Genomic DNA, 56805 nt, shown 5'->3' on the forward strand with positions numbered 1-56805 from the left:
TGCGCGGCGCTTCGCAGCACAAGGCTGCTCCTACAGGAGATGGGCGGCGCCCAAACCCCAGGAATAATTGGCCCGAAACAGATGTAGGAGCAGCCTTGTGCTGCGAATCGCCGCGCGGGCGGCGCTCTATCTCATCGGCGCTAAAAATCTATCGCCATACCCCGGCGGCCCTAACGCTATCACCTAACAAACACCAGGCAAAAAAAAAGCCGCTGCAATCGCAGCGGCCAATCGAGACGTTAGATCAAGGAGCTTCAAAATCTACGTCGGTGAACCTCGCAGGCCTGAAGGGCGGGGGGGTAGTGCCCTTCATGCCGGCCAGTGAGTTAAGAATAAGCGCTTGATCCTGTAGGAAAAATACCCGCTTATGACATTCACCTTTACGTTTCGGGCAATAGTGCCCACCCCGCTCACCCTTCAGCCGCGTACCCCATCCGCCAGCTGGTATCCCGCGCTGCAGCCAGCAACCGTTGCGCCGCAGGGCCGTGCTCATCGGCATGGAAAATCGACGTCGGGCCGACCACGGTCATCACCGCAGCGATCTGGCCCAGGGCGTTGAATACCGGTGCTGACAGGGCATCCACGCCGGGCATCAACAGGCCATGCACATGGTGCAGGCCACGTTCACGGATGCCCTCCAGCACGGCCGCATAGTCGCTGGCGCTGTGCTGCAGCGCTGCCAGTTCCCGATCACGCAACTCGTCAGTTTCGCGTGCTGGCAGGTAGGCGGCGAACACCAGGCCGGTCGACGAACTGAGCAGCGGCAGCACCGACCCGATCTGGGTCACCACCGTAACCGCACGCACCGCAGGCTCGATGCTGACCACGGTCGCGCCCTGATTGCCCCAAACGGCAATGAAGCAGCTCTCGTTCAGTTCATCGCGCAGCTGCGACAACGGCAGCGCCGCAATCTTCAGCACATCGATGCTGCCCAATGCCGCCAACCCCACGCGCAACGCCTCACGCCCCAGGCCATAGTGGTTGGTGGCCGCATCCTGTTCGGCAAAACCGCTGGCAATGAGCGCCTGCAGGTAGCGGTGCACCTTGCTGGCCGGCATCTGCACATGCTCCGCCAGGCGTGACAGGGACGTGGAGGGGGAGAGTTCGGCGAGTGCCTTGAGGATATCGGTGCCGACTTCCGCCGAGCGGACCTTCTGCTTGCCGTTATCGGTGGGTGAGCTGGCTTTGGCCATGGGCATAGGTATCCGGATTCGTCGAGTCGCGCCTTTATAGCTTGACGCCTTGCCCGTAGCAAATTACGTTATTCGTAATCTGATTACGATAAAAACAATGCAGACGTGCTGCCACCCCAGCAGCCAGCTGCCAGCAACGGCTCTGCCAGAGCCCGGAGGCATCGATGAACCGCGACACGTCCCCCGACCTTCACTACCTGAGCGGCTTCGGCAACGAGTTCGCCAGCGAAGCACTGCCAGGTGCATTGCCGGTCGGGCAGAATTCGCCGCAGAAAGCCCCCTACGGCTTGTATGCCGAACTGCTTTCGGGCACGGCGTTCACCATGACCCGCAGTGAGTTGCGCCGCACCTGGCTGTACCGCATCCGCCCGTCTGCACTGCACCCACGCTTCGAGCGCCTGGCACGTCAGCCGCTGAGTGGGCCGCTGGGCGCCGTCACCCCAAACCGCCTGCGCTGGAACCCGCAACCCATCCCTGCCGAGCCCACCGATTTCATCGAAGGCTGGGTGCCGATGGTGGCCAACGCGCCCGCAGATAAACCGGCGGGCGTGAGCATCTACATCTACAGTGCCAACCGCTCCATGGAGCGGGTGTTCTTCAATGCCGACGGTGAGGTGCTGCTGGTGCCGGAACAGGGCCGCCTGCGCATCGCTACCGAGCTTGGGGTCATGGACGTCGAGCCGCTGGAAATCGCAGTGATCCCACGGGGCATGAAGTTTCGCGTCGAGCTGCTCGATGGCCAGGCGCGTGGCTACCTGGCTGAAAACCACGGCGCGCCGCTGCGCATTCCGGACCTCGGGCCCATCGGCAGCAACGGCCTGGCCAACCCGCGTGACTTCCTCACGCCGGTGGCGCATTACGAAGAAGCCGAGGGCCCGGTGCAACTGGTGCAGAAGTTCCTCGGCGAACACTGGGCCTGCGAGCTGCAGCATTCGCCGCTGGACGTGGTCGCCTGGCATGGCAGCAACGTGCCCTACAAATACGACCTGCGCCGCTTCAACACCATCGGTACGGTGAGCTTCGACCACCCAGACCCGTCCATCTTCACCGTGCTGACGTCACCCACCAGCGTGCATGGCCTGGCCAACATGGACTTCGTGATCTTCCCGCCGCGCTGGATGGTGGCCGAGAACACCTTCCGTCCGCCATGGTTCCACCGCAACCTGATGAACGAGTTCATGGGCCTGATCCAGGGTGCCTACGATGCCAAGGCCGAGGGTTTCCTGCCGGGCGGCGCTTCGCTGCACGGGGTGATGAGCGCCCATGGCCCCGACGCCGAGACTTGCGACAAGGCCATCGCCGCCGACCTCGCGCCGCACAAGATCGACAACACCATGGCCTTCATGTTCGAGACCAGCCAAGTGCTGCGCCCGAGCCGCCATGCGCTCGAATGCCCGCAATTGCAGGCCGACTACGATAGTTGCTGGGCCACCTTGCCGAGCACCTTCAACCCGAACCGGAGATAACCCATGAACCAGACCGCCATTACCCGTAGCTGGGTCGAGCATGCCAACGGGCACAGCGATTTCCCGCTGCAAAACCTGCCGTTGGGCATCTTCAGCCGGCCGGGTGAAGCGCTGCGCTGCGGCGTGGCCATCGGCGATGCCATCCTTGACCTGGAAGCGGTGCTCGCTGCGGGCTTGTTCGACGGCGAGGCCAAGGCTGCGGTGGAGGCTACCCGCGGTGGTGCGCTGAACGCCTTCTTCGCCCTCGGCCGTGGCGCCCGTGTCGCCCTGCGTGAGCGCCTGCTGGCGCTGCTCGGCGAACACAGCGAACACCAGTCGGCGCTGAAAACCGCGCTTTACCCAGCCAGTGATTGCCAACTGCATGTGCCGGCGAAGATCGGGGACTACACCGACTTCTACGTCGGCATCGAACACGCCAAGAACGTCGGCAAGCTGTTCCGCCCGGACAACCCGCTGCTGCCCAACTACAAGCATGTGCCGATCGGTTACCACGGTCGCGCTTCGACCATTCGTCCCTCCGGTACCGATGTGCGCCGACCCAAAGGCCAAACCCTGCCGGCCGGGCACACCGAGCCAAGCTTCGGGCCCTGCGCGCGCCTGGACTACGAGCTGGAGCTGGGTATCTGGATTGGCCAGGGCAACGACATGGGCGAGTCGATCCCGGTGGGTGATGCCGCCGAGCACGTCGCCGGCTTCTGCCTGCTCAACGACTGGTCGGCGCGTGATATCCAGGCCTGGGAATACCAGCCACTGGGGCCGTTTTTGTCCAAGAGTTTCATTACCAGCATTTCGCCCTGGGTGGTGACCGCCGAGGCCCTGGAGCCGTTCCGCACTGCGCAGCCGGCGCGCCCGCAAGGCGATCCGCAGCCGCTGTCCTACCTGATGGATGCACGTGACCAGGCCAAGGGTGCGTTCGATATCGAACTGGAAGTGCTGCTGCTGACCGAGCGCATGCGCGAGCAAGGCATTGCGGCTCACCGGCTGACCCTGAGCAACACCCGCAGCATGTACTGGACCGTGGCGCAGATGGTTGCCCACCACAGCGTCAACGGTTGCCAGCTGCAACCGGGCGACCTGTTCGGTTCGGGCACGCTGTCGGGGGCAACGCCGGGCTCTTTTGGCAGCCTGCTAGAGATCACCGAGGGCGGCAAGCAGCCGGTGGAACTGGCCAGCGGTGAGGTGCGCAAGTTCCTCGAAGACGGCGACGAAATCATCCTGCGTGCCCGTTGCACGCGTGATGGCGTGGCCAGCATCGGCTTCGGCGAATGCCGCGGCAAAGTCATCGCAGCCAACTGAGGGGGCAGGGGTATGGAGCTGTACACCTACTACCGTTCCACCTCGTCCTACCGGGTGCGCATCGCGCTGGCGCTGAAGGGGCTGGGTTACCAGTCCTTGCCGGTCAACCTGCTCAAGGGCGAGCAGCGCGGTGCGGACTATGTCGCCGTGAACCCGCAGGGCCGTGTACCGGCCCTGCGCACCGACAGCGGTGCGCTGTTGGTGCAGTCACCGGCGATCATCGAGTACCTGGAAGAGGTTTATCCACACCCTGCGCTGCTGCCGGACACGGCCGAGGCGCGAGCCAAGGTGCGCGGTGTGGCAGCGATCATCGGCTGCGACATCCACCCGTTGCACAACGTCAGCGTGCTCAACCTGCTGCGCCAGGCAGGGCAGGACGAGCCTCAGGTCAACCAGTGGATCGCGCACTGGGTCGGCCAAGGACTGTCGGCGGTCGAGCAACTGATCGGCGACCACGGCTTCTGCTTTGGCGACACGCCGGGCTTGGCGGATGTTTACTTGCTGCCGCAGGTGTACGCTGCCGAGCGGTTCAACATCGACCTGGGCGGTTACCCGCGCATTCGTCGGGTCGCCGCCCTGGCAGCCCAGCACCTGGCGTTCATCCAGGCGCATCCTTCGCAGCAGCCGGATACCCCGGCTCAGTGAATCGAACGGTTCACCGTCGGGAGTTTGCCGATCCGCTCGGAAAGCTTCAGGCGCTGGACCGGGTCTTCTGTGAGTAGCAGGGCATGCTCCAGGTCGAAACGTTCGGCCTGCGGGCAATCCAGAAACTGGTAGAGCGATGCGCGGGTGGTGTAGTCGCTGACTTGCACCGGGCCCAGCTGCATTACCCGTTCGGCGTCGATCAACGCCGCCAGGTGGTTGTCGTTGCTGATGTGCAATTGGCGCAGGTTGCGTGACAGGCGTTGCAGCATTTGCCGAGGGCTGGCCGTGCGCATGTGCTCTGCACTCAGCGGCACGTGTGGGCCGAACTGGCGGGCGAGGAGGTCGCGGCAATCGCTGGGGTACAAGCGCCTGCCGCCGCAAGGGTCGAGCAGGTGGTCGGCACCGGGTACGCGCAGCAGGAAGTGGCCGGGAAATGCAACGCCTTCCAGCGGGATCGACAGCCGCCCAGCCAGCTCCAGGGCCAGGATGGCCAAGGTCAATGGCTGCCCACGGCGGCGCTGCAGCACTTTGTCCATCATCGCCGCGTGCGGCCGCAACGGGTGATATTCATCTTGTTGAAAGCCCAGTGCATTGAGTTGGCGCAGCAGCGGCTGGGCCAGTTCGCACAGGGGCAGCATCGGCAGGTTGGCGCTGATCTCGCGGTGCAAGTCGTGCAGCAGGGCAAGGCTGTTCGCGGGCTCGACACTTCGGTCGTGCTCGGCGGCCATCCACAATGCGGCTTCCAGCAGGGCGACAGGCTCGCGTTTCAGGCAGGCCAGGCAGGCTTGACGTGGCTTCATGGGGCTTCTCCACACACGTTTAACTATTAGCTGTGGCGCGCGGTTTCGTCCAGTGGTCTGACCGAGGCTTCCCGCACTTGGGCCTGCCTATACTGATAGGAGCACCTCGCTGGGGAGCCCGTCGATGTTCGCGCTAATGCAAAGCACCCGTACCCAATCGCTGCACCTGTTCATCGACCCGCCAACGGGGTTGAAGGCGGTGGTGGCGATCCACAGCGAGCAGCTGGGCCCCGCCATGGGCGGTTGTCGCTACCTGCCTTACGCCGATGACGAGAGCGCCATGGTCGACGCGATCCGCTTGGCCCAGGGCATGAGCTACAAGGCCGCGCTGGCCGGTTTGGCCTTGGGCGGCGGCAAGGCAGTGATCATGCGCAACCCCCATGTGGAAAACCGCGCTGCGCTGTTCGAGGCGTTCGGCCGTTTCGTCGATACCTTGCAGGGGCGCTTCATCACGGCTGTGGACAGCGGTACCTCGACGGTGGATATGGACTGCATCGCGCAGAGCACGCCGCATGTGACCAGCACAACAGCCTCGGGGGACCCTTCGCCCCATGCCGCCATGGGCGTGTTCGCCGGCATCCGCGCCACGTCGAAAGCACGGCTGGGCAGTAACAACCTGGAAGGCTTGCGGGTGGCCGTACAAGGGCTGGGCAACGTCGGCTATGCCTTGGCCGAGCAACTGCACGCGGCGGGTGCGGAGCTGTTGGTGAGCGACCTGGACCCCGGGCGGGTGCGGTTGGCGGTCGAGCAGTTCAATGCCCACCCGGTGACCAACGATGCCTTGATCAGCACCCCCTGCGACATCTTCGCCCCGTGTGGCGTAGGGCCTGTGCTGAACGGGCAGAGCGTGATGCAGCTGCGCTGTGCGGCGGTGGCGGGGGCGGCGAACAACCAGCTGACCACCCTGCAGGTTGCCGACCAATTGGAATCGCGCGGGATACTGTATGCGCCCGACTATGTGATCAATGCCGGTGGGCTGATCTACGTAGCGTTGACCCATCGGGGCGAAGACCTGGGGACCATCACCGCGCACCTGGCGCGCATTCCTACGCGGCTCACCGAAGTGTTTGGCCATGCCCAGGCAGAGAAGCGCTCGCCGGCGCGGGTGGCGCAGATGCTGGCAGAGCGGCTGCTCTACGGCTAAGCCTGACGCCCCCCCTGTAGGAGCAGCCTTGTGCTGCGAAAGGGCCGGTATGGCTAGCATTAATAGTTCGACTTCAAGGGCCTCTTCGCAGCCCAAGGCTGCTCTTACTGGGCTTGGCCTTCGAGCAACTCTGCCAACGCATCTGGCTGGCTCTTGAACGCCCGGGCGAACACGTCGCGGTTCTTGGCCATGTAGATACCGGCTTCCTCGACCTGTTGCTCGGTCAGCGATGGCACCGCCTTGTGCAGCACTTCTGCCAGGCGCTCGGCCAGTTCGAGCATCTTGTCGTGACGATCTGCTTCGGCCTTATCCATGAACAAGCGCTCCGGGTCGCGGCTGCTGCGGTACACCACTTCGACGGCCATTCATCACCTCTATGCCTTTTTGCTGGTTGGGTTGCGTTTTACTGTATCTTTATACAGTAATGGCATTGGGTATCGTTGCGCAACCAGAATCTTCCCGCAAAAGCGTAGCCCACAGGTGCCTTGCGGCAATCGGTCGCCTTCCAAGGCGAGGGCCTGGCCCTTTAACTGCATGGCACAAGCGTCACACAGGTGACGCATCATCCTTCATGGCGTATCGGGGAATGGGACAATCGTGAACATCAAATGGGCTGAAAAGCTGCGCAAGGGCCTGCACGGCTCGGCCGACTCGCTGGGCAACCTGTGCGTCGAGGCATTCCATTATCTGGCGCTGTTCGGCATTGGCGCCATCACCGCCTACGCGGCGGTGATGACCTTCCTGGACATGCTCGGCAAGGGCGGGGTCAGTGTCGATGACATCCTGCTGCTGTTCATCTACCTGGAGCTGGGGGCCATGGTCGGGATCTACTTCAAGACCAACCACATGCCCATCCGCTTTTTGCTGTACGTGGCGATCACCGCATTGACCCGCCTGCTGATTGGCGATGTCTCGCACCACAAGGCGCCGGACGAGGGGCTGTTGTACCTGTGCGGTGGCATCCTGTTGCTGGCGTTCTCGATCCTGGTGGTGCGCTACGCGTCGTACCGCTACCCCTCGACCAAGGTGCTGGATGCCAATGGCAAGGAAGTGGACGAGGGCAAGTAGCCCTCAGTTGGCCACGAAATGACGCGGTGCATGCTGCGCATCGCGGGTGAGTGCGGCGAGCACTTGCATCGGGTTCTGGCTCAGTTCGATGGCCAGGCCCAGGCGGATGCTGTCGATGACCCGCTGCAGGCGAACCGGGTCGTTGCGCTGGGCCTGGCTGATCAGGCGCTTGGCGACCACGCCAGCGTCGTCGGCGAGGGTGAGCATGATGCTGCCATCCAGGTCGACGATGCTCAGGTTGACCCGGTACTCGGGGGCGAAGGCGGCGCTGATCTGTGCGAAGGGGTTGTTCATGGTCATGCGTTCTGCAGCGATTGAGTGCAGGGGTTGACCGGCATGAGCGCGCGTTGGTTCAGCGCCGTTGATCGACAGAAACGAAAACGCCCGGCACTAGGCCGGGCGTTTTGTTACCACCCTCAGGCGTCGGGGTCACTTAGCTCCAGCACGCCGCGCTTGCTGCGCAACTTGCCGTAGAAGTGTTCAAGCGCGTGGTTGAGCTTGGTGGCGGCGCCATCGACCGCCTGGTCCAGCGAGGTGGCGGTGTGGGTCACGGAAATCGGTTGGTGGCCTTTCGGGCGAGCCTCCATTTGGCAACGTTTGTCATGCGGTCCGGGTTTGGCGCCGTTCTCGTCGCGCAGGTGCACCTCGATGCGGGTGAGGTCGTCCTCGTAACGTTCCAGTGAGCTTTCCAGCGTACTGCGGACCCACTCGTCGAGCCGGGCGTTACCTTCGATATGGTTGCTGCTGTTGACCTGGATTTGCATGATTCAATCCTTATTCAGCTTGCTCGCATGGAGGCGTGCCTAGGCCCTTGAGACCCTTGGAATTTCTGCGCCTCTTGACTCTAAGGTCAGGCAACGGCGGAATGATTTCAAGCCCTTTTTGAAAATAAATTTCTTGTTGCAACTGCAAGGCGAGGGCCGCGCAGCGACCCCCGGGTTTCGTCAGAAGGCTACCGAGGTCTGCACGTAGAGGGTCCGTGGTTCACCCACATACTTACCCTTGTTGTTGTCGTCGAACGAACGCGTGTAGTACTCGCGGTTGAACAGGTTCTTCACGCCTACCGCCACCTTCAGGTTCGACAGCTGCGGGCCAAAGTCATACCCGGCGCGGGTGCTGACCAGCATGTAGCCGGGGATACGCCCGGTGCTGCCATCGGCACTTTCCTCGCCGGTATTGGTGTTGTCGGCATACTGGCTGCTCTGGAAACTGCTATCCAGGTCCAACTGCCACGGGCCTTCGGTGTAGCCGACGCCCAAGGTGCCCTTGTGCCGTGAAGAGAACGGCACCTGATTGCCCTTGTTCGGGCCGTCTTCGCGAATGGTGGCATCGACGAATGCGTAGCTGGCATGCACGTCGAAGCCGGCCAGTGCCGGGCTCAGGCCGTCGAGGGCATAGCGGATGCTGGTCTCGATGCCTTGGTGACGGGTCTCACCGCGTGCAATCACCGAATCGTTGGTCTGGTTGCTTTCATACTGGTTGTCGAAGTTGATCAGAAACGCGCCGATCTCCGCTTGCACGTCGCCATTGTCGTAGCGGGTGCCGACTTCCCAGGTGCGGGCTTTTTCGGGTTTTACTTCACCGCTGCTGACACGGTTGGGCATTTGGCTGTACTGCACGCTGCCGAACGAACCCTCGGTGTTGGCATACAGGTTCCAGCTTTCGGTGAGGTGGTACATCACGTTCAACGCCGGCAACGCGGTGTTGTAGCTGCCCTGGTAACGCTGGCCATTGAGCGTGTTGCTCTGTTCGGAGTCGATCATCTCGTAGCGTACGCCCGGGGTGATGGTCCAGCGGCCGATGTCGATACGGTCGTCCAGGTAGATGGCGTGGGCTTCGGTGCTGCCGCGGGTATCGCGGTCGTTGCGGCTGGCAGTGGTCGGCAGGTCCCCGTTGACTGGTTCGCGGAAGCGCAATTCGTGGCCGGCTTCGTTGACATAGCGGTAGCCGATGCCCAGTTCGTGCCAGCTGTCACCCAGCGCAACGCCTTGGGAGAACCGGGTTTCGATACCGCGCACCCAGTATTCGCGCGGCGACAGCGAAACGAAGCTGCCCTGGTCGAGGTAGCCACTGCGCAGGGTTTTGGTGAAGAAGCTGTTGACGCTGAACTGGCGGTCGTCTTGCTTGTAGTCGTAGCCGACGTTGACCAGCGTGCGACGGCCCCAGAACTTGTCCTTCAGGCGCGTCGACTGGTAAGGGTCGGCATCGAAATCGGCGGTGCTCAGGCCGCCGGGCATGTCGGCTTCGCCTTCGTAGTATTGGGCCATGGCGTGCAGGCTGTTGGCCTCATCCAGTTGCAGCTTGCCCTTGAGGATCAGGTCATCGATCTGCGTGTCGCTGTGCTCGCGCCAGTCGCCGCCACGGGTGCCAGAGTAGAGCAGGGCGCCGCCCAGGCCGTTGGCATTGGTGCCGCCGACCAGCAGGTTGGCGCTGTTCTTGAAACCGTCGTGGCTCGAGGACGGGCTGATCTGGTTTTGCATGGCGGCCTTGAAGGTGGCCTCCTCAGGGATTGCACGGGTCACGAAGTTGACGATGCCGCCGACGTTCTGCGGGCCATAGCGCACTGCGCCGCCGCCGCGCACCACGTCCACGGCATCCATGTTGCCCATGCTGATCGGCGCCAGTGACAACTGAGGCTGGCCGTACGGCGCGAACGGCACCGGGATGCCGTCCATCAGCACGGTGGAGCGCGACGCCAGGCGTGGGTTGAGGCCACGGATACCAAAGTTCAGTGCCAGGTCATGGCTGCCGGTGCCGTTGTTGTCTGGCGCATTCACCCCAGGGATGCGGTTGAGCACTTCGCGCGCGGTGGTGGCGCCGCTGCGTTCGAAGGCTTCACGGCGCACGACGTCGCGGGCGCCGGGGTGTTCGAAGACGTTGTCTTGCTGGGCTTCGGCCAACCAGTCGCCGACCACCGTTGAAGCCCCCAGCTCGACGGCGGCGCTGGTGCTGGCGGCACTCAGCGGCTGCAGGCTGAAGGCGTTGTCGGTTTCTTGCCGGGCTTGCAGGCCACTGCCGCGCAGCAGCGCGTCGAGGCCCTGGCGCACATCGTACTGGCCGTCCAGGCCTGGGGTGTTCATGCCTTGGGTCAGTTGCGAGCCGAACGAGATCAATGCGCCGCTCTCGCGACCGAACTGGTTGAGGGCGTCTTCAAGGGAGCCGGCGGCGATGTGGTAGGTGCGCGCTTCGGCGTGGGCCGCGGGGCTGGCGAGGCCGAGGGTGGTGGCGAGCAGCAGGGCGTGGACGAGGGGGTTGGGGCGCAACGGCATGGGTGAGGTCCTGAGAGAAGGGGTTTGCCTTGTCTGTCACGCGAACGTTGGGAAATGGCTCAGGTGAATGCAAAAAATCTGCGGCTGCTGTGCAGCCTATGGCCGGCAAGCCAGCGTCCACAGGTAACTGCGCAGGCTCAGACCTTGTGAGGACCCTGTGGGAGCGGGCTTGTCCCGCGAATGGGGATACGCGGTGCATGGCACCGGCTTCGCCGGTGTTCGCGGGGCAAGCCCGCTCCCACGCGTCAATTTTTAGAAATTGCGCAAGACAGTTGCTCCCATAGGGGCTGTAGTGATTGCGAGGGTGGCGCTGTACGTGTAGGCCCGGCGACCTCATGTCAGGCTATCGACCGTCACCCAGTACCGGGTAAACCGTCGCACCCGCACCGGCAATGCCACCTCCAGCATCTGCAGTATTCGCTCACTGTCATCCAGCGGGTAAGACCCTGAAATCCGCAAGTCGGCAACCCGCTCGCTGCACCCCAGTTGCCCCTGCCGGTAGCGGCCGAGCTCGGCCAGGAAATCCCCCAGGCGCATCTGCGACGCTACCAGCATGCCGTCGACCCAGGCCCCGGCATTGCGGTCCAGCGCTGTGACCGCCCGCCAGCCGTTGCCCCCCAATCGGGCCTGTTGCCCTGCCAGCAAGGCCTCACCCGACACAGTGGCGACGCCACTGAACACCGACACCAGGCTGAACCCGTCGTACTGGCGCACGTTGAAACGGCCGCTGTCCAACTGCAGCGCAGCTTCGCCGGTGCGCAGCAGCAAGGGCCGGGCATCCTTGGCCACCTCCAGCGCCAGTTCGCCTTCGAGCAGGCGCACCACCCGCTGGTGCCCATCAAAGCGCACATCGGCGGCGCTACGGGTATTGAGTTGCAGCAGGCTGCCGTCTTCCAGGTTCAGCCGCCGACGCTGGCCGACCGGGCTGCGGTAGTCGGCCATTAGCCCTGGCAACGGGTTGTGCTGCTGCAGCCCCAACCCTGTGGCACTGGCCACACCGAGCAACAACAGGGCCTTGAGCGCACGCCGTCGAGCGGCCGATGGTGGCGCTTGCAGCGTCGCATGCACCACGGGCGAAGCCACCCCGCGTAACCGCTGATTGACCTGCTGAATATGCGCCCAGGCGCGCTGGTGTTCGTGGTCGGCTTGTAACCAGTGCTCCAGCGCCAACTGCTGGGCCCGGTCAAAATCATCACCCTGGGACTCGATCAACCAATGCACGGCCTGCTCGGCTACCTGCGGAGAAAACTGGGTATTCACAGGGCGAAGTAACAGCGCATGGCCGCCTTGTTCAGGTAGCGTTTGACCGTGGCCAGTGACACGTTCAGCTCACGCGCGATTTCGCCTTGGCCCAGGCCGTCGACCTGCGCCAGCAGGAAGGCACGCTTGACCAGCGCTGGCAGGCCATCCAGCAGGCGGTCGAGCTCCAGCAGCGTCTCGAAGATGATCGCTTTCTGTTCTTCGCTCGGTGCCACGTCTTCCGGCACTTGGGCCAAGGCTAGGAGGTAGGCGCGTTCCAGTTCCTGGCGCCGAAAGTGATTGCACAGCACCCGCTTGGCGACCGTGGCCAGGAACGCCCGGGGTTCGATCAATTGCGGTGTCTCGCGTGCTTGAAGCAGGCGTACGTAAGTGTCCTGCGCCAGGTCGGCGGCACTCTGCGGGCAGCCAAGGCGGCGGCGCAACCAGCCGGTCAGCCAGTTGTGATGGGCGTGATAGAGGCCTTCGACCGTGGAGGAAAGGGCGCTGGACACCGTGGATACTCCGGCGCCAAGATGCGCGATTGGAAGTAATAATTGTTCGCATTGTAGTGGGCGACCCGGTGCTCGGCAATCCTCCAGGGGCGGATCGCCGGCCCGTCAGCGATGGGCGGCTACGCAGCGGCAATATTTTGCTTATGCGAATTGAAATCATTATTATTGCAGCCCCGAAAATGCCCGGACCTCCGCCATGAAGCGCAACGCCGCCGGTCTCCCGCTCAGCTACCGCCTGGCCGTGGCCTCACGCTGCCTGGCTGCAACGCTGGGCGGTTATCTGCTGGCATCCATGGCCAGTGTCAGCATCGCCCTGCTGGCGCCCTTGCCACGGGTCGACGCGACCCTCACAGGCTTGCTGTTGTCGTTCGTCTTCTACGTGCTGGCGTTCATCTGGTGCTTCGCTTGCCGTAGCGCCTGGCGTGCCTGGTGGGGCGTGCTGTTGCCAAGCGTGCTGCTGGGCGCGGTCAGCGGTTTTGCCTACTGGATGAAAAACCCATGAAAGAAGGCTTTCGCCAGGCCATGGCCTGGTTGCACACCTGGACCGGCCTGATCTTCGGCTGGTTGCTGTTCGCCATCTTCCTTACTGGCACGCTTTCGTACTTCAAGGACGAGATCAACCACTGGACCCAGCCCGAGGTGCGCAGCCATGCGCTCGACCCGGTAAACAGCCTGGGCTTGGCCCAGCGCTACCTGGAGGCCAACGCCGCGCACGCCAGCAACTGGATGATCCGCTTGCCCAACGCGCGCGAGGCGGCGCTGAACGTGGGCTGGCGCGACCCCGAGGCGGGGCGCCGCGGCTTTGTCAGCAAAAGCCTCGATGCGCAGACTGGCCAGCCAGTCGAGGCGCGCGATAGCCGTGGCGGCGAATTCTTCTACCGCTTCCACTTCCAGCTGGAGATGCCGTACCCGTTCGGCCGTTGGCTGTCGACGTTCTGTGCCTTCATCATGCTGCTGGGCTTGGTTACCGGGATCATCACCCACAAGAAGATCTTCAAAGAGTTTTTCACCTTCCGCCCTGGCAAAGGCCAGCGCTCCTGGCTGGACGGGCACAACGCAATCGGCGTGCTGGTGCTGCCGTTCCACCTGATGATCAGCTACAGCAGCCTGGTGCTGTTCATGTACATGGTGATGCCTGCCGGCATTCTGGCCAGCTATGGCGGCAATACCGGCGAGTACTTCAACGAGCTGTTCGGCCGCGACGATGCGCCCAAGGTTGCCAACGTCGCGACGCCCCTGGTGCCGTTGCCGACGCTGTACGCCAAAGTCGAGGAACTGGCGCCGGGTGCACGCATCGGTTTCATCCAGCTGCAAAACCCCGGTGACCGTAATGCCCGGGTCACCTTCACCCAGTCCTCGGCCGACAACGTCGCCTACCGGCGCAGCACCCACTGGACCTTCGATGGCGCCAGCGGCGCGCTGCTGACCCAAGGTGCACCGGAGAGTGGTGCGATGATGACGGCCTTCAGTTTTGCCGGCCTGCACATGGGCAATTTCGCCGGGCCCTGGCTGCGCTGGTTGTACTTTGTCTTCGGCGTGGCCGGCACAGCAGTCATCGGCACAGGGTTGGTGATGTGGCTGGGCAAGCGTCAGCTCAAGCATGCCAAGAGCGCGCACATGCCCGGCGAATTGCGCTTGGTCGAGGTGCTCAACATTGCCAGCATGAGTGGCCTGCTGCTAGCGGTGGCAGGGTTCTTCTGGGCCAATCGGCTGATCCCTGTGGCTGCCGAGGGCCGCGCCGATTGGGAGGTCAACACGTTCTTCCTGGTCTGGGCACTGTCGCTGGTGCATGCCGTGCTGCGTTCCGGGCGCCGCGCCTGGGGCGAGCAACTGGCGCTGGGGGCGCTGGCCTTCGCCTTGCTGCCGCTGCTCAATGGCCTCACCACAGGCCAGGGCCTCGATCAGTCATTGCGGTCTGGCGACTGGGCCATGGCCGGGTTCGACCTCACGGCGCTGGCCACCGGCGTGTTCCTGGCCTGGACGGCCAGCAAAATGCTGCGCCCGGCAAAGCCTGTTACCAAGCGCGCCTCACGCGCGGCCCAAAAACCGACGGTCGAGGGCGGCGAGGTGAGCGGATGTTAGGTAGTGCGCTGATCGGCTTCGCGGGCTTCGTGGCCCTGTGCCTGGCCATGGAAAAACACTTCAAGGAGCTGCTTGGGCGCAAACCGCAGGCGCAACAGCTGCGTGTGCTGCGCGTCGGTGGCTGGCTGCTGCTGGTGCTGTCGCTGGTACTCAGCGTGCACATGCGGGGCTGGGCGCATGGCCTGGTGGAATGGATAGCGGTGTTGATGGCGGGGGTGACCCTGTGGGTGTTCGCCCTGCCGTACCAGCCCCGCCTGTTGCTGGGCCTTGCCGCCGTCAGCGTGGTGCTCGGCCCGCTGTTGGCCGTGCTTGCTGTGTGACGCCTTGAGCGAGCCGGTTGACGTGATCGAGCCAGACGCTGACCACACTGGCGGCCGTGCGCGCTTCGTGCAGGTGTTTCTGGCGCAGCGTGCGCGCATGGAGGCATTGGTCAGCCGCCGGGTCGGTTGCCGGGCCACGGCATCGGACCTGGTCCAGGAGTTGTTCCTGCGCTTCTGGCGCCGCCCCGAGGTCAAGGTGGAAGCACTGGACACCTACCTTTTGCGCTGCGCCGGCAACCTTGCCATCGACCACTTGCGCAGCGAAGGCAGCCGCGAGCGTGTGGCCGAAGCCACGCAAGCCGTGGATGAGCAGTCCAGTGCTGCAGAACCTGAGCAAGCCCTGGAGGTCGATCACGACCTGCAACGCATCGAGGCTGCGTTGCGTGCCTTGCCCGATCGCACGCGGCAGATCTTCCTGCTCAATCGTATCCACGGCTGCACGTACAGCGAGATCGCCACGGCCATGCAACTGTCCCAGAGCGCCGTTGAAAAGCATATGATGCGCGCCCTCGAAGCGTGCAAGGCGAGTGTCGCCGAGCCCGTTTCCACCCTACGCAGGCCAGGGAGCGCCCGTCGATGAGCCGTCCGAATCCGATCACTGCCGCGCAGTCACAGGCCGCGCTGCAGTGGCTGAGCCGCATCAACGAACAGCCTGAGCAAGCCCAAGGTGCGGCGTTCAAGCGTTGGTTGCTGGCCGACCCTGGGCATCGAGAGGCGTACGCACAGGCTCAGGCGCTGTGGCAGATGAGCGCGGCGCCAGCGGCGCGGTTGGCCGATGAAGAGCGCGAGGGCCTGCAACGGTACCTGGATGCCATGGCCAAGGCGCCTGCCCGAGGCCGTTGGCGCCAACGCGTCGCCGCCTTGGCGGTTGCAGCCTGCCTGGTGCTGGCGGTTGGCACCGTGGGGGGTTGGCACCCTGGCTACTGGCTGCAGGACCTGCAGGCCGACTACAGCAGCGCCGGCAACGTCCGCCAGGTGACCCTGGCCGATCAATCGCAGGTAACACTAGATGCAGGCAGCGCAATCACGGTCGACTTCGCCCAGGGCGAGCGCCGTGTGCGGCTGCTGCGCGGGGCGGCGTTCTTCCAGGTCACACACACCGGCGAGCCGTTTCTGGTCGCTGCCGCAGGCGGTGAGGTGCGGGTGCTGGGCACCCAGTTCGAGGTGCGTGAGCAGGGGGATGGCGCGCAGGTGACGGTGCGCAGTGGGCGGGTCGCGGTGACGCCGGGGCAAGGCGCGGTCGCCCGTGAACTGACGGCCAATCAGCAGCTGGCTTACGTACACGGCCATGCGGCCAGCACCGTGAGCGTAGACAGCGAGAGCCGCCTGGCTTGGCGCCAGGGCTGGCTGAATTACTACCAAGTGCCGCTGGCGCAGGTGGTCGAAGACCTCGGGCGGTACTACCCGGGGCGCATCCTGCTGCTCGAGGGTGAGTTGGGGCAGCGCAAGGTCAGTGGCAGTTTCCCGGTGCAAGCGCCTTTGGCAGCGCTCGATTCACTTGGCAATGTGATGGGCTTTTCCCGGCAGACCGTATTGGGGCGGTTGACGATTATCCGCTAGGCACCTGTACCAGAACCTGTGGGAGCGGCGGTGCGGCGGTCCGACTTGCCCGCGAAGAGGCTGGCCCAGGAAAAAAATTCAATTAACGGATGAGGTAACAGGACGTGGCATCCGTGTAATGAGTGGAAGTGCGATTCATTCGCAATCAACACCCACTTACAGGTCAGCGTCCATGAAGTTCACCCCGCGTTGCGTCCCCCTCTGGCTCGGCCTTTCGGTGTGCCCGGTCATCGCCATCGCACCGTTGGCCGGGGCAGCCGAGCAAGTACAGGCGTACACGTTTGCCCAGCCGAGCCAACCTTTGGCCCAGGCGCTCAATGCCTTCAGCCGAGCCACCGGCCAGAGCGTGGTGTACACCCTCGAGCTTCCTGGCCTGCAGGCACCTGCCCTCAACGGCACCTTCAGCGCAGAGCAGGCGCTGCAGCAATTGCTGGGCACTTCCGGCCTGGCCTGGCGCCGCGTCGATGCCCGCACCTTCACCCTCGAAGCCGTGAGCAGCGACGGTGCACTCAACCTGCAGGCCACCACCGTGACCTCGCAGATGGACGCCTACAGCTATCAGCCCCCGGCCACGGCCTCGATCATGCGTGGCCAGGGCCCGACCCAGGACATCCCCCAGGCCATCAACGTGGTCCCGGCCCAGGTCATTCGCGACCAGGCCCCGCGCAACCTCGATGATGCCTTGACCAACGTCAGCGGCATTACCCAGGGCAACAACTTTGGCGGCACCTCCGACACCGTGATGAAGCGCGGCTTTGGCGACAACCGCGACGGCTCGATCATGCGTGACGGTATGCCCATCGTGCAGGGCCGCAGCCTTAATGCCAGCACCGAGCGGGTCGAAGTGCTCAAGGGCCCGGCCTCGCTGCTGTATGGCATCCAGGACCCAGGCGGGGTCATCAACGTGGTCAGCAAGCGCCCACAACTGCAGCAGTACAACGCCCTGACAGTGCGTGGCTCGACCTACGGCAGCGGCAAAAATGGCAGCGGTGGTGGTTTCGACAGCACCGGCGCACTCGGCGACAGCAACTTCGCCTACCGCCTGATCGTCGACCACGAAGATGAGGACTACTGGCGCAACTTCGGTGTGCACCGCGAATCGCTGGTAGCGCCATCGCTGGCCTGGCTGGGCGAGGACACCCAGGTGGTGGTGGCGTACGAGCACCGTGAGTTTCTTTACCCGTTCGACCGCGGCACGGCCTTTGGCAGCAACGGCCACCCCTTGGACATTCCGGCCACGCGTCGCCTGGATGAGCCATTCAACGACATGGAAGGGCGCTCTGACCTGTATCGCCTGGAGGTCGACCATCAAGTGGCCGACGATTGGAAGCTGCACTTCGGCTACAGCTTCAACCGCGAGACCTACGACGCCAGCCAGGTCCGCGTGACGGGCGTCAACGAAGCCACGGGCACGCTGACGCGCAGCATCGACGGCACGCACAACGCCATGAGCCGCGACCAGTTCGCCACCCTGAGCCTTGCGGGCAACGTCGAGCTGGGCGGCCTGCAGCATGACCTGTTGTTCGGCTTCGATCACGAAGACCGCAAGGTGTTTCGTGGCGACCTGATCCGCCAGACGGCGCAGTCTACCTTCAGCTATGAAAACCCGGTCTACGGCCAGGAAGTGGAGGGCAGCAGCGTGCGCGCCAGCGACAGCGACCAGACCGACAAACTGCGCACCGACGCGTTGTTCGTGCAGGACGCCTTGCACCTGGACGAGCACTGGATCCTGGTGGCCGGTGCGCGCTTCCAGCAGTTCGACCAATACGCCGGCCGCGGTCGCCCGTTCAAAGCCAATACCGACACTAGCGGTCAGGCCTGGGTGCCGCATGCCGGCATCGTCTACAAGGTCGATGACCAGCTGTCGTTCTATGGCAGCTACAGCGAGTCGTTCAAGCCCAACTCCAGCATTGCGCCGTTGACCGGCGGGGTGGTGCTGGATGCGTCGGTAGCGCCCGAAGAGGGCAAATCGTGGGAGCTGGGGGCCAAACTCGACATGCCTGGCAGCCTGACCGGCACCTTGGCGCTGTTCGACATCACCAAGCGCAATGTGCTGGTCGCCAACTTCGACACGGGTACCGGCGAGACGGTCTACAGCAATGCTGGCGAGGTCAATTCACGCGGTGTGGAGCTTGACCTGACTGGGCAGCTCAGCGAGCGCTGGAGCCTGATCGGCAGTTATGCCTTTACCGATGCCAAGGTCACCAAAGACCCGGACCTTGAAGGCAACCGCCTGCAGAACGTGGCCAAGCACAGTGGCTCGCTTTCGGCGGTGTATGACTTTGGCCGCGTGTTCGGTGGCGACCGGCTGCGCTTTGGTGCTGGGGCCCGTTATGTGGGCGAGCGTTCGGGCAACTCGACCAACACTTTCGACCTGCCCAGCTATACCGTTGCTGATGCGTTTGCCACGTACGAGACCCAGCTCGACGAACACAACGTGCGCCTGCAGTTGAACGTGAAGAACCTGTTCGACAAGGTTTACTACAGCTCGGCAGTGAACCAGTACTTTGTCGCAGTTGGCGATGCGCGGCAGGTGAGCCTGTCCAGCACCTTCGAGTTCTAAGTGCTGAAGGCTGTGCGATAGTCGCCAGGCGTCGCTCCGAATGCCTGGCGGAAGCGGTTGCTGAAATGGCTGGCACTGGCAAACCCGCACAGCAACGCCACCTCTCCCAGCGGCAGGTGACCCAAGCGCAGCAACTGGCAAGCACGGTGCAGCCGTCGTGCCAGCAGGTACTGGTGTGGCGGCAAGCCGAAACTGGTGCGGAACATGCGCGCGAAGTGGTACTCGGAAAGGTTGCAGCGCAGGGCCAGTTCACCGAGGGTGATGGGCTGGTCCAGGTGCGCCTCGATGTACTCCACCAACTGCCGACGCAGGTTCGGCGCCAAGCCGCCTTTCAGGCGCAGCCCTTGACGTAGCCCAACCTGGCTGAGCACTGCGTGGTCGACGATTTCATGCGCCAGGCTGCTGGCCAGCAGGCGCTCGCCGGGCTCGTCCCAGGCCAGGTTGATCAACTGGCGAAAGCGCGCCGACTGTTGCGGGTCATCGAGGAACGTCGCCTCCTGCAGCTGCAATTCCCGCGGCTCACGGTCCAGCAGGCGCACGCAACCCAGGGCGAACTGCGCCTCGCTGACGTACAGGTGCGCCAGGCGAATCGCGCCGTTGACCACCCAGTTCGACTCATGGCCGGCCGGCATGATGCACAGCTTGTTCGGCGCGCCCTTGTCGGCCGGGCGCTGGCGACGGAAGGTGCCAGTGCCATCGGCGATGTAGCACGACAGCGTGTGATGGCTGGGCGCCTGGTAATCGCGGGCATCGTCGCGGTTGCGCCACAGCGCCGCAGCCAAGCCGTCGCCCAGGTGCGCGCTCAGCTCCAGGCGGGCGTGGGGCGAGGCGTGCATGGCGTTGAAGACGTGCAGCTGGGAGAGTGGGGTCATGGGCGATTCCTCTGGGGCCATCGTACTGCGCTTGCGTTGCGCTGACAGCTACCTGGGTTGGAAAAGCGCAAGTTTGTGCAAGCGCAGGGCAGTGGCCAGGGGGAACACTGGGGGCCCTGGCGAGGGCTGCGCCCTCGTTCGCAGGCAAGCCAGCTCCTACAGGTACGGCGCCGTTTTCCTGTAGGAGCTGGCTTGCCTGCGATGGGCCGCAAGGCGGCCCCAGGTTGTATGGTCGAACGCCTGAGGAGGCCCCACCTGTGAACCTGTCCCTGTACCTGCTCACCGTCCTGATCTGGGGCACCACCTGGATCGCCCTGAAACTGCAACTGGGTGTGGTCGCCATCCCGGTGTCCATCGTCTACCGCTTCGCTTTGGCCGGCCTGATCCTGTTCGCCATCCTGTTGCTCACCCGCCGCCTGCAACCCATGAACCGCCGCGGCCACCTGATCTGCCTGGCCCAAGGCCTGTGCCTGTTCTGCGTCAACTTCATGTGCTTCCTCACCGCCAGCCAGTGGATCGCCAGCGGCCTGATCGCCGTGGTGTTCTCCACCGCGACCCTGTGGAACGCACTCAACGCCCGGGTGTTCTTTGGCCAGAAGATCGCTGCCAACGTGCTGGGTGGCGGAGCACTGGGGCTGCTGGGCCTGGGCCTGCTGTTCTGGCCCGAACTGTCCCACCATGCCGCCAGCCGCGAAACCCTGTACGGCCTCGGCTTGGCCTTGTTCGGCACGCTGTGCTTCTCGGCCGGCAACATGCTGTCGAGCATGCAGCAGAAAGCAGGGCTCAAGCCCATGACCACCAATGCCTGGGGCATGGTCTATGGCGCGGCGATGCTGACGGTTTATTGCCTGTTCAGCGGCATTCCCTTCGCCATGGAATGGAACACGCGTTACATCGGCTCGCTGATGTACCTGGTGATCCCGGGTTCGGTGATTGGCTTCACCGCCTACCTGACCCTGGTTGGGCGCATGGGGCCGGAGCGCGCGGCTTATTGCACGGTGCTGTTCCCGTTGGTGGCGTTGAATGTGTCGGCGTTTGCCGAGGGGTACCAATGGACGGCCCCAGCGTTGCTAGGGCTCGTCGCGGTCATGGCGGGGAATGTGCTGGTGTTTCGCAAGCCTAGGGTCAAGCCTGCAATGGTGTTGGCACGCTAAGGCGAACGGTCAGCCCTTCCACACCTGCGGGTTCACCAAATCCTGCGGCCGCTCGCCCAACAGCGCCGCACGCAGGTTGTCCATCGCCCGGTTGGCCATGGCCTCGCGGGTTTCTGCGGTGGCCGAGCCGATGTGCGGCAGGGTCAGGGCGTTGGGCAGTTTGAACAGTGGAGAATCGCTCAGCGGTTCCTTCTCGTACACATCCAGGCCGGCACCGCGAATCGTGCCGTTCTGCAGAGCTTCGATCAGCGCCGCTTCATCGACCACCGGGCCGCGGGCGATGTTGATCAGGAAGGCGCTTGGCTTCATCAGCTTCAGCTCCCGTGCACCGATCAGCTTACGGGTGGCGTCCGACAACGGCACCACGATGCAGACGAAATCGGCTTCGGCCAGCAGTTGCTCCAGGCTGCGGAACTGCGCCCCCAGCTCTTGCTCCAGTGCGGCCTTGCGGCTGTTGCCGGTATAGATGACCGGCATGTTGAACCCGAACCGGCCGCGGCGGGCAACGGCGGCGCCGATGTTGCCCATGCCGACGATGCCCAAGGTCTTGCCGTGCACATCGCTGCCGAAGTGCGCCGGGCCGACGGTGGCTTGCCACTGGCCGGCCTTGGTCCAGGCATCCAGCTCGGCCGTGCGCCGGGCGCAGCCCATGATCAGCGAGAAGCCCAGGTCTGCGGTGCTTTCGGTGAGTACGTCGGGGGTGTTGGTCAGGGCGATGCCGCGTTCATTGAAGTAGTCGACGTCATAGTTGTCGTAGCCGACCGAGACGCTGGAGACCACTTCAAGCTTGGCCGCGCCTTCGAGTTGCGCACGGCCAAGCTTGCGGCCGACGCCGATCAGGCCGTGGGCCTCGGGCAGGGCTTCGTTGAACTGGGCGTTGATGTCGCCGAGCTTGGGGTTCGGCAGGATTACGTTGAAGTCTTGTTGCAGGCGCTCGGCCATGGCCGGGGTGATGCGGCTGAAGGCCAGGACGGTCTTTTTCATCGGCAACTCTCTGCAAGGCTAGGGTGGACTGCCAGGCAGTTGACCGCGTTGCGGTCATTCGCAGCACAAGGCTGCTCCTACAAAAGTCGGTGTAGGAGCAGCCTTGTGCTGCGAATGGAGGGCATCGCCCTCCCATGGTCCTGGCGCTGGAAGCAATGGTTAGCAACCTACCATTGCTCCTCCCCTCAATGCAGCATGTTTCTCAGTTGGCGATCTGCACCTGATGGGTTTTCAGGTCTGCCTCATGCGCTGCCAGAATTTCCGGCAGCGAGTTGCGCAGGTACTCGACCCAGGTCTTGATCTTGGCATCCAGGTACTGGCGCGACGGGTAGATGGCGTACAGGTTCAGCTCTTGCAGCCGATACTCGGGCAGCACCCGCACCAGGCTGCCGTCGCGCAGCCCGTCGATGGCCGAATAGATCGGCAGCACGCCCACGCCCATGCCACTGCGGATCGCGGTTTTCATGGCGTCGGCGGTGTTCACCTGGAACGGCGAGCTGGTGATGTTGACCATTTCCTGGCCTTCCGGGCCGTCGAACAGCCACTTCTCCAGCGGGATCACCGGGCTGACCATGCGCAGGCAGGCGTGCTTGAGCAGGTCGGCAGGCTTGTGTGCGATGCCGTTGCGCACGATGTAGTCGGGCGAGGCGCAGACGATGCTGTAGGTGATCCCCAAGCGCTGCGACACGAAGCCCGAGTCCGGCAGCTCGGTGGCCAGCACGATGGACACGTCGTAGCCCTCGTCGAGCAGGTCCGGCACGCGGTTGGCCATGGTCAGGTCGAAGGTCACGTCCGGGTGCGATTCGCGGTAGCGGGCAATGGCATCGACCACGAAGTGTTGGCCCACCCCGGTCATGGAGTGAACCTTCAATTGCCCGGCCGGGCGGGCATGGGCGTCGCTGGCCTCGGCCTCGGCTTCTTCAACGTAGGTAAGAATCTGTTCGCAGCGCATCAGGTAGCGCTTGCCGGCCTCGGTCAGCGCGATGCGGCGGGTAGTACGGTTGAGCAGCCGAGTTTGCAGATGGGCTTCCAGATTGGAGACCGCCCGCGACACGTTCGCGGTGGTCGTATCCAGTTGCGCCGCGGCAGCCGTGAAGCTGCCAAGCTGGGCTACGCAACTGAAAGCACGCATATTTTGCAGGGTGTCCATGGGTCACTCTCAAGGTAGAGGACAAAATTGTGTCACGAAGTAACGACGAAGTTATTAAAAGATGCCTTCGACCAAAGGCTGATTATCGCGCGTTTGGTAACAAAGATTCGCAGGAATATGCGCTTATCGCCAGTCCTGCCGCCCCCTAGAATTGCCCGGCCCCTCCACCTCTTCCTCGGGAAATCGCAGCTGTGCCGCGTCGCATCATCAGAACGCTTCAAGTGTTCAGTGCCTGTGCCCTTACCCTCACCTTGAGCGGCTGTATCGGAACCTGGGGCATTGCCCCGCAAAGCAAGACATTACACGCCAATACCCTGACCACCGACGCGGCGATACGCGAAGCGGCCACCGACGCGCACTGGCCCGACCAGCAGTGGTGGCAGGCCTATCGCGACCCGCAGCTGAACCGCTGGCTCGCATTGGCCGTCGAGGGCAGCCCGAACCTGGCCATGGCCCTGGCGCGGGTGCGCGAGGCCAAGGCCATGGCCGGTGTGGTCGAGTCGGCAGAAAAGCTGCAAGCCAACGGCCAGGCCACACTCAAGCGCCACAACTGGCCCGAGGATCAGTTCTACGGGCCTGGTGCGCTGTCGGGCGCCAATACCTGGGACAACAACGCCGCCATCGGTTTCAGCTATGCCCTCGACCTGTGGGGCCGCGAGCGCAATGCCAGCGAGCAGGCTGTGGACCAAGCGCACATGAGTGTGGCCGAGGCTCGCCAGGCGCAGCTCGAACTGCAGAACAACGTGGTGCGTGCCTATATCCAGCTAAGCCTGCACTTTGCCCAGCGCGATATCGTCAAGGCTGAACTGGAGCAGCAGGAGCAGATCCTGGCCCTGGCCAAGCGTCGGTTGGACGCAGGCATCGGCACCCATTTCGAAGTCAGCCAGGCCGAAGCGCCGCTGCCCGAAACCCATCGCCAGCTCGACAGCCTTGACGAAGAGATCGCCCTGACCCGCAACCAGCTTGCTGCGTTGGCCGGCAAGGGGCCAGGGGAGGGCGCGCAGATCCAGCGCCCGACCCTGACCCTCGGCGCCCCGCTCACGCTGCCATCGGCGCTGCCCGCCGAGCTGGTCGGCCAGCGCCCGGACGTGGTCGCCAGCCGTTGGCAGGTGGCCGCGCAAGCCCGTGGCATCGATGTCGCGCATGCCGGCTTCTTCCCCAATGTCGACCTGGTCGGCAGCCTCGGTTTCATGGCCACCGGCGGCGGCCCGCTGGAGTTTCTCACCGGGCGCAAGTTCAACTACAACGTCGGCCCGGCAATCAGCCTGCCGGTCTTCGACGGCGGCCGCCTGCGCTCGCAACTGGGCGTCGCTTCAGCGGGCTATGACATGGCCGTCGCGCGCTACAACCAGACCGTGGTCGGTGCATTGAAGAACATCTCCGACCAGTTGATCCGCCGCGAGTCGATGAAAGAGCAATCGCACTTTGCCGCCGAATCGGTCGCCGCCGCGCAGAAGACCTACGACATCGCCATGGTCGCCTTCCAGCGTGGCCTGACCGACTACCTCAACGTGCTCAACGCGCAGACCTTGCTGTTCCGTCAGCAGCAGGTACAGCAGCAGGTGCAGGCCGCCCGCCTGATCGCCCATGCCGAACTGGTTACCGCCCTTGGGGGTGGCCTGCAAGCGGGCAAGGACGTGCCGGAGCAAGAGCGCCAGGCCGCACCGAAAACCCCGGCCACCCTGGCCATTTTCGACAAGCAGCCGGATAACGCCAAATGAGCACCTCAAGCCTGCCCGTGCGCTGGCTGCAGAGCCTGGAGTGGCGCCGGGGCTTCTTTGCCTGGGCGCGCACCGATGGCGTGACCTGGGTCTACATCTTCAAGGTGCTGGCCGCCGCCTTCATCACCCTGTGGCTGGCCATGCGCCTGGAACTGCCGCAGCCGCGCACGGCGATGATCACCGTGTTCATCGTCATGCAGCCGCAAAGCGGCCACGTGTTCGCCAAGAGTTTCTACCGGGTGCTCGGCACTCTGGCAGGCTCGGCGATGATGGTCGCACTGATCGCCATTTTCCCGCAGAACACCGAGCTGTTCCTGCCCAGCCTGGCCTTGTGGGTCGGCTTGTGTTCGGCAGGCGCGATGCGCTATCGCACCTTCCGCGCCTATGGCTTCGTGCTGGCCGGCTACACCGCGGCGATGATCGGCTTGCCGGTACTGGAGCACCCCGACCAAGCCTTTATGGCGGCCGTGTGGCGGGTGCTGGAAATCGCCCTGGGGATTTTGGTTTCAACGTTCGTCAGCGCCGCGATCCTGCCGCAGTCGGCCAGCGCCGCCATGCGTAATGCCCTCTATCAGCGCTTTGGTGTGTTCGCTGGCGTGGTGGTCGAAGCCCTGCGCGGTGATAGCCAGCGCGACCGTTTTGAAAGCAGCAACGTGCGCTTCATCGCCGAGGCGGTGGGCCTGGAAAGCCTGCGTAACGTCACCGCCTTCGAAGACCCGCACATGCGCAGGCGCAGTGGCCGGTTGGTGCGCATGAACAGCGAGTTCATGGCCATCACCACGCGCTTCAATGCCCTGCACCGGCTGCTTGAGCGCCTGCGCGCCCGTGGCCCGCTGCAGATCGTCAGCGCCATCGAGCCGGGCCTGGACACCTTGGTCGAATTGCTTCAGCCCTACGTGGGCCGCGCCTTGACCGATTCCGACGCGCTGCGCCTGACGCTTGAGCTGGCCGCCTACAAAGAGGGCCTGCAAGCCCAGGTGCGTGGCTTGCGCGCCGAGTACCAGCAAACCAACCCCAGCGAGTCCGACCTGCTCGACTTCCACACTGCCTTCGAGCTGCTGTATCGCTTTGTCGACGAAATGTTCAGCTATGCCGAGACCCATGCCTCGCTGGCCGTGCACAAGCACGAGCGCGAGCAGTGGGACGAGCCCTATGTGGCGCAGACCAGCTGGCTGGTGTCGTTGGCTGCTGGCGTGCGCGCCTCGGCGGTGCTGTTGCTGCTGGGCAGTTACTGGTTGCTCAGCGACTGGCCCAGCGGCGCCATGATGACGCTGATCGCCACGGTCACCGTGGGCCTGTCGGCGGCCTCGCCCAACCCTAAGCGCATGTCATTCCAGATGGCCTGTGGCACGGCGATCGGGGCCTTCGTCGGGTTCTTCGAAACCTTCTTCGTGTTCCCCTGGATCGACGGATTCCCGCTGCTGTGCATGGTCCTGGCACCGGTCTTCGTGCTGGGGGCGTTCCTGTCTTCGCGGCCGGCTTACGCCGGTTACGGCATCGGTTTGCTGGTGTTTTTCGCCATCGGTTCGGTGCCCAACAACCTGACCGTCTACGACCCTTACACCTTCATCAACGACTACATCGGCATGGTCATCGGCATGTTCGTCTGCGCGGCGGCCGGGGCGATCATCCTGCCGCCCAACAGCCGCTGGCTGTGGAGCCGGCTGGAGCAGGAACTGCGTGAACAGGTGCTGTTCGCCATCAGTGGTCGCTTGCGCGGCCTGGGTTCGGCTTTCGAGAGCCGCACCCGCGACCTGCTGCACCAAGCCTATGGCCTGGCTGCCGGCAAGCCGAAGGTGCAGAGCGAGCTGATGGGCTGGATGTTCACCGTGCTGGAAATCGGCCACGCCATCATCGAGCTGCGCAAGGAACAGGCCCGCGCCCCGATCCACCCGGCCTACGCCGAGTCGCAGCCATGGCGCCAGGCCATCCGCGTCATGGGCCGCGCCCTGGCGCGTTTGTTCCTGCAGCCCAGCGCCAGCAACCACGAGCGCGCACTGGTGGCGGTGGACCATGCCATCAGCCGCGTGCAGGCCACCGACGAACCCTTCGCCCGGCACTTCGACACCTCGGTGCTGCGCCGCGCGCAAAGCTACTTGCACTTCATCCGTTCTTCCCTGCTGGACCCACAGTCGCCGCTGGCACCGGCGAAAGGACTGCACCATGCCCCGTGAAATCATGCCCCGTGAAATCGCCTTCCATGGCGTGTACATGCCCACCATGACCTTGATGTTCCTGTTCGCCCTGGGCCTGGCCTGGGGCCTGGACCGCTTCATCGCCAGCCATGACGGCTACCGCTTTTTCTGGCACCCGGCGCTGCTGCGCCTGAGCCTGTTCGTCTGCCTTTTCGGCGCCCTCGCGCTGTCTGTCTACTGGTGAGAAACCTTCGATGAAAAAGTTCTTCAGCCTGATCGCCACCCTGCTGGTGCTGGTGGCCGCCGTGGCGATCGGCCGCCAGTTGTGGCTGCACTACATGACCACGCCCTGGACCCGCGACGGGCGTGTGCGTGCCGACATCATCAACGTCGCTGCCGACGTGCCCGGCTACGTGGTGGGTGTACCGGTCAAGGACAACCAGCGGGTGAAGAAGGGCGACCTGTTGATCCAGATCGACCCTGAGCACTACCAAATGGCCGTCGACCAGGCCAAGGCGCTGGTTGCCTCGCGCAAGGCCACCTGGGAAATGCGCAAGGTCAACGCCAAGCGCCGCGCCGACATGGACAACCTGGTGATCTCCAAGGAAAACCGCGACGACGCCAGCAACATCGCCAACTCGGCCCAGGCGGATTATCAACAGGCCCTGGCCGAACTGGCGGCCGCCGAGCTGAACCTCAAGCGCACGCATATCGTGGCCACGGTGGACGGTTACGTGACCAACCTGAACATCCACAAGGGCGACTATGCCCGCACCGGTGAGCCGGTGATGGCGGTAGTCGACGAGAACTCGTTCTGGGTTTATGGCTTCTTCGAAGAGACCAAGCTGCCGCACGTGAAGGTGGGTGACCAGGCCGAGCTGCAGATGATGAGCGGCGAGCGCATCAAAGGCCACGTAGAGAGCATTGCCCGCGGTATTTATGACCGCGACAACCCCCAGAGCCGCGAGCTGATCGCCGATGTGAACCCGACCTTCAACTGGGTGCGGTTGGCGCAGCGCGTGCCGGTAAGGATCCACATCGATGAAGTGCCGGAAGGGTTTTTGCTGGCGGCGGGGACGACGTGTACGGTGGTGGTGAAGCCGAGTGAAGGGTGATTATTGCAGTTACCCTCCTCTTATGCGGCCCTGCAACTCAACGTTCGATACGTTGTCTTGATGTCGGGTCGTTATAATGCCTAATCTATCCATGCTGGTAACAATCTTGTAGTGGGGGAACTGGATAGCCCTGATCAAACGTACGTTGCTGTTGGGTTGTTGCACCTCGAAGTTCAGAGAAGCATAGATAGGTTCTTCAGTGCGGTTACGTACACGTACGCTGTTGCTGGGGTGGTGTAAGTTAGATTGAATAGACATATATAGATTTTCTGGATCGCTTATGTCAGATGTGGGCGTTGCGCGGTCTGATTGTGGTGATTGGGGGGCTGATCGTGGGGCCATTATGCCGTAGGCCGGATTGGCGCTTGAAACGACTCGGCGTTTTTTCTGGCCTCTAATCGCGTTAAGTATCTTCGTCCAAAAGCCGATGTGTCCGGTCGGATCGCTATTGTTTACTGGGTCACCACCACAATAAACATAGGCATTTGGACCACTTTCACCGAATGGGCTCCAACTGTCCGGGCTATTGAAACGCATTAGCTTCGAATTGAATGCTCTATACCCGTTACCCAATAAATAATAGCCCGCTATTGAATCTGCGAGCTCTCCGTTGAAACCGAGTAAGCTGACCAGATGCTTGTGAGGGCTCCTTAGACCATAGGCGGAATAGGTAAAGTGCTGGCGGTGTGGAGGTTCGGATCCCTGCGCTGTTTCCTGGTAATGGTTTGCCACGAGCATTCACCTTGGTTGGTTGGGTGGCTGATGCTTGTATGCTGATTCGATAGGCCAATGCTGACTACTGGCTGTTTTGTCAGGTACTGAATAGCTGTAGCACCGGCACATCAATGTTGGTTTGCCATGCCCACCATTACTGGAACCTCAACACGATCAATCACCTTCGCGCTGATCGACGGATCCAGCAACCGCCCCAATCGTGACAGGTGGCGATGACCCATGATGATCAGTTCGCAACGCAGATCTTGCGCCTTGCTGACGATGGCCTCGACCGGCTGCCCGGCCACCATGCAGCCCTGGCTGGTGAAGCCGGCGTCCTGCAACTCGCGCACGGCCTTGGCTACGGCGTGGTCGGCATGCTGCTGCTCCTCGCAGGCGGCGGGGTATTCCTCCAGTTCTTCGGTGGTGTAGGGCGCGGGTTGCTCGTGCACGGCGAAGGTGCTGTCGATGGCCAGCAGCACATGCAGCTCGTGTTCGGCGGGGCGGCAGTAGCGGCGGGCGAGGGTGAGCAGGGCGAAGGATGCGGGGGAGGCGTCGATGGCGATGAGGACCGGGGTGGGCATGGGAATCCTTGTCGAAGCTGAATGATGTGCTGTCTGTACCGGCCTCTTCGCGGGGCAAGCCCGCTCCCACAGGTTGGCCGCACAAACCTCGGGCATTGCGGGGTACCTGTGGGAGCGGGCTTGCCCCGCGAAGAGGCCGGTACAGCCACTGCATCACTTATGGCCCATCCAAAGCCCGGAATAAATGCCCCACCACGCACGACCTTATTGCGTCTGACGCAATCCACCAACCTGCTACCATCGCCGTTCCCACAATCGCCACGGAAAACGGCCATGCAACTCCCGGACATGAACCTGCTCGTCGCCCTCGACGCCTTGCTTGACGAAGGCAGTGTGGTGGGCGCCGCGCAGCGCATGAACCTGAGCCCGGCCGCCATGAGCCGGACCCTGGGGCGCATTCGCGATGCCTTGGGCGACCCGATCCTGGTGCGCGCCGGCCGTGGCTTGGTGCCGACACCCCGTGCGCTGGCGCTGCGCGAGCAGGTGCATGGGCTGGTGGAGCAGGCCGGGCAGGTGTTCCGCAGCCGTGACGATGTCGACCTGGTCAACCTGGACCGGGCCTTTAATATCCGCACCAATGACCTGTTCATCGCCCTGTACGGCGCCCAGCTGTTGCGCATGATGCTGGCCCAGGCACCGCGTACGGTGCTGCGTTTCGTGCCCGAGGGCAGTGGCGACGATGATGCGGTGCTGCGCAACGGGCATATCGACCTGATCATCAGCTCGGCCGTCGAGCTGGGCCCGGAAATCAAGGTGCAGAGCCTGTTCAACACCTACTTCGTAGGCTTGGCGCGCGAGGGCCACCCGATCTTCGATGCCGAGATTACCCCTGAGCGGTTCGCCGCCTACCCGCAGATCAGCGTGTCGCGCCGTGGCCGGGCCAACGGGCCGATCGATGTGGCATTGGCCAACCACAAGGTCGAACGGCGGGTGGCGCTGATCACCACGAGCTTCCACTCGGCGATGTTTTCGCTGCCGGATTCGGACCTGATCCTGCCGATCCCGGCCAACATCCTCAACAGTGTGCAGCGCTTGAAACTGCCCCTGCGCTCGTTCGAGATCCCGGTGCCGTTGGAGAAGGTCAACGTCAAGCAGGCCTGGCACCCGCGGTTCGACAATGACCCGGCACACCGCTGGCTGCGCCAGACGTTGAAGGCATGTGGCAGCTTCGACCCGTAACAGAGGCCGATTGCGTTTGGCGCAATATAAACCTGCCAACAAGTCAGTTTTCGTAAGCATTCGACCTTCTTAGACTTGCTCCAGCCCTGAAATTGTTGCTGGAGATGTATTCCCATGAGTTCCCTGACCGCGCCTTCTGCTGCGCTGGCTGCCGCCCCCGCGCCGGCCGCCCCCGTGCAGACGGCATTCGGCCTGCAGGTGGTGGTGGGGTTGTTTGGGGTGTTGCTGGCCGTACTCTGTGCCGGCCTCAACGAGGCGGTGACCAAGATTTCGCTGGCCGATATCCGCGGCGCCATGGGCATCGGTGCCGACGAAGGCGCCTGGCTGCTGGCTGCGTACAGCGCGGCTTCGGTGTCGGCGATGGCCTTTGCACCCTGGCTTGCCACGACCTTTTCCCTGCGCCGCTTCACCTTGTCTGCCATTGGCGTGTTCGCCGTGCTGGGCCTGCTGCAACCGTTTGCCCCCAACCTGCACAGCCTGATGCTGCTGCGGGTGCTGCAAGGCTTTGCCTCGGGCGCCTTGCCGCCGATGCTGATGAGCGTCGCGCTACGTTTTCTGCCACCGGGCATCAAGGTCTATGGCCTGGCCTGCTATGCCCTGACCGCCACCTTCGGGCCGAACCTCGGCACACCGCTGGCGGGCCTGTGGACCGAGTACGTCGGCTGGCAGTGGGCCTTCTGGCAGATCATCCTGCCGTCGCTGCTGGCGATGTTCTGTGTCGGCTGGGGCCTGCCCCAGGACCCGTTACGCCTGGAGCGTTTCAAACAGTTCGACTGGCGTGGCGTGCTGCTGGGCCTGCCGGCCATCAGTTGCATCGTCCTCGGCCTGTCGCTGGGTGACCGCTGGGGCTGGTTCGACTCCCCGCTGATCTGCTGGTTGCTGGGCGGCGGCCTGCTGTTGCTGGTGCTGTTCCTGTACAACGAGTGGTCCGAACCGCTGCCGTTCTTCCAGTTGCGCATGCTCTCGCGGCGCAACCTGAGCTTCGCCCTGGTGACCTTGGCCGGTGTGCTGATCGTGCTCTCCGGGGTGAGCAGCATTCCGTCGGCGTACCTGGCGCAGATCCAGGGCTACCGGCCGGCGCAGACCAGCCCGCTGATGATGCTGGTGGCCATGCCGCAACTCATCGCCCTGCCGCTGACCGCAGCGCTGTGCAACATCCGCGCGGTGGACTGCCGCTGGGTACTGGCGATGGGGCTCGGCATGCTGGCGCTGTCGTGCGTGGGCAGCAGCCTGCTGACCTCCGAGTGGATACGCGGCGACTTCTACCCGTTTTATCTGTTGCAGGTGTTTGGCCAGCCGATGGCCGTGCTGCCGCTGCTGATGCTCTCCACCAACGGCATGACCCCGCAGGAGGGCCCGTTCGCCTCGGCCTGGTTCAACACGGTCAAGGGGCTGTCGGCGGTGATTGCCGGCGGCTTGCTGGATGTCTTGGGCACCGTGCGCCGGCATTTCCATTCCAACCACCTGGTCGACAGCCTGGGCAATGCGCCGCTGATCGATGACAGCGCCGCCGGCCTTGCCCGGCGCATTCATGAACAGGCCCAGGTACTGACCTCGGCCGACCAGTACTTGGTGATGGCGTGCATCGCCGTCGCGTTGATCTGCCTGATTCCCTTTGTGCCTACCCGGATCTTCCCGCCGCGTGCGGTGGCTTGAGCCCGTGACTGAATTCGAGACTTAGAAATGACCAACAACCGCAAAACACTTTTCATCGGCTCGGTGCTCGCCGTGGCCGTGCTGGCCGGCATCGTCGGGCCTTGGATGCTGGGCAGCGATCACCGCCAGCGCACCAACGACGCCTATGTGATCGCCGATTACACCGTGGTCGCGCCCAAAGTCGCAGGCTTTATCAAAGAGGTGCTGGTCGAGGACAACCAGCAAGTCACGGCAGGCCAGTTGCTCGCGACCCTCGATGCCCGCGACTACCAAGCCGCGCTCGACGCAGCCCAGGCGCAATTGCTGGTGGCCAAGGCGCAGAGCGCCGATGCCCGCGCCACGCTGGAGCGACAGGCCGCCTTGATTGCCCAGGCCGAAGCCGCCGTGAAAGCCGCCCAGGCCGAAGCGGCGTTTGCCGATCATGAAGTCAACCGCTACAGCCGCCTGGCCGAGCAAGGTGCCGGCACCGTGCAGAACGCCCAGCAGGCGCGCAGCGGGGTCGACCAGGCCCGTGCGCGCCTGGCCAATACTCAGGCGGCGTTGGTGGCTGCACGCAAGCAAGTGGACATCCTCAGCGCCCAGGTGGCCAGCGCCGATGGCCAGCTCAAACGGGCCGAAGCGGGGCTGGAGAAAGCCCAGCTCGACCTGTCCTACACGCGCATCATCGCACCGGTGGACGGCATGGTCGGCGAGCGCGCCTTGCGTGTCGGCGCCTATGTCAATCCGGGGGCTCGGCTATTGTCGGTAGTGCCGTTGCAGCAGGCCTACGTGGTCGGCAACTTCCAGGAAACCCAGCTGACCCATGTGCAGCCCGGCCAACCGGTCAGCATCAGCGTCGATACCTTCTCGGGCGAGCAACTGCATGGCCATGTCGAGAGCATCGCGCCGGCCACCGGTGTGACCTTTGCAGCGGTCAAGCCGGACAATGCCACCGGCAACTTCACCAAGGTGGTGCAGCGCATCCCCGTGAAGATCGTGTTCGATGATGGCCAGCCGCTGCTTGCGCGGCTGCGTGTGGGCATGTCGGTGGAAGCCACCATCGATACCCGCGGCGACAAACTCGAAGGCAAAGAGGTGAGCGCACGATGAAACCGGCCTTTCGCTTGAGCCCGGTGTTGCTGGCGTTGCTGATGGCCGGCTGTACCCTCGGGCCAGATTTCAAACGCCCGGACAGCCAGGCCCCACAACAGTGGGCAGGCTTGCAAGGCGAGGCTGCGGCCAGTCAGCCGCAGGCCGAACCCCTGGAACTGCGCTGGTGGGAGAGCTTCCACGATGCCCGGCTCAGCGCGCTGATCCAGCGGGTCGCCGAACGCAACCTGGACTTGCAGATGGCCAGTGCGCGGCTGCTGCAAAGCCGTGCCTTGCGCAGTACGGTAGCAGCGGATGAAGCGCCCTCGGTCGATGTGAACGCGGGCTACAGCCGTGCTCGCAACAGCGCCGAAGGGCTGAGTGACCCCTCGGGCCACGCGGGCAAATCGGCATTCAACCTGTGGCAGGGTGACCTGGTCGCGGGGTGGGAGCTGGACCTCTGGGGCCGAGTACGCCGGCAAGTGGAGGCTGCCGATGCGACGGTCGAAGTGGCCGAGAATGACCGCCGTGGCGTGTTGCTGGCGCTGTTGTCGGAAACCGCCGGCAACTACATTCAGCTGCGTGCGGTGCAGCACACCCTGGACGTCACCCGTGACAACCTGAAGGTGGCGCAGCACAGCCTGAAGTTGTCCGAGAATCGCCAGGCCGAAGGGGTCGCCACCCGCCTCGACGTAGCCCAGGCCAGTGCCCAGGTTGCCTCCATCGAAGCCCGCCTGCCCAGCCTTGAGGCCAAGCGCGACGACTTGATCAACGCCCTCAGTCTGCTCGCGGCCGAGCCGCCCCGCAGCCTTCAGGCACAGTTGCTCGAAGGGGGTGAACTGCCCGCGCCCCAGCAGCAGTTCGCCATCGGCCTGCCGTCGGAGTTGGCCGAGCGCCGGCCGGACATTCGCCAGGCCGAGGCGCGCCTGCATGCGGCCACCGCCAGTATCGGCGTGGCCAAGGCCGACTTCTACCCGAGCATTCGGCTGTCGGGCAGCCTGGGCTTCCAGGCCATGCAGCTGTCTGACTTCGGCGGCTGGGACTCGCGCCGCTTCGCCTTTGGCCCGCAACTGTCACTGCCGATTTTTGAAGGTGGGCGGCTCAAAGGCACGCTGGAACTGCGTGAGGCGCAGCAGCAGGAAGCTGCGCTCAACTACCGCAAGGTGGTGCTCGGTGCCTGGCATGAAATCGACGATGTGCTGCGCCTGTATAACGCCAGCCAATTGCGTCGCGACCATTTGGCCGAGGCGGTGCGGCAGAACCGTATCGCCTTGGAGACTGCCCAGCGCCAGTATGTGGAAGGGGCGGTGGACTTTCTCAATGTGCTGACCGTGCAAGGTGCGTTGCTGGCCAGCGAAGAGCAGTGGATCGACAGCTCGGCGGCGGTTTCCCAGGCGTTAGTGGGGCTGTACAAGGCGCTGGGTGGGGGTTGGCAGGCGTTTGATACACAGCCTGCGAACAAGGTTTGATAGGTGTTGTGGCTGTACCGGCCTCTTCGCGGGTAAACCCGCTCCCACAGGTACCGCACAGATTTTGAGCACTGTGCAGTACCTGTAGGAGCGGGTTTACCCGCGAAGAGGCCAGTACTGCCAAGCATCAATCAAAGCGGCCGCAGCAACCCAAACCGCTTGCGCAACACCCAGTCCAGCAACCGCCGCGGCAACAGCCTGGCAATCAGCGGCAACGCCGTGCTGCCATTACCCAGCCTGACCACTGCAGGCACCGCTGTTTTGCGCGTAGCCGCCAACACCCCTTGGGCAAACACCGCCGCAGGCGTCGGCCGGTCCTGCGATGCCCGCGCCCGTGCCTGTACATGTTCGCGCAGTGGCCACCACGGCGAATCCGCAGCCAACACCTGATCGGCCTGGCGCTGGGCATTGCTGGCGAACTGCGAGGCGATCGCCCCCGGCTGCACTTCCATCAGCCGAATGCCAAACGGCGCCAACTCCAGGCGCAGTGCATCGCTCAGGGCGTTGACGGCAGCCTTCGACGCGCAGTAGGCCCCAGCGAACGGCGTGACCAGCACCCCAGAAACGCTGCCGATATTCACCACCAGCCCACGCGCGCGTCGCAGCAGCGGGAACAACGCGCGGGTCACGCCGACCACGGCGAAAACGTTGGTTTCGAATTGCTGGCGCATGGCGTCCACACCCCCGTCGAGCAATGGGCCCATGGCACCGTAGCCAGCGTTGTTGATCAGCATGTCGAGGCGGCCGTGGCTTGCTTCCAGCTCCTCGGCCAGTTGGGTCAGGGCTTGGCCATCATTGACGTCCAGTTGCCGGGCGGTGAAACCGGCGGCGGCTAAATGCGCGACATCTTCAGGTTTGCGGGCGGTGGCCCAGACTTCATGGCCGGCATCGCGGAAGGCGTCGGCCAGGGCGCGGCCGATGCCGCTGGAACAACCGGTGATCAGGACGGTGGGCATGGGAGGTGGCCTTGAGTCGGGTAAGTTTGTGTTGCCTGTAGTGGCCTCTTCGCGGGCAAGCCCGCTCCCTACTGCACAGCGCTCAAAATCTGTGCGGTAACCTGTGGGAGCGGGCTTGCCCGCGAAAGGGCCCGACCAGGCGACAGATCAATTGGCAAATGTACCCTGCAGATGCTCAGCCCGAAACTCCAGCGTCTGCGGCCGATAGCCAGAACGCAGTGGCGGCAAGGGCAGGCAATCCTTCCACTCGGCACCCGGCTGCAGCTCACCTGGCCCCCGGTAACGCGGCGCGCTGTAAGTGTTTTCGGCCAGGTTGACGGTATCGCCCGGCGCATACGCCCCCACCCGCCAACGCAGTTCGGTCAGCGGGGCCTTGTTGCCGTTCTTCATGTGAACCTGCAGCGCACGGTCTGCGGGGCATTGGTCCGGGGCATAGCTCAGGCGCAAGTCCAGGCGCGCCAGTTGTGTGGCTTCGCGGTTGTCTTGCCAGGCCACGAACAGGGCGACCAGGCCGATGCCGCACACGGCGGCCAGGGATATCGGCAACGCCTTCGCTGGGTAACGCAGCAGCAGTACCAGCCAGGTGAGGATGAGAACGGCGCCGATAAGCATGAGTCGGTGACCTCAGGTACGCAATTCAGACCATCGTAGCGGTAAACCGACCTCGCTTGAAGGACGGCCTTGAAGGCCAACTACCTCGTAGTCCTGCGAGTACCGGCATGGCGAGTAGCAAATTAGTCTGTCGTCGACGCGTTCACTCAATGAATCGAAAACGACAAGGTACTCACGATGAACACAGTAATTGATCTGCTAGCTGAAGAAGCTGAACGGCATGACGGTGTCGAGGGGCACGCTTGCGCAGTGGTGCCTATCAAAGACAATGACGGCTTCGTTGCCGACACCCTGTATGCCAACGAAAACAATGACCGCCCGATTTTCGTTTTGGTAACCCAAACCAAAGACCTGAACGGCGGGCTGAGCGCGCTGGGTGTGGCCATTCGGCTGTTTTACGATCAAGCGGGGAAACCGTCGGTCCAGAGCGTTTTTGCAGTCGTGGATTCGGGCACGTACTTGGCTCATCGCATCAATCAACGGGACGTACTGTGGGATCAAGACAGTCGGCAACTGACGATCGATTTCGACGTTGATTTCCGATTTGGGGGTGAATCGTTCAACATGGCCAATGGGCGCATCGAACTTAAGGTGTAATTTCACCATGCGCAAAAAAACCGCTCCCTTTTAAAAGGGGAGCGGTTTTTCTGAGCACTGTACTTATTGCGCGATGGTCTTCACCGAAACCCCACGCTCGACCGGCGTCGAGGTGCGCCCATACACATCTTCGAAACGCTCGATGTCATCCTCGCCCAGGTAGCTACCGGACTGCACTTCGATGATCTCCAGCGGGATCTTGCCCGGGTTGCGCAGGCGGTGCACCGAAGCGATCGGGATGTAGGTCGACTGGTTCTCGGTGAGCAGGAACACGTTCTCGTCGCAGGTCACCTCGGCGGTGCCGGACACCACGATCCAGTGCTCGGCGCGGTGGTGGTGCATCTGCAGCGACAGGCTGGCGCCTGGCTTGACGGTGATGTGCTTGACCTGGAAGCGGCCACCCATGTCCACCGAATCGTACGAACCCCATGGGCGGTACACTTCCAGGTGGTTCTGGGTCTCGCTGCGGCCTTGCTCGTCGAGGGTCTTGACCATCTGCTTGACGCCTTGGACCTTGTCCTTGTGGGCAATCATCATGGCGTCCTTGGTCTCGACCACGACGATGTTCTCCAGGCCGATCACCGACACCAGCTTGCCGTTGCCGTGGATCATGCAGTTGCGGCTGTCTTGCACCACCACATCGCCCTTGGTGACGTTGCCGTTGTCGTCCTTCTCGTGCACATCCCACAGCGATGACCAGCAGCCCACGTCGCTCCAGCCAGCCGACATCGGCACCACGCAAGCGCGCTGGGTCTTTTCCATCACTGCGTAGTCGATGGAATTGTCCGGGCAGCAGGCGAAGGTGGCTTCGTCGATGTTCAGCACATCGCCGTCTGCCTGGCTGCGCTCCAGGGCCAGCACGCAGGTGTCGTAGATGTCGGCGTCGTGCTTTTTCAGCTCTTCGAGGTAACGGCTGGCGCGGAACAGGAACATGCCGCTGTTCCAGAAGTAGCCCCCGGCCTTGACGAACTCGGCGGCGCGTTTCTCGTCGGGCTTTTCAACGAACTGCGCCACCCGCGCCACACCTTCGGGCAGCAGTGCGTCCTGGCTGGAGCGGATATAGCCATAGCCGGTCTCGGGTTTGGTCGCCGGCACGCCGAACAGCACCATCTCGCCACGCTCGGCGGCCACGGTGGCCAAGGCCAGGGCGCGCTGCAGGGCTTTCTGATCGTCGATCACGTGGTCGGCGGGCAGCACCAGCATCAGGTCGTCGCGGCCTTCGCTGACCAGCTTCATCGCGGTCATCGCCACGGCTGGGGCGGTGTTGCGGCCGAACGGTTCCATCAGGATGCCCTGGGTTTTCAGCTTCAGTGCCGAGAGCTGTTCCTGAACGATGAACGTGTGGTCCTTGTTGCAGACCACGATCGGCGCGTCCATGCCTTCGAACACCAGGCGTTGGATAGTTTGTTGGAACAGCGTGTGCTCACCGGTCAGGGCCAGGAACTGCTTGGGGAACTGCTTGCGCGACAGAGGCCACAGACGCGAACCGCTACCACCAGAAAGAATTACCGGGATCATGATGTTTCTCCAATAAGGTCGTTAATGAGGCAGGGGATCAGTTAGTGGACACTGGGCGGGTAACCCAGACCGGCGACAGGCTGCTGCCGGAACCGGTGACGTACAGCACGGCGGCTTCGCCGCGCTCCAGGGCGACGGGTTTGACGTCGCTGACTTTCTTGTCGCCGGCATACAGGGCGAGGTTGACCTTGACCGGGTTGATCTCACGCTCGCCACGGCCTTTGGCGGCGACCGGCGTTACCACTTCGGTCTTGCCGTCGGCGGTCTTCAGGGTCAGCGACTGGTCGCTGAGGTTCTGTACGCGTACCAGGGCTTTCTGCTTGTTCTTGAACGGTGGCTCTTCGATCAGTTGCGGGTTGCCGCTGCCGCTGTTGACCAGGGTGTAGTACTTGTCCGAGGCCAGCTTGACCGGCACGCTCTTGCCGCCCACCTGGGCGGTGTAGTCACCGCCTGGGAGGAAGCTGAAATCGCTGCTGGCCTGGGCGCCGACCTGCTTGATCTGGGTGTTGCCGACCGAGGCGGCGGCAGGTGCGCTGGCGGCGTTGTACAGGCGCACGAAGGTCGAACCTTTCGGTGCGGTGGGGCCGTACAACGCGGCGTCGGCACCGGCGAAGGCCTGCATCGAGGCAAGGGACAGGCCTGCTGCGAGGGTGAGGGCTTTGGCAATGGAAGTCTTGGTAGTCATGTGCATTTCCTCTCTTTCGATCAGTGGTTCGTCCGGGTGGACGACAGGGCCAGGTTTTCTTCGGATTTACGGGAGTTCTTCAGCTGGGCGATCCACTGCGGATCGAAGCTGCTGAGGTCGTTTTTCATGGGCAGATAACGTTCGGGGAATTCCCACACCACGACTTGTGGGGCGGCATTTTTGAAGGCATCGCTTTGCAGGTACTTGAGCATCGGCAGCAGTGGGCCGTGGCCGTCTTCGGCGTAGTTGGCGACGTCGCTGCGCAAGGCTTGCTGCAAGGCGCCGAGGAAGTTCCAGTGCGGGTTGGCGCTGTAGCTGGTGCCGACCAGTGCGACCGGGATCTGGCTGTCGGCGAACAGCGCGTCGCCCGCATCGCCAGCGGCTTGGGCTGGGCGCGTGGTGCGTTGCTGCAGGTTGTCCGGGCTCGGCAGCAGGTTGCTGAACAGCGGGTCCAGTGGCAGGAAGTTGGTCAGGTCGCCTTTGTAGGGCGCCGTGTTGCCGGCTTCGGTGATGAAGGTTTGCGGGTCGCCATTGAGCAGGCTCTGGCGGCTGACCGCTTCGGCCAGGGCTTGTGCGGCGACTTCGGCGCCCATCGGCGTCCAGTGCGTGTCGGTGCGCAGGAACACCTGGCCGCGGGCCTTGGCCTGTTCCATGGGCGCCATCAGGTCTGGGGCGAACACGTTGGCCTGGCGGGCTTGGGCATGGAAGCGGTTGTACAGGTCGTCGTGCAGGCTGGCGGGCAGCTCCTTGCCGACGTATTCGGAATAGACCCGCGCCTTGGCCGGCACGATTGCCAGCACCAGCTGGCTGCCGTGTTGTTGCAGGGTGTCGCGCACGCCACGGATCAGCGCCAGGTTTTCTTGCATCAGTTGCTCGGCACCGGCGGTGGGTTTGAACTCTTCATCGCTGAACAACCACTGGTCGCGGCCCAGCACCACGCCCGGGCGGCCTTCGTTGAACAGCTTGAAGTCCAGCGCCGCCCAGAGGTTGGTGCCCAGGCGCTTGATCGGGAACTGCTCGTCGTAGTGGGTCTCGGCAGCCTTGGCCAGCTTGCCGTTGAGCAGGGTCATCTGCGCGGTGCGCTGGAAGCTTTCCAGGCCGCCGGTGGACCAGGCGCCCATGCCGACCAGCAGGCCGAGGAACGACAGCGAATAGGTAATGCGTAATGTCCGGGTCATGGTCATCAACCTCAGAACTGGAAGTAAAGGAACGGCGAGTAGCTCTGCGCCGAAAGCTTGAGGATCGAGGCCACGAACAGCAGCAGGACCAGGGCGCGGGTCATCACCCGAGTCCAGTCCAGGCCGATCGAGCCGTCGGCGTTGACCTGCACCGGGGTTGCCTTGGGTGTCGGCTTGGCATTGCGGTAGAAGTCGCGCAGGCCGAAGAACGCCAGGGTGAGGTAGGCGATCACCAGGGTGGCCACCTGCAAGCCGGTCAGCTGGGCGCGGTTGAGCTCCGACAGCTGCCATTCACCAAAGCTGAACATGGCGGCGTACATGCGCCCGGCCACGTGCAGGTTCTCGGCGCGGAAAATCACCCAGCCGACCACGACCAGCTGGAAGGTGAAGGCCCACTTGACCGGGTTGAAACGCTGCGGGTTGGTGTCGATGCCCAGCGCCCGCTCGATCGCCAGCCACATGCCGTGCCAGGCGCCCCAGAGGATGTAGGTGAAGTTGGCGCCGTGCCACAGCCCGCCCAGCAGCATGGTCAGGAACAGGTTGCGGTAGGTGTTGAAGGTGCCTTTGCGGTTGCCGCCCAGGGTGATGTACAGGTAGTCACGCAGCCAGGTCGACAGGCTGATGTGCCAGCGGCGCCAGAACTCGGTGATCGACTGGCTGATGTAGGGCTGCTTGAAGTTCTCCATGAAGCGGAAGCCCATCATCAGGCCCAGGCCGATGGCCATGTCGCTGTAGCCGCTGAAGTCGAAGTACAGCTGCGCGGTGTAGGCCAGGGCGCCCAGCCAGGCATCGCCGGTGGTCGGGTTCTGCAGGGCGAAACAGTGGTCGGCCACCACCGCCAAGGTGTCGGCGATGAACACTTTCTTGATGAAGCCCTGCATGAAGCGGGTGCAGCCTTCGGAGAACTTGTCCAGGGTGTGGGTGCGGTTGTTGAACTGGTCGACCAGGTCTTTGAAGCGCAGCACGGGGCCGGCGATCAGGTGCGGGAAGATCGCCACGAATGCCGCGAAGTCGATCAGGTTGCGGGTGGCCGGGGTGTCGCCGCGGTACACGTCGATGATGTAGCTGATCGACTCGAAGATGTAGAACGAGATACCGATCGGCAGCAGCACGTGGGTGAGGATGAACGGCTCCAGGCCGAACGAGGTGATGATCGCATTGAGGCTGTCGACGCCGAAGTTGGCGTATTTGAAGTAGCCAAGGATGGCCAGGTCGACGCCCACGCCCAGCAGCAGCCAGCGCTGGGCCGGTTTGGTACGCACGCCGGCGGCGCCGACTTTCAGGCCGATCCAGTAGTTCCACAGGGTGACGCCTGCGAACAGGGCGAGGAAGTCCACCCGCCACCAGGCATAGAAGATGTAGCTGGCGATCAGCAGCAGCAGGTTGCGATAGCGTTGCCCGCTCAGGTAGTACAGGCCGAGAAAGATCGGCAAGAACAGGAACAGGAACACGTTGGACGAGAAGACCATCCCGGTTCTCCTAATTTGTTCACAGCATCCAGGGCAAAACGCCCCCCAAACCCCCCAGTCCATGACTGAAGAGCAATTCATTTCCTGTGGGAGCGGGCTTGCCCCGCGAAGGCGTCAGCACAGGCGACGCTTTTTCCCTTTCGGGCCCATTCGCGGGACAAGCCCGCTCCCACAGAGATCAGCCCACAGTGGGCTGTTATTTCTTGCTCTGTGCGCTCGGGTCATAGACCCGGGTCAGGTTGCCGCCGAGCCTGAAGCTGTCGAACGGCTGCATACCGTGCTTGCGATCAAGGGTGTCGCCGACGCACTGGTACAGCGCGCACCAGGGCTCGAGCCAGGCGTACTTGCTGTCGACCTTGAGGTCTTTCATGTCCTGTTTTGTACCGGCGCGTTCAGCGAAATGGCGCGGGTCACGGGCGCCGGCCAATACGCCTTCACCCAGGCGCTGCAGGGCGAAGTTGTTCTCGCTGCGCAGGTCCACGCCATTGACCTTGGCGAAGCTGGCGATCATCGCCAGCGGTGGCAGGGCATAGTTGTGGTAAGCCAGGGCGCGCTGCTTGCGTTTGATTTCGTTGGGCAGGAAGCCTTGGTCGTCGATCTGGTTGGCGCCGACCTTGTATTCCTTCACGGCCCAGTCGAACAGGTCGCGACGGTCGGTGGCCACGGCGGTGGCCATCACCGACCAGGCCGCCCAGTAGCTGTGGTTATTGATCTTCTCCAGCGGCAGGTCGCTCCAGTCGCGCACGGTCTGCTCGGCCAGGCGGGCGAACCAACGCTCGATCTGCTCGGCCTCGGCCTGGTGCGCGGCCAGGGGCTGCGCGTTGGAGAACTTCAGGCGCAGCCACGATCCGCTCATGCTGCCCAGTGCCCATTTGCGCATCGACTTGCCGGTGTGGTTGTAGTCGGTGGACAGCAGGGCGTCGGCCCGCGCCCAGGTTTCGAGCCAGGCAAGCGTGCAGTCGAGCTGCGCCGGGCGGCCGTCACGCATGTACTGGCCGACCATCTTGCTGACGCCTTTCTCCAGCGTGGTGATGTCGGCCGTGGAGTCGCGGAAGGCTTTTTCCGAGGCCACGTTGAGGGTCGCCCGGGCCTTGTCGGAGCCTTCGTACTTGCTGCGAAACTGCAGCGCGCCGGTGTACGGCTTGGGGGCAGGTTCGCAGCGGAACTTGCCATCGCTGGTCTTGAGCTTTTCGATCCCCTCGTAGTAACCCAGGGGCGGTACCAGCGCGGCGTGCGCGGCGCCGCCGAACAGGGCCAGGCTGAGCAGTGCGGGGCTGATGAGTCGCTTGAATGGGGTCATGGTCGCCTCACTGGCCGGCTTGCGCGGTTTGCGCAGGCACGGCGAAGTTGTTGCGTTTGCAGAGTTTGGCCTCGACCTTCTGGGTGCCTTTCTCCGGCCCCTGGACCTCGAAGGCCAACAGGTTCTGGCTGGCCCAGTCTTCGTCTTCGCGCATCTGGAAGACGAAGCGGCCGTCGGTGTCGGAGGTTTCCGGTTTCTCCAGCTTGATGTCCTCGTGGCGGCCGTTGAGGTACCAGAGGGTGGCCTGCAGCACCTTCACCGAAGGGTCTTCGAACTTGACGTCCATCTGCAGGTTGCGGTTGATCAGGTCTTTGATCACACCGCCCTTGCCGTTGACCATCAGCTCGTTCTTGCCGGGCTTGAGCGTGGTGCTGGCGCTCATCAGCGCCGGGCGTGCGTCACAGCCATCGTCGAGCAGGCCGAGGATCTGCCGCCAGATGGTTTCCTGGTCCAGGCGATACAGCGGGGAGAACTCCCAGATCAGAATCTTCGGCGGGTTTTTCTGGAACTCTTCGCTGCCCAGGTACTGGATCATCGAGCCTTCCAGGCCACCGCCAGGGAAGGCGACGTTGAGCACGTCGGCGCCGATGTACTGTTCGAGGAAGCCCGAGAAGTTGTAGTTCTTGCCGCTGTGGCTGGTACCGACCAAGGTGATCTGCGCGTTGCCGCCATCGCCGAACAGGTCGTCGCCGCCGCTCGCGCCTTTTGGCTCGGTGGCGAACTGGTCCATGTACTGCACGGCGTAACTGGTGCCGCAGAGCTGGCCGGCGACGTTGTGCAGGGTGCCGGTCTTGCCCATGCGCCCGGACTTCTTGGTTTCGAATTCCTTGCGTGGGATGCCTTCGAAGGCCGGCATGTGGTGCACGGTGTCGGCCACGATCTTGGCGGCGCGCTCGGCGCCATACGGCGTCCAGTGCTGGTCACCGCGGAAGTAGAAGTCTTTGCCCTGGTCGGCGGCGGCCAGTTGCTCGTTGGTCAGCGGCGACAGGTCGGGCACGTTGTAGCCCATCTTGCTGAAGCGCTGGAGCATGGCCTGGTAGTTGCCCAGGGCCTTCTGGTAGTCGAAGGCGGCTTTTTCTTCCGGCTTGAGCATGTTGCGGTTCACCAGGCCACGGGTCGGCTGGTAGACCACGACCAGTTCCACGCCGCGTTTCTTGAACGCGTCGTGCACCTGCTGCAGGCGTTTGTAGCCGGCGGGGGTGGTGTTGAACTCGGTGCGCAGGTCCTCGCGGGTACGGAACAGCCAGTCGCCCTGGGCCTGTACCAGCGTGGTGAAGTTCTGCTGATAGCGGGTGGTGTAGCGGCTGGCGTCGTGCGCCTCGGGGCACAGTTGGCAGCAGGGTTCGGCGCTGAACGTCGGGGCTTTGACCTCGTCGGCGCGCACGCCCTGGCTGATCGCCAGAAGGGCGGCGGACAGGCCCAGCAGTTTCATCAGGTGTGGATTCATGGTCTGGGCTTCCTTAATCGATCATTTCGGTCTGGCGTTCGACCGGGTCGATCAGCACAGCCTTTTGCTGGCGCACCAGCAGGTCGAGGATTTCGTCCTGGCGCTCGCCGAGGATGCCGTTGAGGCTGATGCCGTTGGCCTTGCGCGGCGCGAGCATCGACACCTTGTACAACTCGACCGACAGCGGCGAGTCGATCGACAGCGGCCCGGAGCCGTTGGCCGCCAGCTCACCGCCCACCACGATCAGCGAGACTTTGGTGTCGAACGGGTCGAGGGCGATGTCGCGGTCGGTGTCGGACAAGTCTTTGATGTGCCCGTAGACACCCACCAGGCCATTGGCCATGGCGACGTTTTCGTACAGGCGGATGTTCACGCTGTTGCGCACGCGAATGCCGTGGCGGCGGTTGTTGATCAGCTTGTTGCCCCAGATCAGGTTGTCGCCGCTTTCGTACAAGGTGATGCCGTCGGTGTGGTTGCGGTAGATCTCGTTGTAGGCGATCAGGTTGTTGACGCTGTTACGGTCGATCACCACGCCCGAGAGCTTGTTGTCGTAGCTTTTGTTGTTGATGATCCAGCTGTCGTTGACCTCACGCGAGACGATGATCCCGTGCTTTTTCTTGGTGCCGTACACCGTGTTGCCGGCGATGATCAGGCGGTGCGAACGGTCGTGCGGGTCGATGCCGTAGACGATGTTGTCGCGGTAGGTGTTGTCCTTGACCACGAAGTCCTGCGTCTCGTAGCAGTAGAAGCCGTACCACATGTCGCTGAACTCCGAGCCGATGATCCAGCCGGTCGGCTCCGGGCGGCCCATGCGCTTGGCCATGTTCGGCGTGTACTGCGAGATGCTCACACCGTACGACTTGGACTTGGCGTAGCCGAAGCTGGCCATCTTGGTGTTGACGATGTAGGTCTCGGTGCCGCCCCACGACAGCAGGAACGGGCGGAATTCCTTGGGCGAACGGAAGGTCGCCGGGCCGTTGTCCTTCTCGCGCCAGCCGGTGACCTGGGTGTCGCTGACGAACAGCTTGCCGTCGTTGACCAGAAACGCGCCGCCCTCCTGGGACAGGCGCAGTTGCTTGACCTTGCCGTTGATTTCGAGGATGCCCTTCTGCCCGACCACGATTGGCAGGCGCGCCAGGTACACCCCCGGCTCGACTTCGCTGAGGTACTGCTTGGGCACCTTTTTGCTCAGCTCGACCAAGTCGACATGGCCGTCATCGACGAAGATCGCCTGGGGGATGCCGTGCTGGCGCTGCACCCATTCGGCGGCCTTGTTGTCGCCACCGATGAACTCCTTCAGCGACTCTTCCTGCAGCATGCGGCGCACGCTGACTTTGCCTTTGTGGCGGCGGTCGATCTTGCTCTGCACGGCCTCGGCAGTGAAGCCGCTGAGGTCGGGCAGTTTCGGTGGGTCCATGTGCAGCGGCTCGGTGGGCGCGCTGGACACGGTGTAGGTCTTGGCCTGCTGCAGTTCCTTGGCGATCACCGTGGGTTCTGCGGCGACGGCAAGGCCTGAGGCCAGCAGCAAGGCGCTGGCCAGGAGGCTGTGACGTAGGTGCGGGTGAAGGGGCATGACAAGAAATCCTCTACCGGCCTCAGAAGCGCCAGATCACGTCGACAAAGGCACGGTGCATGTACGAGTCCGCTTCCTTGCCATAGGCGTCACCTGGCTTGAACACACCGGCGCGCAGGCGCACCAGCGCGGACGGTTCGTCGATTGCCTGGCTCATCGAAGCGGGCAACAGGCCCTGCTTGAAGTACTTGGTGACGACCACGTCCATCTCCTGGCCGAGGTCTTTTTCGCCATTGATCAGCGGGCGGTTCACGCCGTTGTCGTTGACCGCAGCGTTGATGCCGCTGGAGCCAATGTTCTGCTCGCCATCGACGCGCCAGAACTTGTGGTAGATCAGGCTGGCGTCGTAGTCGTCGCGCAGTTGCCACGAGGCAAACAGGGTGGCCGCCTGCAGGTTGCCCAACTCGCCACGGAAGGCCTCGCCGAAGCGGTGCACGCGCGAGCGGGTACCGGTGAAGTTGGAGCGGTTGCTCTCAAGGCCGGTCTGCTCGAAGTTGTTCGAGCCGTCATCGCCACCGCCGCCGCTGCCACGGGCGTAGGCCGCACCGACTTGCCAGTTGGGGTCAAGGCGCAGGCGGATGCCGAGGTCGGTGGCCCAGGCGTTGACGTCGCCGCTCTGCTTGCCGGTGGCCACTTGATCGTCGCCCACCTGTTGGCTGCTGAGCTTGTCGCGGTCACCGGTCAGCCAGGTCAGGCTGCCCCAGTAGTTGACGGTGTGGTCGTTGCGCCAGTTGTAGGCGTCACTGTTGGCTTCCAGGCCCAGCCAGGTGAGGTCGCCGGTGCGGGTCTTGTCAAGCGCGTCGATCGTCTCGCCGGGGCTTTTCAGGCTGCCGCTGTCATGGGTGTGGTGGGCACGCAGGCCGACCCAGTGGCCGGGGGTCCATTGCGTGGCGACGTTACCATAGAGGTGCGTGCGGTCTTTGTCTTCCGGGGCCAGTTCGGTGAGGTCGGTGCGGTACTCGCTGAAGCGCTGGGCCACGCCCAGGTCGGCCTTGAGCAGGGTGGTGTCGAAGGTCCAGTTGAGGGCTTCGATGTTGGTGTCGCGCCACATGCCGTCGTCGCTGCGCAGGCGCTGGCGGCCTAAGCGCAGTTGCTCGCCAGGGTACTGGGTGAGGCCGCTGTAGCCGACCCAGAACTCGCGCATGGCCAGGTAGCTTTTGTCCGGCTTGCGGCTGTCGTCACCGGTGTCGGTGGTGGTGCCGTCGTCGTTCTGGCGCAGGGTGTCGGTTTCGATTGTGTCGGTGGCCGCGACGGCCTGGCCCATGGCGTAGGCGCTCCAGTTGCCGCGCTCGCCGTACACCCAGGGGCGCAGGTCCAGGCCGAGGCCGTTGACGTCACCGCCGGGCCGGGTGCCGAGGTCGCGATCGTCTTCCGACTGGCCGGTGATTTTCACGTCCAGGCCGAAGTTTTTCTGCGCGGTCATGTCGGCCAGGGTCGGGCAGGACCACAGCAGGGCGAAGCTCAGGCCGATGCCGGCTTTCACGAAGGGATTGAGCGTCATAGCGAGTCCTCACCGTCTACTTCTTGTTCGTCGTCTTGCAGGGCTTCGAGGGCCAGGGTGCTGTTGGCGCCTTGGGCCATGCTGCCGCGCGCCTGTTTTTCCTGCGTCAGCAGGGTTTGCGCCTGGCTGCGCTGGTCTGGCGTGAGTTGCTGATCGAGTTGCTGCAGCAGTTCGGCCGACTGTGGCGTCGGGTTGGCCTGCGACAGTTGCGCGAACACCCAGGCGTTGCCAGGTTGCGGGCGGATGCCATGGCCTTCGCTGAACAGCTGTGCCAAGGCATAGTCGGCGCTGTTCTGGCCGCCACGTGCGGCAGCGAGCAGGTGGTCGACGGCCTTCTGTGGCTCGACATTGCCCAGGTAACCGCGGCGGTACAGCTGGCCCAGGTAGTAATCGGCGCTGACCTCGCCAGCGTCGGCGGCGGCCTGCAGGTGCTGTTCGGCTTTTGCCGCATCGGCGGGCAGCGTCTTGCCTTCGTAGTAGAGGCGGCCCAGCAGCAGTTCGGCGCGTGGCTGTTCGGCGGCGCGGCCTTTGTCGATGTAGGCCAGTAGCTGGTCGGTGTCGCCCAGCTCGGGGAAGTCGTAGACCAGTTGCGCAAGGCTGACCCACGACGCCGGGTTGGCCGGCGCCACCTGTTCGAGCAGGTCCTTGGCGGTTTTTTCGTCGGTCTGGCCGAGGCTGCGGTCAGCCAGCACACGGGCGACGCTGTCGACCCGGGTGGCCGGTACGGCACCGCGGGCATAGGCTGCCTTGAGCTGGCCGAGCAGGGCGGCTTGCTGGTCGGGCTGGCCGCGCTTCTGGTACACGGTGGCCAGTTCGACGTAGCAGATGTCGGTGGTATTGAGCGCGGCCTTGCAGATGCTCTCGACCTCGCCCAGGTGCTGGTCGTAGGTGCCCTGGGTGCGATACAGCAGCACCTGGGCCAGGCCCGCCTCCGGGTTGCCGGCGGCGCGCCACTGGTCGATCTGTTGCTGCGCATTGACGTTGGGGAAGCTCTGCGGGTATTGCAGGTAGAGCATCGCCAGCGGGATCAAGGTATTGCTTTCGCCTTGCTGGGCGGCGCGCTTGAGCAGCGTTTCGGCCTCTTCACGTTCAGCCTGGGTGCTGTCGGGCTTGGCCACCAGCAGGCGGCCTAGCCGCGCCTGGGCCCGTGGCGACGTGGAGGCTGCGGCGCGGTAGGTGGCTTCGGCTTGCTTGATCTGCGCCGGGTCGCGGGTGGCGACCTTGATGTCGGCCAGGCCGACTTGCGCATCGCTGTAGCCGAGGTCGGCCAGGGCCTTGTAGTTGCGCTCGGCCAAAGCGGTGTCGCCGCGCTTGAGGGCTTCGTTGGCCAGGCGCTGGTCAGGCAGGCCGGCACAGCCGGCGAGCGTGATGGCCAAGGCAAGCGTGCCCCATGTGAATGGGCGAGCGCTGCGCGCCCGTTCGCGGCACAAGGCCGCTCCTACAGGTTTTGCGCCAGGCGACAGATGGGGGAGCGACTCGGGCCCTGTAGGAGCGGCCTTGTGCCGCGAACGAGCGCGCAGCGCTCGCAAAACAGGCAACATTAATGCAATAGGCATGACGCGATCGGGCTCAGTCATCGGCTTGTCCTCTTACAGCCCACGGGCCACGGCTTTGTCGATCAGCCAGTTGAACGACGGCCCGCGGTCGCTGCTGACCGAAGCAGGGCGCCCGGCAAGTTCTGCTGGCAGGCCGCTGTCAGGCTTGATCTGCACACGGATGTCGGAGGCCAGGTCTTCGCTGTTGAGGCTGGCGCTGCTGACGATCTGGCCGGTGCGCACTTCGTCTTCGCCGGCCACCTGGAAGTTGACTCGGGTGCCGGGCGTGACCTCGTCGAACTGGCGGTAGCTGAAGCGCGCTTCGACCATCGGGTTGGTGGTGCGTGGGATCAGCTGGAAGATCGGTTGGCCCTTGGCGGCATACTGGCCGTCATCCACCAGCTGGCGGGCGACCACGCAATCGCAGGGGCTAGTGAGGGTGCCGGAAAGCTGCTTGCCGAACAGTTCCTCAACCTTGGCCGGCTCCAGTTGCGAGTCGTCCAGGTGGCCTTTGAGCATGTCCAGCATGCTGGTGCTGAAACTCGCCAGGGGCGCGCCCTTGACCACTTGGCCGCCGCTTTCGACCAGGCTGTTCACGGTGCCGTCGCGGGGCATGGTGACGCTGGTGGTGGGCACTGCGACCACGCCAGCTTCGGCGTGGCTGACGAAGTACATGCCGTACAGCGACTTGGCAACGAAACCGAAGGCGGCCACGCCGATCACGAACACGCCGAGGGTCACGCTGACCGCCTTGAGGCGGCCGAAGGCGGTCAGGCCGGCACCGCCATCCTTCTGCTTGCGCGCCTTGGTGAAGTTGTCGCGCTGCAGCGTGCTGAGCACATCACCGATGCTGATCAGCTCACCCGACAGGTGGCTGGTGATGATGTGCCGCAGGGTGGCGATGTCGCGCGGCTCCAGGTTCTGGAACTGCGCGCCGGTACGGCCATTGCTGGGGTTGAAAGAGCGCACCTGGAACTCGATGTCGATCGACAGGCCCAGGTTGTCGACCACGAACTGCAGCCGCCCGCGCAGCACATCGCCCACCGACAGTTGCTGTTTGGTGTGGAAGCTCAGGCCACCGGCGGACAGGTCATCGACCTTCACTTCGTGGGTTTGGCGCTGGTTATCCAGAAAGCGCAGCTTGGCTGGAATGCGCACCCGGGCGTGTTGGCGCTGGGCTTCGGACTCATGCACGACGTTGACGTTCACGGCGGTATTCATGGTGGTTTGTTCCTGTTAGATCCGATCCGGTTGGGCTCACACGACCATGAACAGCACAGCAACGAAGATGCTGGCCGCCGAGAAGGTCATGGTCCGCGAGGACCAGGTGTTGAACCATTGTTGAAAGCTGGCGAGGTCACGTTTGAGGGCAGTGGGCTGGCGGGTCCAGGACTGCTTGTCGAGGCGGAAGAACACGTAGATCTTCATCATCGCGCCGACGATCTGGTTGTAATAAAGGATCAGCGGATAGGCCGGCCCGACCTTGTGCCCGGAGCACAGCAGCATCACGGTCAGGATCAGGCGAGTGATGCCGATCCACAGCAGGTACACCAGCAGGAAACCCAGGCCAAACTTGAGGCTGGCGATCACCGCCACGGTCAGGCCCAGCAGGCTGGTCCACATCGACACGCGCTGGTCGAACAGGACGATGCTGGTGAACAGCCCCAGGCGCCGCAGGCCCAGGCCCAGCGCGCGGGAGTTCTGCCGCAGGTTGTTGCCGTACCAGCGGTACATCAGTTTGCGGCTGGCCTTGAGGAAGCTTTTTTCGGGCGGGTGCTCGACGGTGTTGATGGCGGCATCCGGCACGTAGAAGGTGTCGTAGCCCAGGCGCATCAGGCTGAACCAGCTGGACTTGTCGTCACCGGTGAGGAACTTGAAGCGGCCCAGGCGCCAGTGCATCAGCGAGTCGCTTTCGACGTCGGCGATGAACTCGGGGTTGGTCACCACACTGGCGCGGAACATCGACATGCGCCCGGTCATGGTCAGCACGCGCTTGGACAGGGCCATCGAACACATGTTGATGTGGCGCTGGGCGAAGCGCAGCTTGTGCCATTCGCTCATGATGTAGCCGCCGCGCACTTCGCAGAATTCGTTGGTGGTCAGGCCACCGACATTGGGGTAGAGCTTGAACCACGGCACGGTCTTGCAGACCACGCCATCGGCCAGCACGGTGTCGCCGTCGATCACGGCCACCACGGCGTTTTCGTCTGGCAGCATCCGCGAGATGGCGCGAAAACCATAGGCCAGGCCGTCACGCTTGCCGGTGCCGGCGATGCGCACGATGTCCAGCTTGACGTGTGCCGGCGGGTTGTATTTGGCCCACAGGCTTTTCACCAGCAGTTCGTCCGACATCTCCACCAGCGAGCAGACCACGGTGGTGGGGAAGCCGCAGTTGATGGCTTCGCGGATCACCGAGCTGTACACCTGCGCGGTGGTCAGCGCATCGATACGAAAGCTGGTGACCATCAGGTACACGTGGGACGGGTCCGCAGCCTTGCCCAGCTTCTGCACTTTGCGGCGCAGGTACGGGTAGACGGCGTACAGGAAGATCATGCCGCGGATGAAATGGGTGGCGCCCATCGAGTAGCGCCAGATGCCGACTGCGCCGACCAGGAAGATGAAGTGCTTCGACTGCGAGTCGAAGATATCGGCCGGCAGGGCCAGGGCGATCAACATGAGCAGGCTCATGTAGAGCAGCCACCCGGCGCACTGCAACAGCACTGTCTGGAGCCTTTGCATGTTCAGCATCCGTCGCGAAATCAGGGAAGGAAGGGCAGCGCGTGTTCCCTGAGGAGCACCTGCGCTGCCCGGCCAAGGGTGTTACCAGCAGATGCCTTCGGTACGGCTGGTGCCGCAGGTGGCTTTGCTCATGAAGCCCACCAGGTCGATCACCTGTTTGCCTTCCGGCGCTTGCTGGGCAAGGGCGCGGAACTGCTCGTCACGGTTGCCCAGGACGATGATGTCGGCGTTGTCGATGACTTGCTGGAAGTCGGCGTTGAGCAGCGAGGAAACGTGCGGGATCTTCGATTCGATGTAGTCCTTGTTGGCGCCGTGAACACGGGCGTACTGGACGTTCTCGTCGTAGATGCCCAGCTGGTAGCCCTTGCCGATCAGGCGCTCGGCCAGTTCCACCAGCGGGCTTTCACGCAGGTCGTCGGTGCCGGCCTTGAAGCTCAGGCCAAGCAGGGCGACCTTGCGCTTGTCGTGGGCTTCAATCAGCTCGAAGGCGTTCTGCACCTGCGACTCGTTGCTGGCCATCAGCGAATCGAGCAGTGGTGCCCGCACGTCGAGGCTGGCGGCGCGGTAGGTGAGGGCGCGCACGTCCTTTGGCAGGCACGAGCCGCCGAAGGCGAAGCCTGGGCGCATGTAGTACTGCGACAGGTTCAGTACCTTGTCCTGGCAGACCACGTCCATCACGTCGCGACCATCGACCCCGACAGCCTTGGCGATGTTGCCGATCTCGTTGGCGAAGGTGACCTTGGTGGCGTGCCACACGTTGCAGGTGTACTTGATCATCTCGGCCACTTCGATCGGCTTGCGAATGATCGGTGCGTCGAGTTCTTCGTACAGGCTTTGCAGCACGTCGCCGCTGGCGCTGTCCAGTTCACCGATGACCGTCATCGGTGGCTGGTCGTAGTCCTTGATCGCGGTGCTTTCGCGCAGGAACTCAGGGTTGACTGCAACACCGAAGTCGACCCCGGCCTTTTTGCCCGAGCAGTCTTCGAGGATCGGGATCACCACGTTCTTCACGGTGCCCGGCAGCACGGTGCTGCGTACCACGATGGTGTGGCGGCGGGTGGTGTCACGCAGCACGTAGCCGATTTCGCGGCACACCGACTCGATGTACTCAAGGCCCAGGTCGCCGTTCTTCTTGCTGGGCGTACCGACGCAGATCATCGACACATCGCTGGCGCGGATGGCCTCGGCGAAGTCGGTGGTGCCGCGCAGGCGGCCATTGGCGATGCCCTGTTGCAGCAGTGCTTCCAGGCCAGGTTCGACGATGGGCGACTTGCCCTGGTTGATCAGGTCGATCTTGGTGCTGGACACGTCCACACCAATCACTTCATGGCCTCGCGCCGTCAGGCAGCCTGCACAGACCGCCCCTACATAACCCAAACCAAAGATGCTGATACGCATCGCTATCACCTCATGTGTGTTTATCACGCCGGCTCCTTCGGAAAGAGCCGGGCCAGGTTGATTAACAACAGTTTTCGGGCGCACGGGTCCATGGCGAATGCACACTTCGCCGAGCGCAGGCAAAATTATTCCGGAGCGCGAAAAGTTATGCGCTCAAACTTGGCAGTAAAAAGCCATTATTAAAAAACGTGCCTTGGCGTGCAGCCGTCTTTATTGCAATGCGCTACGTGGCGCGCTGCTGTGCTTGTTTTTTCAAGTGGATAAATCCTTTGAAATCAACCACTAGGACGATTTGTAAGGGCGCGTCTCTCCTGCGTGGACAGGGCTCTTGGGGGGTGCCCGTTATACCTGTCGAAGTTGCTGTGGCAGGCAGTGGATACCTGCCGTTGTCATCTGTAAGTCATCTCTCACAGCCCAGGGGCAGGAAAATCGTTACGGCACTATGAGCGATCCGGTATGACAGAAGTTCCTGGCTGGGTTTTGCCCGGATGAAAGATTTCTAAATAATTCTTCAGTGATAAATAGTTTCAATCTGATAGCACTGGGGCGTTTCGTCCCGGTATATAAAGGGCGAGATTGAGGGGGGATGTTTTAATGCCAGTATCGAAAAATATTTTTCAAAAAACGTCAAAAAAGGTACGAACGGTCTTATGGCGTTTGGCGATAAAGGGTGGGTTGGTGGTTTTTTGGCGTCGGGATTGTGGCGTGGTGGCGGTTTGATTCGGGCCTGTGTGGGGGGCGGTTGGTGGCTATTTGCCGTGATGGATTGTGTGGGGGTTGGTGCCTGGCGGGAGATTTTCTGGGGTTTCGAGATCGAGCGCCGCCCGCGCGGCGCATCGCGAGCAACGCTCGCTCCTACGTTTGTGTCGGGCCAGTCACGCCTGTGAAGGCGGCGCGCGACCGCCTCCCACAAGGTTAATTGGCCCGAAACAACTGTAGGAGCAGCCTTGTGCTGCGAAGCGCCGCGGGGCGGCGCTCGGTCTTGAAGCCGCAGATGTCATGTCGGGCAACTGGCTGCCTCTGCCCCAATTTCGGATATGTACCCCCGTATCAAAATAATACTGTTATTACAGTCAGGTTTCGCTGAGCGCTGTAAGTTATTTCTCCGTACAGAGTAATCCTTTCTTTTACGCCATCGCGATTCTTGCTCGCTAAAGCGCCAAATGCTTGAGGCCGTTTGCTAAAGGCTCTTACAAGCTATCAGATCTGTTAGTAGTTTCACGGGTAAAACTTATAAACACTGGCAGGCAATTCGGGGGTGTGCACGGTAAAAGAAGGAGTTAACGATGGAGTGTGATAAACGCACGGCACGGTATTTCTATCAAGGAAATAAGTTGGCTAGCGTAAAAAAGGCTGCACAGGATTGTACAATTTTCCGCGTCGTGAACCAGCCGTTAGCAGAGCGTCGCTCCAGCGGTAGCCTCGTAGGTTTGCTGGCGGTTGATAGGGCAGGGTCTGTAATTCAACACATGCAGAGAAGCGACGGGGAAAATTGTGCCTATTCAGTATATGGGTACGCCCCGCTGCCCAGAGCGCACCTGACCCTGGGGTTCAATGGCGAGCAGCTTGAGCAGAGCACCGATCGCTATTGGTTAGGCCAGGGCTATCGGAAATACGATTCACGGTTAATGCGATTTCTTTCGCCTGACCGAATAAGCCCTTTTGGCGCGGGCGGGCTGAATGCCTATGCTTACTGTACAGGCGATCCTGTTAATTATAGTGACCCTAGCGGGCGCATGAGAGATTGGGTCGCATTTTTGCTTTACAGGAAGAAGCTGGCGAGTATACGTAGTCATCTGAAAATGGTAAAGCGGAGGCTGGATGTTGAAAATGATAAGTATGCCAAGCGATTGGAACGATACAATAAAGATCCGGCTGATGAAAACAAGGACAGGTTATTGAAAACAACGCGTAAGCGTAACGGGGTAGCTGAAGATTTGGCCTACTTTCATGAGCATGAAAAACGCTATAAATATAAAAAGGCGATGGCCCGATACCCAGATCACACTGAAGAAGCACTGCATAAGAAGCTGCTTGATAAGAGAAGCTGGAATATCGATGCTGCAGAGCTTCAGAGAGTAGCTGCAGCGGTACGTAGTAATGAGACAATAGAGGTTGGAGTGAGTGTGCGTGAGATTCGAGGTATTGGATCAGTGTGAGCGTATTGAGAGAAATGTACGAGATCGTCACAAAAGGAGCAGCGAGAGGTTCTGCTCCTTGCATCAAATGTGTCTCTAGACGTCCGGCTGATCCCGCAAAAACACCAGATGGTCCGCCTTCGACTGCTCGGCACTGTAGTAGTACCCCTGCACATCGAACTGCTTCAACTGCTCTGGGTCGCTGATGCGCTGCTCGATCACGAAGCGGCTCATCATCCCGCGGGCTTTCTTGGCGTAGAAGCTGATGATCTTGTACTGGCCGTTCTTGAAGTCCTTGAAATCGACGTTGATCACGCGGGCCTTCAGGGCGCTGCGTTTTACCGCGCTGAAGTACTCATTGCTGGCCAGGTTCAGCAGTACGAGTATCCTATGGGCTGTATTTTCGAAGTGTTATCAATAGGTTGTTGCTTCCGCGGTATTTGTTTCTAGCGTGTTCGCAGGGAGGCATGTGAGAAGTCGTAGTTTCGGAAGGTTTACGTATTTGTTAGAGACGGGAAGATAAAGCGTGTACAAGAGCGAGAGGATCCTTGCACGCCATGTGCGTCAAGCAGCAGAACTTTCGGCGTGTGTGGCAGGCCCGCAAATTTAGGTCGTAGAGGCAGTAGCGTCAAAAATGCAAACGCTTATCCCCGATATCTATCGAATGAGATATAAGGGAGATCTGAGTGGGGAGGGTCTACCGCGTGAAAATTATTGCATGTTAGAATGATTAGAGGTGATGGTCAGAATTTTCTACTGGTAACGATTCCGGAAAAGTTCAGGCAGTCACTTACTCGAATACCTTGAATTTCGCTTAAAGATGATACAGGAGCGAATTTGTATTCTGAGTGTTCGTTGCTTAATGTTATTTTAGAGATGTCATTTAGAGTGCAGCGGAATATGAAGGCCTGTGAGTTGTACTGTTTATGATAATAAACGCCAGTCAGGGCTGCATCGGTGATTGGTTGATTGAGTTCTTCAAAGCATTCTCTGATGAGTGCTTCATGAATTGTTTCTCCAACCTCTAGGGCCCCGCCGGGGAGACCCCATGCAAAATTCCCATAGGTTGCTTTTAATAGGAGTATTTCATTTTTTTCGTTAAGTATTACTGCGTGGGAACTCAAGCGAAAAGTATCGTCAAATGCCATACATTGACCTCTAACCTTTTTGAAATGGTTGCGAGTAGGTTAGTAGTAACCGC

Annotated in this window: 49 protein-coding genes and 2 pseudogenes; 22 read left to right on the forward strand and 29 right to left on the reverse strand. The window is 62.9% G+C overall.

The features are described 5' to 3' along the window. Window positions 1-410 precede the first annotated feature (410 nt). Window positions 411-1193, reverse strand: coding sequence for an IclR family transcriptional regulator (locus OO306_RS09855; RefSeq protein ID WP_027595260.1), 783 nt, complete (start codon window positions 1191-1193; stop codon window positions 411-413). A gap of 164 nt (window positions 1194-1357) precedes the next feature. Between OO306_RS09855 and hmgA the strand changes: the two genes are divergently transcribed. Genes hmgA through maiA form a run of 3 tightly spaced genes read left to right on the forward strand, consistent with a single transcriptional unit; the run spans window position 1358 to window position 4600 of the window. Further along, entirely contained in the window at window positions 1358-2659 is a 1302-nt protein-coding gene (gene hmgA / locus OO306_RS09860) for a homogentisate 1,2-dioxygenase (RefSeq protein WP_265968522.1), read from the forward strand. A 3-nt stretch (window positions 2660-2662) separates the two neighbouring features. Further along, window positions 2663-3955: a fumarylacetoacetase gene (fahA, locus tag OO306_RS09865; RefSeq protein ID WP_265968523.1), complete on the forward strand. Its 1293-nt coding sequence runs from the start codon at window positions 2663-2665 to the stop codon at window positions 3953-3955. 12 nt (window positions 3956-3967) lie between these two features. Then, window positions 3968-4600 (forward strand): maleylacetoacetate isomerase, encoded by a 633-nt coding sequence (gene maiA, locus OO306_RS09870; RefSeq protein ID WP_265968524.1) that lies wholly within the window; start codon window positions 3968-3970, stop codon window positions 4598-4600. Here the strand turns inward: maiA and OO306_RS09875 are convergent. Further along, complete coding sequence (locus OO306_RS09875; protein ID WP_265968525.1) at window positions 4594-5400, reverse strand: SirB1 family protein; 807 nt, start codon at window positions 5398-5400, stop codon at window positions 4594-4596. The two genes, maiA and OO306_RS09875, sit on opposite strands and share 7 nt — an antisense overlap. Window positions 5401-5524: 124 nt before the next feature. Between OO306_RS09875 and OO306_RS09880 the strand changes: the two genes are divergently transcribed. Beyond that, window positions 5525-6544, forward strand: a complete 1020-nt coding sequence (locus tag OO306_RS09880) for a Glu/Leu/Phe/Val dehydrogenase dimerization domain-containing protein (RefSeq protein WP_027595265.1) — start codon at window positions 5525-5527, stop codon at window positions 6542-6544. 104 nt (window positions 6545-6648) lie between these two features. On the opposite strand, the gene OO306_RS09885 is transcribed toward OO306_RS09880, so the two are convergent. Next, complete coding sequence (locus OO306_RS09885) at window positions 6649-6909, reverse strand: YebG family protein (RefSeq protein ID WP_027595266.1); 261 nt, start codon at window positions 6907-6909, stop codon at window positions 6649-6651. Window positions 6910-7141: 232 nt separating this feature from the next. Here OO306_RS09885 and OO306_RS09890 point away from each other — a divergent pair, with 232 nt between their 5' ends. Next, window positions 7142-7612: a phosphate-starvation-inducible protein PsiE gene (locus tag OO306_RS09890; RefSeq protein ID WP_027595267.1), complete on the forward strand. Its 471-nt coding sequence runs from the start codon at window positions 7142-7144 to the stop codon at window positions 7610-7612. Window positions 7613-7615: 3 nt separating this feature from the next. On the opposite strand, the gene OO306_RS09895 is transcribed toward OO306_RS09890, so the two are convergent. From OO306_RS09895 to OO306_RS09915, 5 genes are all read right to left on the reverse strand, one after another. Beyond that, window positions 7616-7906: a DUF3509 domain-containing protein gene (locus OO306_RS09895; RefSeq protein ID WP_027595268.1), complete on the reverse strand. Its 291-nt coding sequence runs from the start codon at window positions 7904-7906 to the stop codon at window positions 7616-7618. A gap of 122 nt (window positions 7907-8028) precedes the next feature. Further along, window positions 8029-8376 carry an HPF/RaiA family ribosome-associated protein gene (locus tag OO306_RS09900; protein ID WP_027595269.1) on the reverse strand — a complete coding sequence of 116 codons (348 nt, stop codon included), beginning with the start codon at window positions 8374-8376 and terminating at the stop codon, window positions 8029-8031. Window positions 8377-8556: 180 nt separating this feature from the next. Continuing rightward, a complete protein-coding gene (fecA, locus tag OO306_RS09905; RefSeq protein WP_265968526.1) occupies window positions 8557-10881 on the reverse strand; it encodes a TonB-dependent Fe(3+) dicitrate receptor FecA in 2325 nt (774 codons plus the stop codon). A 333-nt stretch (window positions 10882-11214) separates the two neighbouring features. Then, window positions 11215-12141: a FecR domain-containing protein gene (locus OO306_RS09910; RefSeq protein ID WP_099430411.1), complete on the reverse strand. Its 927-nt coding sequence runs from the start codon at window positions 12139-12141 to the stop codon at window positions 11215-11217. Beyond that, the gene (locus tag OO306_RS09915; RefSeq protein ID WP_099430410.1) at window positions 12138-12632 is read right to left on the reverse strand and encodes a sigma-70 family RNA polymerase sigma factor; all 495 of its coding nucleotides are present in this window, start codon (window positions 12630-12632) and stop codon (window positions 12138-12140) included. Before OO306_RS09915 ends, OO306_RS09910 begins: the two co-directional genes overlap by 4 nt. 196 nt (window positions 12633-12828) lie before the next feature. Between OO306_RS09915 and OO306_RS09920 the strand changes: the two genes are divergently transcribed. The 6 genes from OO306_RS09920 (at window position 12829) to OO306_RS09945 (ending at window position 19157) form a co-directional block, all read left to right on the forward strand. After that, window positions 12829-13134 carry a DUF3649 domain-containing protein gene (locus OO306_RS09920; protein ID WP_265968527.1) on the forward strand — a complete coding sequence of 102 codons (306 nt, stop codon included), beginning with the start codon at window positions 12829-12831 and terminating at the stop codon, window positions 13132-13134. After that, entirely contained in the window at window positions 13131-14714 is a 1584-nt protein-coding gene (locus OO306_RS09925; protein WP_265968528.1) for a PepSY domain-containing protein, read from the forward strand. The genes OO306_RS09920 and OO306_RS09925 overlap by 4 nt, the downstream gene beginning before the upstream one ends. Then, window positions 14708-15034 carry a DUF3325 domain-containing protein gene (locus tag OO306_RS09930; protein ID WP_265968530.1) on the forward strand — a complete coding sequence of 109 codons (327 nt, stop codon included), beginning with the start codon at window positions 14708-14710 and terminating at the stop codon, window positions 15032-15034. Before OO306_RS09925 ends, OO306_RS09930 begins: the two co-directional genes overlap by 7 nt. A gap of 4 nt (window positions 15035-15038) precedes the next feature. Beyond that, entirely contained in the window at window positions 15039-15614 is a 576-nt protein-coding gene (locus OO306_RS09935) for an RNA polymerase sigma factor (RefSeq protein ID WP_265968532.1), read from the forward strand. Next, the gene (locus OO306_RS09940) at window positions 15611-16594 is read left to right on the forward strand and encodes a FecR domain-containing protein (protein WP_265968534.1); all 984 of its coding nucleotides are present in this window, start codon (window positions 15611-15613) and stop codon (window positions 16592-16594) included. Before OO306_RS09935 ends, OO306_RS09940 begins: the two co-directional genes overlap by 4 nt. 172 nt (window positions 16595-16766) lie before the next feature. Beyond that, window positions 16767-19157 carry a TonB-dependent receptor gene (locus OO306_RS09945; RefSeq protein ID WP_265968536.1) on the forward strand — a complete coding sequence of 797 codons (2391 nt, stop codon included), beginning with the start codon at window positions 16767-16769 and terminating at the stop codon, window positions 19155-19157. On the opposite strand, the gene OO306_RS09950 is transcribed toward OO306_RS09945, so the two are convergent. Beyond that, the gene (locus OO306_RS09950) at window positions 19154-20029 is read right to left on the reverse strand and encodes a helix-turn-helix domain-containing protein (RefSeq protein ID WP_265968537.1); all 876 of its coding nucleotides are present in this window, start codon (window positions 20027-20029) and stop codon (window positions 19154-19156) included. The genes OO306_RS09945 and OO306_RS09950 overlap by 4 nt on opposite strands. A 257-nt stretch (window positions 20030-20286) precedes the next feature. On the opposite strand from OO306_RS09950, the gene OO306_RS09955 reads away from it, so the two are divergent. Next, a complete protein-coding gene (locus OO306_RS09955; RefSeq protein WP_265968538.1) occupies window positions 20287-21183 on the forward strand; it encodes a DMT family transporter in 897 nt (298 codons plus the stop codon). Between the two features lie 9 nt (window positions 21184-21192). Here the strand turns inward: OO306_RS09955 and OO306_RS09960 are convergent, their stop codons facing one another. Next, the gene (locus OO306_RS09960; RefSeq protein ID WP_265968539.1) at window positions 21193-22167 is read right to left on the reverse strand and encodes a D-glycerate dehydrogenase; all 975 of its coding nucleotides are present in this window, start codon (window positions 22165-22167) and stop codon (window positions 21193-21195) included. 202 nt (window positions 22168-22369) lie between these two features. Then, entirely contained in the window at window positions 22370-23317 is a 948-nt protein-coding gene (locus OO306_RS09965; RefSeq protein ID WP_027595283.1) for a LysR family transcriptional regulator, read from the reverse strand. Between the two features lie 191 nt (window positions 23318-23508). On the opposite strand from OO306_RS09965, the gene OO306_RS09970 reads away from it, so the two are divergent. From OO306_RS09970 to OO306_RS09985, 4 genes are read left to right on the forward strand one after another with little or no spacing between them, the layout of a single operon-like run. Then, window positions 23509-25038, forward strand: coding sequence for an efflux transporter outer membrane subunit (locus OO306_RS09970; protein WP_265968540.1), 1530 nt, complete (start codon window positions 23509-23511; stop codon window positions 25036-25038). After that, window positions 25035-27212: an FUSC family protein gene (locus tag OO306_RS09975; protein ID WP_027595285.1), complete on the forward strand. Its 2178-nt coding sequence runs from the start codon at window positions 25035-25037 to the stop codon at window positions 27210-27212. The genes OO306_RS09970 and OO306_RS09975 overlap by 4 nt, the downstream gene beginning before the upstream one ends. A 4-nt stretch (window positions 27213-27216) precedes the next feature. After that, complete coding sequence (locus OO306_RS09980) at window positions 27217-27417, forward strand: DUF1656 domain-containing protein (protein ID WP_027595286.1); 201 nt, start codon at window positions 27217-27219, stop codon at window positions 27415-27417. A gap of 10 nt (window positions 27418-27427) precedes the next feature. Further along, window positions 27428-28288 (forward strand): HlyD family secretion protein, encoded by an 861-nt coding sequence (locus OO306_RS09985; RefSeq protein ID WP_099430401.1) that lies wholly within the window; start codon window positions 27428-27430, stop codon window positions 28286-28288. Between the two features lie 426 nt (window positions 28289-28714). On the opposite strand, the pseudogene OO306_RS09990 reads toward OO306_RS09985, so the two are convergent. Both OO306_RS09990 and OO306_RS09995 read right to left on the reverse strand, forming a co-directional pair. After that, window positions 28715-28912 (reverse strand): annotated as a pseudogene (locus OO306_RS09990) (RHS repeat-associated core domain-containing protein); the annotation flags it as partial. A gap of 218 nt (window positions 28913-29130) precedes the next feature. Further along, entirely contained in the window at window positions 29131-29586 is a 456-nt protein-coding gene (locus OO306_RS09995; RefSeq protein WP_265968541.1) for a universal stress protein, read from the reverse strand. A gap of 273 nt (window positions 29587-29859) precedes the next feature. On the opposite strand from OO306_RS09995, the gene OO306_RS10000 reads away from it, so the two are divergent. The 4 genes from OO306_RS10000 to OO306_RS10015 all read left to right on the forward strand — a co-directional run bounded on the left by OO306_RS10000 (window position 29860) and on the right by OO306_RS10015 (window position 34958). Next, on the forward strand, window positions 29860-30765 hold the full coding sequence (locus OO306_RS10000) for a LysR family transcriptional regulator (RefSeq protein ID WP_099430398.1): 906 nt from the start codon (window positions 29860-29862) through the stop codon (window positions 30763-30765). 114 nt (window positions 30766-30879) lie between these two features. Then, window positions 30880-32421 (forward strand): MFS transporter, encoded by a 1542-nt coding sequence (locus OO306_RS10005; RefSeq protein ID WP_265968542.1) that lies wholly within the window; start codon window positions 30880-30882, stop codon window positions 32419-32421. Between the two features lie 27 nt (window positions 32422-32448). Next, window positions 32449-33510, forward strand: coding sequence for an HlyD family secretion protein (locus tag OO306_RS10010; protein ID WP_099430396.1), 1062 nt, complete (start codon window positions 32449-32451; stop codon window positions 33508-33510). Beyond that, the gene (locus OO306_RS10015; protein WP_099430395.1) at window positions 33507-34958 is read left to right on the forward strand and encodes an efflux transporter outer membrane subunit; all 1452 of its coding nucleotides are present in this window, start codon (window positions 33507-33509) and stop codon (window positions 34956-34958) included. Before OO306_RS10010 ends, OO306_RS10015 begins: the two co-directional genes overlap by 4 nt. Before the next feature lie 131 nt (window positions 34959-35089). Here OO306_RS10015 and OO306_RS10020 read toward each other — a convergent pair whose 3' ends face one another. Together OO306_RS10020 and OO306_RS10025 are read right to left on the reverse strand one after the other, a co-directional pair. Beyond that, a complete protein-coding gene (locus tag OO306_RS10020) occupies window positions 35090-35914 on the reverse strand; it encodes an SDR family oxidoreductase (protein WP_265968543.1) in 825 nt (274 codons plus the stop codon). Window positions 35915-36061: 147 nt separating this feature from the next. Next, window positions 36062-36526 (reverse strand): multidrug transporter, encoded by a 465-nt coding sequence (locus OO306_RS10025; RefSeq protein WP_099430393.1) that lies wholly within the window; start codon window positions 36524-36526, stop codon window positions 36062-36064. A 177-nt stretch (window positions 36527-36703) separates the two neighbouring features. Between OO306_RS10025 and OO306_RS10030 the strand changes: the two genes are divergently transcribed. After that, window positions 36704-37123: a hypothetical protein gene (locus tag OO306_RS10030; protein WP_099430392.1), complete on the forward strand. Its 420-nt coding sequence runs from the start codon at window positions 36704-36706 to the stop codon at window positions 37121-37123. A 63-nt stretch (window positions 37124-37186) separates the two neighbouring features. Here the strand turns inward: OO306_RS10030 and OO306_RS10035 are convergent, their stop codons facing one another. The 12 genes from OO306_RS10035 to OO306_RS10090 form a co-directional block, all read right to left on the reverse strand. Beyond that, window positions 37187-38641, reverse strand: coding sequence for a mannose-1-phosphate guanylyltransferase/mannose-6-phosphate isomerase (locus OO306_RS10035; protein ID WP_027595300.1), 1455 nt, complete (start codon window positions 38639-38641; stop codon window positions 37187-37189). Between the two features lie 37 nt (window positions 38642-38678). Then, on the reverse strand, window positions 38679-39326 hold the full coding sequence (locus OO306_RS10040) for an alginate O-acetyltransferase AlgF (protein WP_027595301.1): 648 nt from the start codon (window positions 39324-39326) through the stop codon (window positions 38679-38681). A 20-nt stretch (window positions 39327-39346) separates the two neighbouring features. Then, complete coding sequence (locus OO306_RS10045; protein WP_027595302.1) at window positions 39347-40504, reverse strand: alginate O-acetyltransferase; 1158 nt, start codon at window positions 40502-40504, stop codon at window positions 39347-39349. 11 nt (window positions 40505-40515) lie between these two features. Further along, window positions 40516-41973 carry an MBOAT family protein gene (locus tag OO306_RS10050; RefSeq protein ID WP_265968545.1) on the reverse strand — a complete coding sequence of 486 codons (1458 nt, stop codon included), beginning with the start codon at window positions 41971-41973 and terminating at the stop codon, window positions 40516-40518. A 196-nt stretch (window positions 41974-42169) separates the two neighbouring features. Continuing rightward, window positions 42170-43273: a mannuronate-specific alginate lyase gene (locus tag OO306_RS10055; protein WP_265968547.1), complete on the reverse strand. Its 1104-nt coding sequence runs from the start codon at window positions 43271-43273 to the stop codon at window positions 42170-42172. A 7-nt stretch (window positions 43274-43280) separates the two neighbouring features. Then, complete coding sequence (locus OO306_RS10060; RefSeq protein WP_265968548.1) at window positions 43281-44720, reverse strand: alginate O-acetyltransferase; 1440 nt, start codon at window positions 44718-44720, stop codon at window positions 43281-43283. A 13-nt stretch (window positions 44721-44733) separates the two neighbouring features. Then, complete coding sequence (gene algG / locus OO306_RS10065) at window positions 44734-46293, reverse strand: mannuronan 5-epimerase AlgG (RefSeq protein ID WP_252825783.1); 1560 nt, start codon at window positions 46291-46293, stop codon at window positions 44734-44736. 22 nt (window positions 46294-46315) lie between these two features. Beyond that, window positions 46316-47794: an alginate export family protein gene (locus OO306_RS10070; RefSeq protein ID WP_085273971.1), complete on the reverse strand. Its 1479-nt coding sequence runs from the start codon at window positions 47792-47794 to the stop codon at window positions 46316-46318. Beyond that, on the reverse strand, window positions 47791-49350 hold the full coding sequence (gene algK, locus OO306_RS10075) for an alginate biosynthesis TPR repeat lipoprotein AlgK (protein WP_265968549.1): 1560 nt from the start codon (window positions 49348-49350) through the stop codon (window positions 47791-47793). The genes OO306_RS10070 and algK overlap by 4 nt, the downstream gene beginning before the upstream one ends. 33 nt (window positions 49351-49383) lie before the next feature. Next, on the reverse strand, window positions 49384-50550 hold the full coding sequence (locus tag OO306_RS10080) for an alginate biosynthesis protein Alg44 (protein ID WP_027595309.1): 1167 nt from the start codon (window positions 50548-50550) through the stop codon (window positions 49384-49386). 36 nt (window positions 50551-50586) lie between these two features. Continuing rightward, on the reverse strand, window positions 50587-52068 hold the full coding sequence (locus tag OO306_RS10085; protein ID WP_172960386.1) for a glycosyltransferase family 2 protein: 1482 nt from the start codon (window positions 52066-52068) through the stop codon (window positions 50587-50589). Window positions 52069-52149: 81 nt separating this feature from the next. After that, a complete protein-coding gene (locus OO306_RS10090; RefSeq protein WP_027595311.1) occupies window positions 52150-53466 on the reverse strand; it encodes a nucleotide sugar dehydrogenase in 1317 nt (438 codons plus the stop codon). Between the two features lie 1286 nt (window positions 53467-54752). Here OO306_RS10090 and OO306_RS10095 point away from each other — a divergent pair. After that, the gene (locus OO306_RS10095) at window positions 54753-55625 is read left to right on the forward strand and encodes an RHS repeat-associated core domain-containing protein (RefSeq protein ID WP_265968550.1); all 873 of its coding nucleotides are present in this window, start codon (window positions 54753-54755) and stop codon (window positions 55623-55625) included. 75 nt (window positions 55626-55700) lie between these two features. Here the strand turns inward: OO306_RS10095 and OO306_RS10100 are convergent. Both OO306_RS10100 and OO306_RS10105 read right to left on the reverse strand, forming a co-directional pair. Further along, window positions 55701-55985 (reverse strand): annotated as a pseudogene (locus tag OO306_RS10100) (YaaA family protein); the annotation flags it as partial. A 362-nt stretch (window positions 55986-56347) separates the two neighbouring features. Then, entirely contained in the window at window positions 56348-56752 is a 405-nt protein-coding gene (locus OO306_RS10105) for an NUDIX hydrolase (RefSeq protein WP_265968551.1), read from the reverse strand. Window positions 56753-56805 lie beyond the last annotated feature (53 nt).

Source organism: Pseudomonas sp. DCB_AW (assembly GCF_026240895.1).
Lineage (GTDB): Bacteria > Pseudomonadota > Gammaproteobacteria > Pseudomonadales > Pseudomonadaceae > Aquipseudomonas > Aquipseudomonas kermanshahensis.

Bases quoted from the DNA above. Each gene is read 5' to 3' on its own strand.
- OO306_RS10050 (WP_265968545.1), bottom strand. From the start codon at position 41,973: ATGGTCTTCTCGTCCAACGTGTTCCTGTTCCTGTTCTTGCCGATCTTT.
- OO306_RS10025 (WP_099430393.1), bottom strand. From the start codon at position 36,526: ATGCTTATCGGCGCCGTTCTCATCCTCACCTGGCTGGTACTGCTGCTG.
- OO306_RS09880 (WP_027595265.1), top strand. From the start codon at position 5,525: ATGTTCGCGCTAATGCAAAGCACCCGTACCCAATCGCTGCACCTGTTC.
- OO306_RS10015 (WP_099430395.1), top strand. From the start codon at position 33,507: ATGAAACCGGCCTTTCGCTTGAGCCCGGTGTTGCTGGCGTTGCTGATG.
- OO306_RS10080 (WP_027595309.1), bottom strand. From the start codon at position 50,550: ATGAATACCGCCGTGAACGTCAACGTCGTGCATGAGTCCGAAGCCCAG.
- algG (WP_252825783.1), bottom strand. From the start codon at position 46,293: ATGCCCCTTCACCCGCACCTACGTCACAGCCTCCTGGCCAGCGCCTTG.
- OO306_RS10055 (WP_265968547.1), bottom strand. From the start codon at position 43,273: ATGACCCCATTCAAGCGACTCATCAGCCCCGCACTGCTCAGCCTGGCC.
- fecA (WP_265968526.1), bottom strand. From the start codon at position 10,881: ATGCCGTTGCGCCCCAACCCCCTCGTCCACGCCCTGCTGCTCGCCACC.
- hmgA (WP_265968522.1), top strand. From the start codon at position 1,358: ATGAACCGCGACACGTCCCCCGACCTTCACTACCTGAGCGGCTTCGGC.
- OO306_RS10000 (WP_099430398.1), top strand. From the start codon at position 29,860: ATGCAACTCCCGGACATGAACCTGCTCGTCGCCCTCGACGCCTTGCTT.
- OO306_RS09930 (WP_265968530.1), top strand. From the start codon at position 14,708: ATGTTAGGTAGTGCGCTGATCGGCTTCGCGGGCTTCGTGGCCCTGTGC.
- OO306_RS09965 (WP_027595283.1), bottom strand. From the start codon at position 23,317: ATGGACACCCTGCAAAATATGCGTGCTTTCAGTTGCGTAGCCCAGCTT.
- OO306_RS09975 (WP_027595285.1), top strand. From the start codon at position 25,035: ATGAGCACCTCAAGCCTGCCCGTGCGCTGGCTGCAGAGCCTGGAGTGG.
- algK (WP_265968549.1), bottom strand. From the start codon at position 49,350: ATGCCTATTGCATTAATGTTGCCTGTTTTGCGAGCGCTGCGCGCTCGT.
- fahA (WP_265968523.1), top strand. From the start codon at position 2,663: ATGAACCAGACCGCCATTACCCGTAGCTGGGTCGAGCATGCCAACGGG.
- OO306_RS09925 (WP_265968528.1), top strand. From the start codon at position 13,131: ATGAAAGAAGGCTTTCGCCAGGCCATGGCCTGGTTGCACACCTGGACC.
- OO306_RS10020 (WP_265968543.1), bottom strand. From the start codon at position 35,914: ATGCCCACCGTCCTGATCACCGGTTGTTCCAGCGGCATCGGCCGCGCC.
- OO306_RS09920 (WP_265968527.1), top strand. From the start codon at position 12,829: ATGAAGCGCAACGCCGCCGGTCTCCCGCTCAGCTACCGCCTGGCCGTG.
- OO306_RS09980 (WP_027595286.1), top strand. From the start codon at position 27,217: ATGCCCCGTGAAATCGCCTTCCATGGCGTGTACATGCCCACCATGACC.
- OO306_RS10060 (WP_265968548.1), bottom strand. From the start codon at position 44,720: ATGAATCCACACCTGATGAAACTGCTGGGCCTGTCCGCCGCCCTTCTG.
- OO306_RS10035 (WP_027595300.1), bottom strand. From the start codon at position 38,641: ATGATCCCGGTAATTCTTTCTGGTGGTAGCGGTTCGCGTCTGTGGCCT.
- OO306_RS09985 (WP_099430401.1), top strand. From the start codon at position 27,428: ATGAAAAAGTTCTTCAGCCTGATCGCCACCCTGCTGGTGCTGGTGGCC.
- OO306_RS10005 (WP_265968542.1), top strand. From the start codon at position 30,880: ATGAGTTCCCTGACCGCGCCTTCTGCTGCGCTGGCTGCCGCCCCCGCG.
- OO306_RS09960 (WP_265968539.1), bottom strand. From the start codon at position 22,167: ATGAAAAAGACCGTCCTGGCCTTCAGCCGCATCACCCCGGCCATGGCC.
- OO306_RS10095 (WP_265968550.1), top strand. From the start codon at position 54,753: ATGGAGTGTGATAAACGCACGGCACGGTATTTCTATCAAGGAAATAAG.
- OO306_RS10105 (WP_265968551.1), bottom strand. From the start codon at position 56,752: ATGGCATTTGACGATACTTTTCGCTTGAGTTCCCACGCAGTAATACTT.
- maiA (WP_265968524.1), top strand. From the start codon at position 3,968: ATGGAGCTGTACACCTACTACCGTTCCACCTCGTCCTACCGGGTGCGC.
- OO306_RS09885 (WP_027595266.1), bottom strand. From the start codon at position 6,909: ATGGCCGTCGAAGTGGTGTACCGCAGCAGCCGCGACCCGGAGCGCTTG.
- OO306_RS09995 (WP_265968541.1), bottom strand. From the start codon at position 29,586: ATGCCCACCCCGGTCCTCATCGCCATCGACGCCTCCCCCGCATCCTTC.
- OO306_RS10085 (WP_172960386.1), bottom strand. From the start codon at position 52,068: ATGCAAAGGCTCCAGACAGTGCTGTTGCAGTGCGCCGGGTGGCTGCTC.
- OO306_RS10045 (WP_027595302.1), bottom strand. From the start codon at position 40,504: ATGACCCGGACATTACGCATTACCTATTCGCTGTCGTTCCTCGGCCTG.
- OO306_RS10040 (WP_027595301.1), bottom strand. From the start codon at position 39,326: ATGACTACCAAGACTTCCATTGCCAAAGCCCTCACCCTCGCAGCAGGC.
- OO306_RS10010 (WP_099430396.1), top strand. From the start codon at position 32,449: ATGACCAACAACCGCAAAACACTTTTCATCGGCTCGGTGCTCGCCGTG.
- OO306_RS09855 (WP_027595260.1), bottom strand. From the start codon at position 1,193: ATGGCCAAAGCCAGCTCACCCACCGATAACGGCAAGCAGAAGGTCCGC.
- OO306_RS09895 (WP_027595268.1), bottom strand. From the start codon at position 7,906: ATGAACAACCCCTTCGCACAGATCAGCGCCGCCTTCGCCCCCGAGTAC.
- OO306_RS09900 (WP_027595269.1), bottom strand. From the start codon at position 8,376: ATGCAAATCCAGGTCAACAGCAGCAACCATATCGAAGGTAACGCCCGG.
- OO306_RS10030 (WP_099430392.1), top strand. From the start codon at position 36,704: ATGAACACAGTAATTGATCTGCTAGCTGAAGAAGCTGAACGGCATGAC.
- OO306_RS09875 (WP_265968525.1), bottom strand. From the start codon at position 5,400: ATGAAGCCACGTCAAGCCTGCCTGGCCTGCCTGAAACGCGAGCCTGTC.
- OO306_RS10090 (WP_027595311.1), bottom strand. From the start codon at position 53,466: ATGCGTATCAGCATCTTTGGTTTGGGTTATGTAGGGGCGGTCTGTGCA.
- OO306_RS09945 (WP_265968536.1), top strand. From the start codon at position 16,767: ATGAAGTTCACCCCGCGTTGCGTCCCCCTCTGGCTCGGCCTTTCGGTG.
- OO306_RS09950 (WP_265968537.1), bottom strand. From the start codon at position 20,029: ATGACCCCACTCTCCCAGCTGCACGTCTTCAACGCCATGCACGCCTCG.
- OO306_RS10070 (WP_085273971.1), bottom strand. From the start codon at position 47,794: ATGACGCTCAATCCCTTCGTGAAAGCCGGCATCGGCCTGAGCTTCGCC.
- OO306_RS09940 (WP_265968534.1), top strand. From the start codon at position 15,611: ATGAGCCGTCCGAATCCGATCACTGCCGCGCAGTCACAGGCCGCGCTG.